Raw genomic sequence first — 57,671 nt, forward strand, 5'->3', positions numbered from 1 at the left:
CGCCGGCGAGCAGTCCGGCCAGCTCCACCTGCCGGCCGAGCCCGGTCTTCGCCAGCACGGCCTTGAGCTGGTTGCGCACGGTTTCGCGGGAGATGCCGAAGGCGATGGCGATCGCCTCGACGGTTCGTCCCTCGCCGATGCCGCGCGCGACCCGCGCTTCCGCCGGCGTCAGGTCGAACAGGCCCTGCAACACCTCCGCAGTCGGCACCTCGGCCGGTACCACCGGCGTCACGATCACGATCGCCAGCGCGCGATCGAACAGGTCACGCGCCGAACCGTGAATCGGGATCAGATGCACGATCAGCGGCGGGCGATCGTCCTGTGCCGCGATCGGCACCGAGCGGACCTCGACGCTGATCAGCCCGTGATCCAGCGCTGCAAGCGCCTGGGCGAACAGCGCGTCGGCGGTGGGCGCCGCCAGCGCCAGGCGCTCGGCGCGATCCTGCATCACGTCGGGCACCAGGCGGTCGAACAGCGTGTTGGCCGCCATCAGGCGGCCGCCGCGCCGCAGCACGGCCGCGGGCAGTCCGAGCAGCGCCAGCGACTCGGTTGCCGCCCTGGCGCGCTCCATCCCGAGCCGGGCTGACAGCAATGCGGCACGCGCCAGATGCGGGCGCAGCGCATCGAGCTGCTCGATCGCTTCGCGCTCGATCGGTCCGTGCTCGTATTCGCGCTCGACGCTGTAGATCAGCATGTCGCCGCTCGGCACCGGGATTGCGGTGCCGGCACCCCAGCCGAGCCCACGCGGGCGGAAGAATTCGCGGATCTGGAAATCCTGCTGCACCTCCTCGGGCGTATCGAACACGTCGATGTCGCGCAGGAAGCCGGCATGGTTGGCCGCGAGCAGGCGCGGCAACCGCCCGTTGCGCTGGTGCCAGCCGCCTTCGACATAGGCCGCCGTGTCGTCGTGCATGTCGGGGGATGCGATCCATCGGACGTCATGCGGAGCCGCCGTCAGCAGCACGGTACCGCGTGCACGCGCGATCCCGCCGACCTGATGCAGGACGTTCGGCCACAACTCGGGGAGGACGGCGGCCTCGTAGGCCAGTTCAATCAGACGCTCGTGCAGATCGTTCGTCATCGGCCATCCCGGAAAACTTGTTAACCAATAGATAAACCCTTCGGCCTCGGAAATATTGCGTAGAGCAATTCGGCCGAGCCCACGAGTCCGGGCTATTCCGGTGCGTCGAAGGGCATCATGGTGAATCCCCGCGTTTCGCCGGTCTTGTTTGCGACCCTCGCGCAGATGTGCCGGGCGTTGCTCGTTTGGCTGCGGCTCGCTCCGCGGCCGGCCGAAAGTCGCTGAGGTCAATCCCAAAACCCGACAAGCAAGACCTGACGATCAAGACCCGACAATCGAAGTCCGGCGATGGAGCCTCCGCCTTGTATGGCGGAATTGAAGCCGCGTGACAGTCAGAAATATCCTGAAGCGTCTCGAAACGCATTCGGCGTGTATCGTCCATGCGTTCGGCCTTCCAGCGTGGCGGGATTGCAACGCCGCGCGCGATCATTCGACGATGAACATCCTTTAATTTGTGTCCGCGCGATCTGTGGCGCCAGCTAGGGCCACCTTGTCTCATTCAATCGAACCGCAAGCGGGCTCGGGGAGGGCCGATGATCAGCCGCAGGGCTCTTTCCGGATTGTTGATGACGCTGGTCGGCCCCTCGTCGGTTGCCGGCAACAACACGCTGGCGCTGAGTCATTGCAGGGGATCATGCGCGAATATCGATTTGCCGACGCTTGGCTACGACAAGTTCTGCCGGTCGTTCTTCGATATCGCGACAAGCGGCAAGCTGCGCGCGGTCGCAACCGGCCCGGAAATTCGACGCGAGATGCGGTCTCTTTTCCAGGGGTCGCGGCTTTATCGGCCGTCGCGCGACGAGATCCGGATTCTCTGGCGCGCGCCGGCGGACGGATTTTCGGTCGTGAAGGTCGAGTTCGATCTGGAGTGCGGCGTACCGGTGCGCGGATGCCTTGGCATTCCCGACGGAGAGTTCAAGGGATTGATCCTGCTCGGCCACGGCATGGCGAGCACGCCGGAGCGCTGCTTCGATGATGCCGACAACGACTACATGAACGCGCTCGGCAAGAGCCTGTGCCGGGACGGCTATGTCGTCTGGTGTCCTTACATCGTCCAGATCGGAGACCAGGCAAGTCAGAACAACATCGCCGCGATGCTGGCATCCCACGGCGTCTCCGCGCACAACGTGTCATGCGCATCGATCGACGCCGGCGAAATCGTCTGCAGGAAGCTGACCGGAGCGTCCGGCTTGAACGTCGGCGTGTACGGGGTATCGTGGGGCGCGTTTCTCGTGCTCCATCTGGAAGCCGCCACGGGGCGGATGCGGCCCACCGTCGTCTCCGGCTATATGCGCGACGAGAAGAAGCTTCTGATGTCGTCCGTCATCAGCAGGAATCTCGGCGTCGAACTTGCGACCTACATCCATTTCAGCAGCAGCCGCGCCAGGTACACAGGCGCAGAGCTGGCGTACCTGATTTACCCGTGTCCGCTGTTCGTCGAGATTGGCAGCCGCGACAGCGCCAACACGGTGGAACTGGGGCGGGATGAGAAGTTCGCGGAAATGCAGTCGGTCTACGCATCATCTGATCACCCGCATGCGATCGAGATGGCCATCTTCGACGGCGTGCACGAGGCCAGCGGCGAGCGCGCGCGGCCATGGCTGTACCAACATCTGGAGTCGCCCGCTTATCAGGAGACGTCCCGTTTGAAGAACGCCATCGCGTTGTGAGCGGAATGGGCGACGCCGCGCCCTTCAATTCGCCGTCGAACATGCGCGAGCATTGGGCAACTGTCCGCAGCAATCGTCTGCCGGCGTCCTCCAGGCATCAATACCGGACCTGACCGTCTTGAGGTCGCGCGCACGTCATCACGTTCACGGGAGCTTTCGGTGTCCGGCGCCCGCACCGGGCCTGTCGGTGTGGCCGTGATCGCCGTGTCATTGCAGCGTCGCGGCGCTTTCTCACAGTGGCGTGTCGTCCGGATCCCCGCAACTGGGCGATCCGGTTCCAGGATTGTCGGATTGGGCGCGTTATGATCTCCTGCAATGCACCTTGCCCATCCTGACCTTCCCGGTCTGAGGGAACTCGACGTCTGGTAGAGCTTGTTGGTAGCCGAAGGGTTGGACAGCATGAGTGGTCCGGAACGAATGCTCGGGGGATTGGCAGGGCTTTTGGTATCGGCGGGATTGGCGGTTATCGGAATTTCGGCGGTGCATGCTCAGGCGGGCCCACCCGGGCCTCCTGCCGTCGGCGTGTTCGAGGCGGTGAAGCGGCCGATCACCGAAACCAATGAATTTCTGGGACGCATCGAGGCCCCCAACCGCGTCAACGTGGTGGCACGTGTGACCGCCTTCCTGGAGAAGCGGAACTTCGTCGAAGGCTCCGAAGTCAAGGCTGGCGACCTGCTGTATCAACTCGAGCGTGGCCCGTTCGAGGCCGACCTTGCATCGAAGAAGGCGCAGGTCGCCCAACTGCAGGCGACCTTGGTCAACGCCAAGCTGACCACCGATCGCGCCAAGTCCCTGCTCGGCGGGCCGGCCGGCCAGCAATCGAGCGTCGATGCGGCGGTCGCCAACCAGCAGAGCCTCGAGGCGCAGGTGCAGGCCGCGCAGGCCCAGGTCGACCTGTCCCAGATCAATCTCGACTACACCGAGATCCACTCGCCGATCGACGGCAGGATCGGGCGCACCGCGGTCACCGAGGGCAATGTCGTGACGCCGAATTCGGGAACGCTGACGACCATCGTCAGCCAGGACCCGATGTATGTCACCTTTCCCGTGCCGGTGCGCGAGGCGCTCGATCTGCGCGACCGCTACGCGACCCGCGGCGGCTTCAAGGCCGTCATCATCCGCGTGCGTCTGACAAACGGCCGGCTCTACAACCAGGTTGGCGAGCTGAATTTCGTCAACAACACGATCGCGCAGAACACCGACACTATCTCGTTGCGCGGTACCATTCCGAACCCGTCGACGTACACATCCGTCGCAGCCGGCGGTGCGGTCCGTGAGCTCACCGACAATGAGTTCGTGACCGTGCTGCTGGAAGGCGTGCAGCCGGTCGAGGTGCTGGCGATCCCGCGCTCGGCGGTGCTGTCGGATCAGCAGGGCGAATATGTCTACGTCGTCGGCGCCGACAACAAGGCCGAGCAAAAGCGGATCCAGCTTGGGCAATCGACCTCGACGATTGCGGCGGTGACGAGCGGCATCGCGCTCGGCGACAAGGTCGTCGTCGAGGGATTGCAGAAGGTCAGGCCGGGCGAAGTGGTCGCGCCGGGTCCCGCCAGCGCGCTGATCCAGTCGAGCATGAAGGTCTCGGCGGACGGCGGCGCAAGCAGCACGCCGAAATCGACGGGCAACAATCCATGATTTCCGCTGTCTTCGTCGATCGTCCGCGGCTTGCGATCGTCATCGCGTTCGTGATCACGATCGCCGGCGTGCTGGCGATGATGCAGATCCCGGTCGCCCAGTTTCCGGACATCGTGCCGCCGCAGGTGACGGTCTCGGCCGTGTTCCCCGGCGCTTCGGCCGAGGTCGTCGAATCCAGCGTTGCCCAGCCGCTGGAAGCGCAGGTCGTCGGCGTCGACAAGATGCTCTACATGAAGTCGACCAGCGGCAATGACGGCAGCTACACGCTGACGGTCTCGTTCGCGCTCGGCACCGACCCTGACATCAACACTGTCAACGTCAACAACCGGGTGCAGAGCGCGCTCGCGCAATTGCCGACCGAGGTGCAGGCGCAGGGCCTGACCGTGCAGAAGAAATCCTCTGCGGTGCTGCAGTTCATCGTGCTGTACAGCAAGAGCGGCGAGCAGGACCCGCTGTTCATCACCAACTACGCCATCATCAACGTGCTGGACGCGATCTCGCGCACGCCGGGCGTCGGGCAGGCATCGCTGTTCGCCAAGCTGAACTATTCGATGCGGATCTGGTTCGACACCCAGCGCCTGACCAGCCTCAATCTGGCGCCGTCGGATGTGATCGCCGCGATCCGGGCCCAGAGCGTGCAGGCGCCGGTCGGCCGCATCGGCGCGCAGAACATGGACTCGGAATCGCGGATCGACGGCAATCCCGGCGTGCCGATGGGCATCTATCTCGCGCCGGGCGCCAACGCCGTGACCACGGCCAAGGCCGTGCAGGCGACGCTTGCGCGGCTGTCGGAGCGGTTTCCTCCCGGCCTGAGCTACCTCGTGCAATACGACTCCACGACCTTCGTCTCCGATACGATTAAGGAGGTGATCAAGACGCTCGGCGAGGCCTTCGTGCTCGTCGTGATCGTGGTGTTCCTGTTCCTCGGCAATCTGCGCGCCACGGTGATCCCGGCGGTCGCGGTTCCGGTCAGCCTGATCGGCGCCTTCGCGGTGCTGCTGGCGCTCGGCTATTCCGCCAACACGGTCTCGCTGCTGGCGATGGTGCTTGCGATCGGCATCGTGGTCGACGACGCCATCGTCGTGGTCGAGAACGTCGAGCGCGTCATGGAAGAGGAGCCGGAGCTGTCGCCGGCCGACGCCACCAAGAAAGCGATGACGCAGATCACCGCGCCGATCATCGCGATCTCGCTGGTGCTGCTCTCGGTGTTCGTGCCGATTGCGTTCATTCCCGGCATATCCGGCACGCTGTTCCGCCAGTTCGCGGTGACGATCAGTGCGGCGATGGTGATCTCGGCGCTGAACGCGCTGACGCTGTCGCCGGCGCTGTGCGCGGTGTTCCTGCGCCATGGCGGGCCGCACCGCGGCATCATGGGACGGGTGCTCGGCGGCATCGACTGGGTGCGCGACCGCTATGCCGGCGTGGTGCAACGGCTGGTCCGTGTGGCGGTGCTGTCGCTGGTCGCGGTGCTGGTGTTTGCCGGCGCGGTGCTCGGCGTATCGAAGATCACGCCGACCGGATTCCTGCCCGAGGAAGACCAGGGCGCGTTCTTCATCGCGGTGCAGCTGCCTGACGGTGCCTCGGTGGCGCGCACCAGCGAGGTCACCAAGCAGGTCGAGGCGCTGCTGAAGAAGAACCCGGCGATCGACCACGTGCTGTCGATCATCGGCTTCTCGCTGCTCGACGGCGGCAACGAGCCGAATTCCGCCTTCATGGTGGCGCGCATGAAACCGTTCGAGGATCGCAAGGCGGTCACCGATTCGGTGCAGGCCGCGATCCGGCAGACCTTCATCGCGGGATCGCAGATCCGTTCGGCCTCGGTGCTGCCGTTTAACCTGCCGCCGATCATCGGGCTCTCGACCTCCGGCGGCTTCGAATATCAGCTTGAGGCGCTCGAGGGGCAGGACCCGGCCGCGCTCGGCAGCGTGATGGGCGGGCTCATCGCCGCGGCGAACCGCGATCCGCGGCTGACCCGCGTGTTCTCGACCTTCACCGCGACCAACCCATCGATTTTCCTCGATATCGATCGTGCCAAGGCGCAGGCGCTCGGCCTCAACATGGCCGACGTGTTCACCGCGCTGCAGGCCACGCTCGGCGGCATCTACGTCAACAATTTCAATCTGTTTGGCCGCACCTGGCAGGTCAATGTGCAGGGCGATGCGGCCAACCGCGCCGACATCCCCGACATCTGGCAGATCTATGTGCGCAACAGCGGCGGCGAGATGGTGCCGATCCGCTCGATTGCAAGCTTGCGGATCGTCACCGGCCCGCAGGTGATCACGCGCTACAACAATTATCGATCGGTCACCGTCAATGGCGGTCCGGCGGCGGGCGTGTCGTCGGGCACCGCGATCGCCGCGATGGCCGACCTGTCGAAGACGACGCTGCCGGCGGGCTATTCCTACGAATGGACCGGCACCGCCTATCAGGAGCAGGCGGCCTCCGGCCAGACCGGCATCATCCTGGGGCTCGCGGTGCTGTTTGCCTATCTGTTCCTGGTGGCGCTGTATGAGAGCTGGACGATTCCGATTCCCGTGCTGCTGTCGGTCACGGTCGGCGTGCTCGGTTCCTATCTCGGCATCAAGCTCGCAGGACTAAACCTCGATCTCTACGGCCAGATCGGCCTCGTGGTGCTGGTCGCGCTCGCCGCCAAGAACGGCATTCTGATCGTCGAATTCGCCAAGGAGCAGCGCGAGGCCGGCAGGCCGATCGCGGAGGCTGCGATGATGGGGGCGCAAATGCGCTTCCGCGCGGTCATGATGACCTCGATCGCCTTCATCCTCGGCCTGGTGCCGCTGGTGGTCGCAACCGGCGCCGCGGAAATCAGCCGCCGTGCGGTCGGCACCGCGGTGTTCGGCGGCATGCTCGCCGCGAGCTCGATCGGCATCTTCCTGGTGCCGATGCTCTACGTCACCATCCAGGGCTGGCGCGAGGCTGCCAAGAACCGCTTTGGTCGTAGGGGCAAGACGGAACAACCCGCGGCGCATTAGATCCAACCTAATCCCATCGCGCATTAGCGGCGCTGATAAGGCGGGGCTATACTGCCTGCCTCATTGACGGAGTTCTGGATTGAGCGTTGCCTTCACCAAGGAAGAAAGTGCCGAGACCGCGTCTGAGACGCTGTTGCCGGACCGTCCCATTTCGCCACATCCCAATCTGGTGACCGAGGCAGGACGGAAGGCGCTGGAACGTCAGCTCCAGGAGGCGCGCGAGGCCTACGAGACCGCGCAGCAGCTGGACGACGTCAACGAACGGCGACGACAGTCGGCGGTCCCGTTGCGCGACACGCGCTATCTCACGGAACGTCTCCGCACGGCGCAGGTGGTCCCTGAGCCTGCCTCGACCGACACTGTTGCGTTCGGAAGCACCGTGACCTTCAGCCGCGCCGACGGGCGCGTGCAGACCTATCGCATTGTTGGCGAGGACGAAGCCGATCCGAAGGCAGGCTCGATTTCCTTTGTAGCGCCGGTGGCGAGATCGCTGATGGGGAAAGCCGTGGGGGACGTCGTCGGGGCAGGCGATCAGGAATTGGAGATCGTGGCGATCGCCTAGCCGTCTCGCGACCCGCAAGCGATTGTAAATCCCAGATCACGCCGCCGGCAACGCAAGGCGCTCGATCGTTTGAATATGCCGCGCGAGCAGGCTGCAGGCTTGCTCGATGTTGCGCGCACGTACGGCCTGCAGGATCATGCGATGATCCTGGCTGGGCCGCGGCCGCCAGCCGGCGTTGCGCGCCATCGCGAACACGAGCCGCGAATTGGCCAGCTGCAATCCGTCGAGGCTGGCGAGCAGCCGCGGCATCGCGCACGGCGCCACCAGCGTGTGATGAAAGGCGCGATTGGCCATCTCGAAATCCTGAACCGTCTCGGCATTGTCGCCTTCGATCAAGGCGAGCTCGATCCGCGCCAGATGCGCCGACGTGAACCTCGGGGCGGCATTGCGGAGCGCGACCACCTCGAGCGCGGCGCGCATCTCGGCGATCTCCTTCACCGATTTGGTGTCGAGTGGAGCAACCCGCACGCCGCGACGCGGCACGGCAACGACAAGGTGCTGCGCCTCCAATTGCCTGAAGGCCTCGCGCACCGGGACGTGGCTGGAATGGAATTCCCGCGCGACATGATCCTGCCGGAGCGGGGCGTCGGGCAGCAATTCGCCGCTGATGATGCGTTCGCCGATCGCGCCGGCGATGCGCCCGGCGGTGGTCGTGTTCTCTGCTTCGCTGACCATAGATTATCTATCGCAAAAACGGATGCGCATCCGCTCGACCTCGGCTAGCATCATTCTAAATCAACGATCATAGATAATATCTCATTTTATCTATGATCCATCGCAAACGAGAAGGCAAGCCCGATGGTTGATGTGGTGGAAATCGAACGGACCGACAGAAGCAGCAGCGCCCCGTTGCGCAAAAGCTGGGAGCGCGCCGAGGCCGAAGCGCTCTACAATTTGCCGTTCGCCGACCTGATGTTTCAGGCGCAAGGCGTTCACCGCGCCAACTTCAATCCGAACCACGTCGAAACCGCGAGCCTGCTCAGCATCAAGACCGGCGGCTGTCCGGAAGATTGCGGCTACTGCTCGCAGAGCGCGCATTACGACACCGGCCTGAAGGCGACCCGCCTGATGCCGCGGGATGAGGTGGTCGCCGTCGCGCAGCGCGCCAAGGACGCCGGCGCAAGCCGCTTCTGCATGGCCGCGGCCTGGCGCAGTCCCAAGGACCGCGATCTCGATCAGGTCTGCGACATGGTCAGCGCGGTGAAGGGGCTGGGCATGGAGACCTGCGTCACGCTCGGCATGCTGACGCCTGATCAGGCCGAACGGCTCTCCGAAGCCGGGCTCGATTTCTACAACCACAATGTCGATACCTCGCCGGAGTTCTACGACAAGATCATCACCACCCGCACCTTGCAGGATCGCATCGATACGCTGGCGCATGTGCGCGACGCCGGCATCAAGGTCTGCTGCGGCGGCATTATAGGCATGGGCGAGCAGGTTGAAGACCGGCTCGGCATGCTGATGCTGCTCGCCAATCTCCCCAGCCATCCGGAGAGCGTGCCGATCAATCTGTGGAACGAGGTCAAGGGCGTCCCGGTCAACGACACCGCGGAGCGGCCCGATCCGATCGCGCTGGTGCGGCTGGTCGCCACCGCGCGGATCATGATGCCGAACAGCGTGGTCCGGTTGTCGGCCGGGCGGCAATACATGACCGATGAGCTGCAGGCTATGTGCTTCCTCGCCGGCGCCAATTCGATCTTCATCGGCGATGTGCTGCTGACCACCAAGAACCCGCAGCGCGATCGCGATGCCGATCTGCTTGATAGGCTCGGCATCACGTCCCGTCTCGCCTGACCGCCATCTCCGGTGGGTGCGCAACGCTGGTTGCGCGCAATCCACAATCTTCCTGTGAGTGAAGCATGAGCGCAATCCATGCGGCCAAGGTCGCTGATTACGCCGCGGCCTTGCATGCCCTGAGCAAGGACGATCGGCTGCGCGGCCTCAAGCCGCGCGCGGGCATCGATTTCGTATCGAACGACTACCTGGCGCTGGCGAGCGCGCCGCGAATCAAGCAGGCGGTTGCGGCCGCGCTCGAGGCCGGCACGCCGATCGGCGCCGGCGGATCGCGGCTGCTGCGCGGCAATTGCGAGGAGCACGAGCGGTTAGAGGCCGAGGCCGCCAGGTTCTTCCGCGCCGAGACCGCGCTGTTCTTTGGCGGCGGCTACGTCGCCAATTTCGCCGTGTTGACCACGCTGCCGCAACGCGGCGACCTGCTGGTGCTCGATTCGCTGGTGCATGCCAGCATCCATGAAGGCGCGCGGGCCGGCCGGGCCGAATTCCGGTTCAGTGAACACAATGATCCCGGGTCGGTCGAAGACACCATTCGCAGCTGGCGCGCCCAGGGTGGGACCGGCCGGGTCTGGATCGTGGTCGAAAGCATCTACAGCATGGATGGCGATGTCGCGCCGCTCGACGATCTCGTCGCGATCGCCGAACGGCACGACGCATTCCTGATGGTCGACGAGGCGCATGGCACGGGCGTCTATGGCGAGCAGGGCCGTGGGCTGACGGCGCCGTATGAGGGACGCGACAACCTCGTGATCGTTCATACCTGCGGCAAGGCGCTGGGTGCCGCCGGCGCGCTGGTCACCGCGTCCGCCGTGCTGCGCGACTTCATGGTCAATCGCTGCCGCCCGTTCATCTTCGCGACCGCGCCGTCACCGCTTGTGGCTGTTGCCGTGCGCGAGGCGCTTCTGATCCTGCAGGAGGAGCCCGAGCATCAGCAGCGCCTCGCAAAATTGGTCGCGTTCACGCATCGCGAACTCGATCTGCGCGGTTGGCAAAGTCCGTCGCGCTCGCAGATCGTGCCCTATATCGTCGGCGACAATGCGCGCGCGATGCAACTCGCGTCAGCATTGCAGGCGCGTGGTTTCGACATCCGCGGCATCCGGCCGCCGACCGTGCCGGCGGGAACCGCGCGGTTGCGCATTGCACTGACCCTCAATGTCGACGAGGGCGACGTGCGCGCACTGCTCGATGCGCTGGTCGAGGAGACGAAGGGCTGGTCGCGATGACCAGCCGGATCGTGGTGACCGGCACCGACACCGGGATCGGAAAGACGATCTTCTCCGCAGGCCTCGCCGGCTTCCTCGGCGCGAACTACTGGAAGCCGGTGCAGTCCGGCCTTGAAGAAGAGACCGATGCGCAACTGGTGGCACGGCTCGGCGGTCTCGCGCCCGATCGCATCGTGCCCGAGCGCTATCGGCTGCGAACGCCGGCGTCGCCGCATCAATCCGCCGCGATTGACGGCGTGCGCATCGATCCGGCTGCGCTCGGCCTGCCCGACATCGGGGACCGGCCGCTGGTGATCGAGGGCGCCGGCGGGCTGATGGTGCCGCTGAATGACGACACGCTCACCATCGATATCTTCGAGCGCTGGCGGCTTCCGGTCGTGCTCTGCGCCCGCACCGCGCTCGGCACCATCAATCACTCGCTGCTGTCGATCGAGGCGCTGCGCAAGCGCCGGATCGATCTTCTCGGCATCGCCTTCATCGGCGACAGCAATCCGGAGAGCGAGCGGGCGATTTGCGAGATCGGGCAGGTCCGCCGGTTGGGCCGGTTGCCCTGGCTTGCGCCGCTTGCGGCAGACACGCTGCAAGCAGCGTTCAAGGCGTCGTTCCGCCGCGACGATTTCAATCCATGATGTCCTCTCGAAAGTCGCCGATCTGGCACCCCTTCACCCAGCACGCGCTCCACGGCTCGATGACCAGGATCGTGCGCGGCGAGGGCGCCTATCTCTACACCGCGGATGACCGCCGGATCATCGATGCGATCGCATCCTGGTGGGTCGTGACCCACGGCCACTGCCATCCGCATATCGTGCGCGCGATCCAGAGCCAGGCGGAGCAGCTCAACCAGATCATCTTTGCCGGCCATACCCACGATCCGGCCGAAGCGGTTGCCGCGCAGCTCCTGAAGCTTGCGCCTGATGGGTTAGACTATGTGTTCTTCTCCGACTCTGGCTCGACCAGCGTCGAAGTGGCGCTGAAAATGGCGCTCGGCTATTGGCACAATATCGGCGTGCCGCGCACCCGCATCGTCGTCATGCAGCACTCCTATCATGGCGACACCGTGGGCACGATGTCGGTCGGCGCCCGCGGCGTGTTCAATGCGGCCTACGAACCGCTGCTGTTCGACGTTGCCTCGATCCCGTTTCCTGCCGCCGGTCATGAACAGGCGACACTCGATGCGCTCGAAGCTGCATGCAGCAACAAAAACGTGGCTGCGTTCATTGTCGAGCCGCTGATTCTGGGCGCCGGCGGGATGCTGATGTATCCCGCCTCGGTGCTGAAGGAAATGAAGCGCATCTGCGAAACCGCTGGCGTGCTCTTCATCGCCGACGAGGTGATGACCGGCTGGGGCCGGACCGGCACCTTGTTCGCGTGCGAGCAGGCCGATGTCACGCCGGATATCGCCTGTTATTCAAAGGGCCTCACCGGCGGATCGCTGCCGCTCGCGGTGACGCTTTGCCGCGCCGACATCTACGATGCGCACTATTCCAGCGATCGATCGCGGATGTTCTTCCATTCCAGTTCCTACACCGCGAACCCGGTCGCCTGCGCCGCGGCGAAAGCGAATCTCGAACTCTGGCAACGCGGCGCGCACGAGCGCGTCGCCTCGCTCGCCGCGATGCAGGAAGGCCTGATCGCACCCTTCCGCGCCGATCCGCGCTTCGAAAACGTCCGCCGCACGGGCACCATCACCGCACTCGACCTCAAGGCAAACGATGCGGGTTATCTCGCAGGCATCGGCCCAAAACTTCAGGCCTTCTTCGAGCGGCGAAACCTGCTGCTGCGACCGCTCGGCAACACGATCTACGTGATGCCGCCCTATTGCGTCACCGAGGCGGATCTCAATGAGATCTACGCCGGCATCGGGGCTGCGGCCGATGCGTTGGCCTGACGCGTCTTGCGTCTGCAGTCGCCAACATCAGTGAGATCGCCGCGCACTATCGCGCGTCAACTTCATCACTGCGCCAAATAGTCGAATTTTCGATTTGAATTGGACGACCACCCCCTGCGCGTCATCAATCGATGATTGGAGCATCCGGCTCCCGAAAGGCCGGGCAGGGAGGTTTGGCATGGCGCGATCCGCCGACATCGACATCAACGCGGGCGCACGCCTCGACAGGCTGCCGATCTGTGGATTACACTGGCGCATCCTCGCCCTGATCGGCGCCGGCATGTTCCTCGACGCATTCGACATCTATCTGGCCGGCGGCGTGCTGGGGACCGTGCTCAAGGAAGGCTGGTCGACGCTCGAGCTCAACGCCGCCTTCGTCTCAGCGACCTTCGTCGGCATGACGATCGGTGCCTGGTTCTCTGGCATTCTTGGCGACCGCTTCGGCCGCCGCTTCTCCTACCAGATGAACCTGGCGATCTTCGGTCTCGCGTCGATCGCGGCCGCCTTCGCACCCAGCATGATCGTCCTGATCGGCCTGCGTTTCGTCATCGGCATCGGGTTCGGCGCGGAAATCGTGGTTGGCTATGCGACCTTGACGGAGTTCGTGCCGGCCTCGTCACGTGGACGCTGGATCGGGCTGCTGGCCGTGATCACCAACTTCTCGCTGTTCGCGTCGTCGATGATCGGCCTGTGGGTGATCCCGACGCTTGGATGGCGCTACATGTTCGGCCTCGTCGGCGTCCTCGCGATGATCGTCTGGGTCCTGCGCAAGTCGATGCCGGAATCGCCGCGCTGGCTCGCCGCCAACGGCCGCGCCGATGAAGCCGAGAAAGTTCTCGCGGCAATCGAGGCGGAGGCCGCGCGCAAGGGCGCGCTCGCTCCGCTCGCCGCCGGCGCGACGGAGCAGCAGCCTCCCGGCCCGGTGTGGCGCCTGTTCCAGCCGCCATATCTCAGCCGCACGCTGCTCGGCAGCCTGTTGCACATCGTCGTCGGCTTCAGCCTCTATGGGTTCATCGGCTGGCTGCCGACCTTCATGGTCAAGGGCGGTCACAGCGTGGTCTCCTCGCTGGGCTACACCACGGTGATGGCGCTCGGTGGGCCGGTCGGGTCGCTGATCGGCCTCGTGCTGGCGGACTGGCTCGGGCGCCGGCTGTCGATCGTCTGCTCGTCGATTGCGGCAGCGGCGCTCGGTATCGCCTATCCCACCATGCCGGACGGCGTTGCGCTCGCGGGCGTCGGCTTCCTGCTCATCACCGCGATCTACGTCATGCTGGCGACCGGGTTCGCGATGCACGTCCCGGAACTGTTCCCGACGCGCTATCGGCTGCGGGGCACGGCAATCTGCGCCACGTCCGGACGCATCGCAACCGCGCTGGTTCAATACGTCGTGGTCGCGATCTTCGCCTGGCAAGGCTTGACCGGCGTGCTGACGACGTTGGCCGGCATCCTCGTCTTCCAGGCCGTGGTCTTCCTTATGTTCGGTTTCGAAACCAAGGGACGATCGTTGGAGGATGCGTCAGCGATCGCGGACGCTGACGCAGGAAGTCAGCCGTCGATCGCGCGGAGACCGGCGGACATCGGCGCCTAACCTAGATCGGAGCAGGCCGCCCTGAGCCGGCCGCGGAGCCAACCGTTGGCATTGCTCTGGTCGTATCTGCGATGCCAGTACAACATCCAGTCGAATGGCGCGGACTCGAACGGCAGGTCCTCCATTCGCAGTTCATCGTCCATCAGCACGGCGGCGAGGTGCCGCGGCATCACCGCGAGCAGGTCAGTCTTCTTCAGAACGTGGGGTACGACCAGCCAATGCGGTACGTTCAGGGCGATACGTCTTCGATGGCCGCGTTCGGCGAGCACATCGTCGACGAAACGCAGATCAGTCGGACTCATCGAAACCTTCATGTGCTCCTGCGCGATGAAGCGCTCGAAGGTCAACCGCCCGCGCTTGATCTCGTGACCGCGCCGCATCAGACAGACCATGCGGTCGCGCAGCAGCGTCTCCGAACGGATCGATGCGGAGTGCTCGAGACCCATGCTGACCGCGACGTCGATCTCGTCGCGCTCGAGCGCATCGATCGTCAGGGCAGGCGACAGATGGATCGTATTGTAGGAGATCCGCGCCTCCGGCGGCCGCGCCGCGGCGAGTCTCGGCAGCAGCAGGCACGCGAGAATATCCGACATCCTGATCGTGAAGGTGCGTTCGGTCCGGTGCGGGTCGAACGCGGCATCGCTCGCCATCACGCGCTCGACCTGGCGCAGCACCTGGCGCAGCGGCTCCGCCAGTTCGGTCGCGCGCGGCGTGGGCTGCATCCCGGTCGTCGTCCGCACCAGCAGTTCGTCCTCGAACATCGCGCGCAACCGGTTGAGCGCGTTGCTCATCGCCGGCTGGCTGAGGCCGACGCGGTCGGCGGCCTTGGTGACGTGACGCTCGGTCAGCAGCGCATCCAATGCGACGAGCAGGTTGAGGTCGATGGATCGAAGGTTCATGCGTCATTCATATCGTGAATAGTGAGAGATCACAAATCCATTTCATCCATGATGATCCCGCGCGTATCAGTGGGTCTGAACCAAGGAGGCATCCATGAGCTTTGAGACAATCAAGCGCGACGTGAAGATCTGCATGTTCGATCAGTACGGCACGGTCGTCGACATGCAGGGCGGCCTGACCAGAACGGCGGCGCCGTTCCTTGAGAAGAAGGGTTGGAAAGGCGATCCGAATTCCTTCGTCACGTGGTGGCGCCGCACCCATTTCGAGAATTCGATGATCGATGCGCTGCTGCATCGCGAGCACACGCCCTATCGGGAGATCGGGCACCGCGCGGTGTCCCACGTCATGGACCGCGCCGGAATCGACTACACGATGGACGATGTGCGCTACCTCGTCGGTGAGATCGAGAAGCTGGTGCCGTTTCCCGAGGTGCCGGAAGCGCTCGCGCGGCTGCAAGCCAAATACAAACTGGTGGCGCTCTCGAACGGCGATCCGGACATGCTCGAAACCGCAAAGCGGTATCACAAGGTCCCGTTCGACCGCGTGATCTCGGTGTCTGAGGCCAATTCGTTCAAGCCGCATGTCGCGACCTACACCAAGGCGGCCGAGATCATGGGTGTGAAGCCCGAGCAGGTGCTGTTCGTCGCCAATCATGCCTTCGACTGTATCGGCGCCAAGTCCGCCGGCATGCTGACGGCCTTCATCGACCGGCGCAGCCGTCCGTTCGGCATCACGCCGCACCAGCCCGACATCCTGGTGCCGACGATGAAGGACCTCGCCGATGCGATCGTCTGATCGCGAGCCGCTGTCGGGCATCAGGGTCCTCGACCTCTGCCGGGTGGTCTCCGGACCCTTCGCCACGATGCAGCTGGGCGATCTCGGTGCCGACATCGTCAAGATCGAGGATCCCAGGCAAGGCGACGAAAGCCGCCGCTACGGGCCGCCCTTCGTCGGCGGCGAGAGTGCGTACTTCCTGTCAGTGAACCGCAACAAGCGAAGTTGCGCCATCGATCTGAAGTCGCCGGCAGGGCGTGACGCGGTGCTCGATCTTGCTTCCGTCGCCGATGTCGTCATCGAGAATTTTCGCCCGGGCACGCTCGACAAATGGGGGCTCGGCTTTGATGCGCTGCGCGCCCGCAAGCCCGACATCACCCTGTGCAGCATCTCGGGGTTCGGCCGCACCGGTGCCGACGCCGGACGTCCCGGCTACGATTTGATTCTCCAGGGCGAATCCGGTGTGATGGACATCACCGGCGATCCGGACGGACCGCCGACCAAGGTCGGCACCTCGATCGCCGATCTCGTCACCGGCCTGTACGCCTCGCAGTCGGTGCTGGCGGCCCTGATGCGGAAGAGCCGCACTGGCGAGGGCGGGCGGGTCGACGTCTCGATGCTAGACGCCATGGCGTCGCTGCTGACGTTCAACGCCGGCATGTACTTCGCCTCGGGAGAAAGTCCGAAGCGCAGGGGCAATGTCCATCCGACCATCAGCCCGTACGAGCCGTTCGAGACCAGCGATGGCTGGATCAATGTCGGGGTCGCCAACGACAAGTTCTGGACGGCCTTTTGCGACGTCATCGGCCGTCCGGACCTCATCGAAGACGTTAGCTTCGCAACCGCCCCGAAACGCGGCGAGCCGAAACGAGCTCGTCGCGATCCTCTCACCGATCTTCGCCGGCAGGACCCGCGCCGATTGGCTGCGGTCACTCGGCGCAGCAGGCATTCCCTGCGGCGCGATCAAGTCCGTCGGCGAAGTCTGCGAAACGCCGCAACTCACGCAGCGGGGAATGGTCCAGACCGTCAGCCATCCGGCCGCGGGGGACGTGAGGTTCATCGCCAGGCCGACCCGGTTCGACGACGAACCGCCGGCGCCATCCACGCCGCCGCCGATGCTCGGCGAACATACAAGTGAGGTGCTTGCGGAATGGCTCGGCTGGACCGACGATCGGCTGGAGAGATTCGCGGCCGAAGGTGCGTTCGGAGAGTTTGGACGGAACTTCGTGCGATCGCCCAGGAGAGCGTCGTCATGAGAGCATCGCCATGAGAGATATCGCCGAGCAGATGTTGCGTCGCGCCGTCGAGGATGAGCGGCAGGAATTCGGGTCGTTCTTCCTGTCCCGCTTGTTCGGACTTGATATCGCCTACCAGGGCGAGACCTGCATCGTGTCCTTCGACGTCGAGAGGCCGCTGTTCAATCCGCAGGGCACGCTGCACGGCGGGGTTCTCGCGACGGCGCTCGACATCTCGATGGGGCATCTCGTCAACCACGTCACGGGCCCCGGCACCACGCTCGAGATGAAGGTGCAGTACCTCGGCGCTGTCCGCGAAGGGCGCGTGACCTGCCATGCGAGCTTTCTGAAGAAGGGCCGGAAGACCTTCTTCGTGCAGTCGCAGGCATCCAACGCAACCGGCGAGCCGATCGCGCATGCGACATCGACCTGGCAGCTGCTGAGCCGAAGCTGAATGGCTTCAGCCGGCTCGCATCGGCCAGCTATCTGCCGCGGCCGCTCGGCAATACGATCTACGTGATGCCGCCTTACTGCGTCACCGAGGCGGATCTCAATGAGATCTACACCGGCATCAGCGATGCGGCCGATGTGTTGGCTTGACGGCGCGTTTCGCACGCGTTGCTGACCAAATCACCGATTTGAATGGCACGCCGCTCCGAACAGAATATCGAACATCTATATCATTGAAATTGCGATGCTATTATCGTACGGACGATGCAGTTGCGGCGCTGCGCCGGCCGCGAAGTTTTGTCCCGCGCTGATGTGAAATCATGCAATCTCCTGCTAGATTTGCCGCAAACCAGTCAGCTTCGCAGGTCCAGCCCCTTCTGGAGACAAGTGGAGCGTGGGACGGGGCGCATGGGTCACCATCCGCGTTCGCTCATTGTTGAAGGGCCATTCGCAACCGATGTCCGATCGCCAGCCCATCGTCAGCGATCCCGCGACCATCCGCGCACGCGCCATGGAAACGCTGTTTGAGCGCCTGGATGATCTCTGCGAAGGCGCCATCGCGATCGATCGCGACGGGCGCGTCGTTTACGTCAATGAAAAATATCTTCACTCGCTTCGCCTTGGACACGTCTCCGAGGCGATCGGACGCCCCATCGAGGAGATCATCCCGAACAGTCTGATGCGCCGCGTGGCCGACACCGGCGAGCCGATCCTTCTGGATATCATGGAACTCGGCGGCGAGCAGCTTGTGGTGACGCGCATGCCGATCGAGGACGAGAACAGGAACGTCATCGGCGCGATCGGCTTCGTGCTGTCAGACCGTCTCGACAATTTGAAGCCGCTGATCGCGCGGATGGGTCAACTCGAAAGCGACCTCAGGCTGGCGAAACGGCAATTGTCGCAACCGCGCAGCGCGCGGTTTACCTTCGATGATTATGTCGGCAAGACGGAGCGCATCGGCCGAGCCAAGGAACTCGCCCGCCGGGCGGCGCGCCAAAATGTGACGGTTCTGCTGACCGGAGAAACCGGAACCGGCAAGGAGCTGCTGGCGCAAGCCATCCACAACGCTTCGGCGCGCGCCGAAAGACCCTTCGTCAGCGTCAATGTCGCCGCTATCCCGGATACGCTGATCGAGTCCGAGTTCTTCGGGACAGTGCCGGGGGCCTATACCGGCGCCGACCGCAAGGGTCGGGACGGCAAGTTCAGGAGCGCCGATAGCGGCACGCTGTTCCTCGACGAGATCGGTGAAATGCCGCTGCAACTGCAGAGCAAACTGCTGCGGGTGTTGCAGGAGCGGGAAATCGAGCCGGTCGGGTCCGACAAGGTCACGAAAGTCGACGTCCGCGTCATCGCTGCGACCAACGTCGACCTCCAGAAGCGCGTCAACGAAGGCACTTTCCGGGCCGACCTGTTCTACCGCCTCAACGTGCTGACGATCGCGCTGCCGCCGTTGCGCGATTGCGCCGGCGATCTTCCGGACATCTGCGCAAGGCTGTTGGACGACATCGTCCGGTCCGGTGACTACCTCAACGCCAAGATCACGCCGTCGGGCCTCGCCGCGCTCGCCTGCTATGACTGGCCTGGAAACGTCCGTGAGCTGCGCAACGTGCTGGAGCGCGCGCTCATTCTCAGTGACTCGGGCCGCCTCGCCGGGGATGACTTCGCCCGTATCCTGTCCGTCGGCGCCGAGGGCAAGGGCGTCGCGCCGCAGGCGGCGGGCGCAGTCGTCCCTTATGCCCAGGCCGAGGCTGCATTCGAGAAACGGACGCTTGAAGGCGCGCTCGCGGCCGCTAACGGGCAGATTGCGGAAGCGGCCCGGATGCTGCGTATTTCGCGGGCGACGTTCTACAAGAAGCTCGCCAAGTTCGGACTGGCCGCATCGGACTCCTCGCCTGTCTGACGATCGAGACTGAAACTGTCGCGAGTCTCGGAAAGTTGACAGGCAACTCACAGCCCTGACCTCCCGGCTGCCGGCCGAATTGCCGGAATTTCAAGCATTTTGCACCATCGCGAGGCATCTGGCCTGGAGCTTGCTCTGCTCGTGGGATGACGCATCTCGAATGCGCAAGAAGAGTCCGAAAAGAACAACACCCCGGGAGAGAAACAGATGAGCTTTCTGGTCGCACTGGCCGCGCTCGTTTTCCTGATGTTCGTCGCCTATCGCGGCTTCAGCGTCATCCTGTTCGCGCCGGTCGCAGCAATGGGCGCGGTCCTGCTGACCGACCCCGGCGCGGTGCCGGCCGCCTTCACCGGTCTCTTCATGGACAAGATGGTCGGCTTCGCGAAGCTGTATTTCCCGGTGTTCCTGCTGGGCGCGGTGTTCGGCAAGGTGATCGAGCTCTCCGGCTTCTCCAAATCGATCGTGGCGGCGGTGATCGGCCTCGTCGGCAGCCAGCGCGCGATGCTGGCGATCGTGCTGGTCTGCGCGGTGCTCACCTATGGCGGGGTCTCCCTGTTCGTCGTGGTGTTCGCCGCCTATCCGTTCGCTGCCGAGATGTTCCGGGCCGGCAACATTCCAAAGCGTCTGATTCCCGGCACGATCGCGCTCGGCGCCTTTTCGTTCACGATGGATTCGCTGCCGTTCAGCCCGCAGATCCAGAACATCATTCCGACCACCTATTTCAAGACCACCAACGGCGCGGCGCCGATCCTCGGCACGATCGGTGCGATCTTCATCTTCGTGTTCGGCCTGCTCTATCTCGAATGGCGCCGCCGCCAGGCGGTGGCTGCCGGCGAGGGCTATGGCGAGGGGCACAGCAACGAGCCGCCGCCGGTCGATACCAAGGAACTGGCGCCGGCGTTGGTTGCCTTTCTGCCGCTGATCGTGGTGTTCGCGGTCAACCTGCCGCTCGGCGGCTTTCCCGGCGTGTTCGGCGGCCTGATCGAGCGTGTCTACGGCGCGAGCTACGATCTGACGCTCGCGCTCGATCATTCGATTACGACGCCGATCGCCAGCATCAAGGCGATCTGGGCAGTGGAGGGCGCACTGATTGCGGGCATTCTCACCGTGTTCGCATTCGCGTTTCCAAAATTGAGAAAGACCTTCGCCGAAGGCAGCAAGGCCGCGGTCGGCGGTGCGCTGCTGGCGGCGATGAACACCGCGTCCGAATATGGCTTCGGCGGCGTGATCGCGGCGCTTCCCGGCTTCATCGTCATCAAGGATGCGCTGAAGACGATCCCCAATCCGCTCGTCAACGAAGCCATCACCGTCACCTCGCTCGCCGGCATCACCGGTTCGGCCTCGGGCGGCATGTCGATTGCGCTCGCCGCGATGGCAAAGGATTTCATCGCCATGGCGGAGGCGGCGCACATCCCGCCCGAGGTGCTTCACCGCGTCGCGTCGATGGCGAGCGGCGGCATGGACACATTGCCGCACAACGGCGCCGTCATTACCCTGCTTGCGGTGACCGGGCTGACGCACCAGCAGTCCTACAAGGACATCTTTGCGGTGACCTGCCTGAAGACGCTGGCGGTGTTCTTCGTGATCGCGGTCTATTACGTCACCGGGTTGGTCTAGAGCCGGTTCTGATTGAATCGGAACGGGGCTCCAGGATCTAACGATTAATCGGGAGGAATGACGTGAGCCAGCATCCGGCCCTGTCCTATCTGCGCACGACGGAGAAGGGCAAGATCGTCACGGCCGCCGAAGCGGTGCGCTTGATCCGCGATGGCGACACGGTCGCGACCGGCGGCTTTGTCGGCATCGGGTTTGCCGAAGAGATCGCGCTCGCGCTGGAGGAGCTCTATCTCGCCAACGAGACCGACGCTCCCTACGCGCAGGGCAAGCCGCGTAACCTCACGCTGGTCTATGCGGCGGGACAGGGAGACGGCAAGCACCGCGGCCTCAACCATTTCGCACACGAGGGCCTGGTCAGGCGCGTGATCGGCGGCCATTGGGGGCTTGCGCCCAAATTGCAGCAGCTCGCGATCGCAAATCAGATCGAGGCCTATAATCTGCCGCAGGGCGTCATCACACATCTGTTCCGCGACATCGCGGCGCGTCGCCCCGGCCATATCTCGCGCGTCGGCATCGGCACCTTCGTCGATCCGCGCCAGGGCGGCGGCAAGCTCAACGCCCGCACCATCGAGGAGTTGGTCGAGCTGGTCACGCTCGGCGGCGAGGAGTGCCTGTTCTACAAGACCTTTCCCATCGACGTCGGGATTATCCGTGCCACCACCGGCGACGCCGACGGAAATCTCACGATGGAGAAGGAGGCGTTGACGCTGGAAGCGCTGGCGATCGCCATGGCGGCGCATAATTCCGGCGGCATTGTCATCGCTCAGGTCGAGCGCGTCGCAGAAAGCGGCAGCCTCAATCCGCGCCAGGTGAAAATCCCCGGTGTCCTCGTCGACTGCGTCGTGGTGGCAAAACCGGAAAACCACTGGCAGACCTTTGGCACGCATTACAATCCAGCCTATAGCGGCGAGATCAGGCTGCACGCCGGCTCGCTGCCGCCGATGCCGATGAGCGAACGCAAGATCATCGCGCGCCGAGCGGCGTTCGAGCTCAAGGCCAACAGTGTCGTCAATCTCGGCATCGGCATGCCCGAAGGCATCGCCTCGGTTGCCAACGAGGAGCGGGTGATCGACCTGATCACGCTGACCGCCGAGCCCGGCGTGATCGGCGGCGTGCCGGCGAGCGGGATCGATTTCGGTGCCGCCGTCAACACGCAGGCGGTGATCGACCAGCCCTATCAGTTCGATTTCTACGACGGCGGCGGCCTCGACGCCGCGTTCCTGGGTCTCGCCCAGGTCGATCGCGCCGGCGATCTCAATGTCAGCAAGTTTGGTCCCAAGCTCGCCGGTGCCGGCGGCTTCATCAACATCAGCCAGAACGCCAAGAAGGTGATTTTCGTCGGCACGTTCGGTGCGGGCCGCCAGCGCATTGGCGTAACCGACGGCAGGCTGGTCATCACTGAGGAAGCGAAAGCCCGCAAATTCGTCGAGGCAGTCGAGCACGTGACCTTCAGCGGAGCCTTCGCCGCCAAACGCGGGCAGACCGTGCACTACGTCACCGAGCGCTGCGTGCTGGCGCTGACCGAAGGGGGGCTCGAGCTGATCGAGGTGGCGCCCGGCATCGATATCGAGCGCGACATCCTCCGCCTGATGGATTTCAGGCCGCTGATCCCACGCGATCCGCCGTTGATGGACGCGCGGATCTTCCGGGACGGCCCAATGGATCTGCGCAGCTATCTGCTGACGATTCCGCTCGATCGGCGCTTCACCCTGGACCAGCAGCAGAACCTGTTCTTCGTCAACCTGGAACGCTTCGCGCTGCGCAGCAGGAGTGACATCGATGCGATCGCGCACGCCGTCGAAGCCAGGCTCGGCCGCCTCGATCGCCGCGTCTATGCGATCGTCAATTACGACAACTTCTCGATTGTTCCCGAATTGCTCGACGAATATTCGGCGATGGTGCAAGGCTTGACCGACCGTTTTTATTCCGGCGTCTCCCGTTACACCACGTCGGGCTTCCTGCGCATCAAGCTCGGCGAAGCGCTGGAAAGGCGCGGCGTCGCCGCGCACATCTCGAAAGCGCGGAAGACGCGCGCTCGGATTGGCGCAATGTCGAAGCTGGCGGCACTCCGCAGCCGGACCGAAACGGCCGCACGGCGGTGTAGGCGGCCAAACCCTGGCGGCGCAATCACTCCATCGCCGGACGCCCGGGATTCGCATCGCCGGAAGGGGCAGCGCCCCGGAGGCTTGCCGCCGGGCAGATCGCGCGCGCTGGGAATGTAGAGCCACCCTATCGACTCTACAGTTTTATTCCTTCCATCGACTTTCTCAATTCATCGGCCGACTGTTTGGCGAGAGCGCCGCCCTGCACGCTGACCCACGTCTCGGGCCATGCCTTCTTAATTCTCGAGATCGTGTGCCCGCCCAGTTTCGGGGGCGGGACCGAGCCGCTGCTGTCGATCACTAACTTACCCACGAAAACGTCATCGTTGCTGTGTGCGCAATTCGAGAGGCCGATGCAGTGGACGAGCTCGTGCACCAGGATGTGGAGACGCATGGCCTGCCCAGCGTCAACCCTGCCGACTTTCGGAGTTGCGGGCACCCGCAGCTTCACTGAATCCATCGAAGGGCCGCTGCGTGAGTCGATGATGGTCTGCACGGCGCTGCCGTGGAGGCCGGAACCCGGATAGGTCTCGGCAACGATCGGACTGCCAGCCGCCCTGTCAGCCTTCTTAAAGGCGAGATAGACGCCATTCTGCTTGAGAAGGTCGTTGATCGTCGTGATCGCTGTATCGAGATCATTCACCCAGACACTCGGGGTGAAACTCGCCCCGGGGAATACCTTTAGCTCGCCGGTGCGCCGGACCCGATCGGGCCAAGGAGTGATCTCCGGTTCCGTACACGCCACGACGAGGCTCCTGCAAAAGGTCGGGGACTGCCTAAGTCTATGTCTCGCCGTTGTTCGACACGGTTCAAACCGGTGGCGGTACCCCCCCCAGCGGCGCTGCAATTTGGTGAGTTCGCGCGACGGGAAACTGTGTCGTGCTCGCAACGTGGCATGAGTTCCGGTTGTGGATAAGCATCTCCGGACTCCACGGCGTTGCGAATTCGCGGTCAAATGGTGGCGGACCTTCGGCGGCGTTTTCATTTCCAAGACGTTCATTTGAGATGAGGTCCAAGAGGCCGCTGTCCAGCGCCAGCGGCCTCTTCATTAACATACATTGATTGCAATCAGATCGTCCGACGCCAGGCAGCGTCAATCGTACTGCATTAGGTCACGGAGACAAAAATGATTGAAGGACTCAAACCATATGTGGCATTCGGAGTCGATCCTGCCGGGGTCGCACGCGCAACGTACGAACTTCGTTGCAGCAACGACGAAGAGGCGAGGCGGCAAGCCGAGGATTATCTCGACGCGCACGAGTTCATCGAGTTGTGGATTGACTACAAACGGATCGCTCGTCTGAAGCGCAGCAGGTCCCGAGGCTCCAGCCAATAAATTCCGACTGTCATCGCATCAACTCGAACGACTCGAGGACATCTGCGTCCGCATGCGCTGTGATGAGTTTCGCTTCAGCGCACGCTTTGGAGTCAACGGCCCAGTGATCTTAAGCGCCCCCGTGGTTTTTACGGGCTGAGCATTAACGCTGTTAGCACTGCATGGGAGCCTAGCCCTTGTCAGGAAACGGCTCGGCCGCTTAATTCGTGCGATTGCACTACGTTAATCATTTTGCAGAGTTGTTCTTAGTGAAAGCCATCGAGCAAATCGTCGCCGGCTTCGTGTCGTTGAAGGATCGTCAGGCGCTGGAGAAGCTCAAACATCATCGGCGGCAGCTGTTGGATGATGTTCAAACGCACGACGTCCCCGGCTTCGGACCGTCTGTCGTGAGCGATATCCTCCGCGGGGAAGTCGAGATCATCGAAGCAGCATTGGCACGCTTCGATGAGAATCGAGCATTGTCATGAGCGAAAACCGCGAGGAGATCGAGACCTTGAGGTTAATCAGAGCGTTCTCGAAGATTAGAGATCCCCAAAGACGAAAGCTCATCATTGAATTCACCGAGGCCGCGGTGCCTGAGGTTGGCACTGTTGCAGAAGGCAATCCGAGCGATCTCAAGCCTGGCGGTGAGCGACTTCGTTGATGGGCCTCAACGCATATCCAATGTAGCCGTAGCCCATTTACGTCATACACTCTGTGCCAATGGGCCTGATCCAAATGGACTACATGGCCGCATCGCGGCCCGCGGCGTGCGAGGCATCGGTGCGCTGTATGAGAAAAATATGATCTCTTCAGCGTATCACCGAGTAATGATTGCTGGGCTTGGCAGGGGCCTACGTGGGGCAGTGGTAGTAGCGCGCCGCAGCAAGTGCGGATCTTGGTAGACCAAATTCGGGAAAGCCGTAACTTCACGAGTGGAGGCTGGCCGCTCAGCCTCCTAGCCCCGGCAGCCCCAGCTCACCCCTGAGTTGGGGCTCGCCGCGTCCCTCAGACCCGCACCTCAAGGCGCAGGCCGAGGACCCCATTCTGAGTTGATCAAGATGGATAGCGTCGAGTACAGCCTCATAGGTTTAGCGCTGCTATCCTTCATCACCGGCGTGGGCGCTCTTCTGTTTGGATGAAGTGCTCAGCGAACCTTTTATGGGTCGCCGGTCCACATCCGTGGCTTATCGCTCTCCAAGCCGACATGCCGACGGCGGGTCCCCGAACGATCGATATTCAGCGTCGTTAATGCTAATTGCGATCAGACGAATTGCGGGTTGCCTTACGAAGGCAAATTTTGCGAGAAAATCCGCACGGGACGAACGCTACACGTCCCCAGAACTTCAGCACCAGCGCTTTCGGCGCTGGTGGTTTTTCACGCGAACAGGTCGTTCCCGGCTCGCTCCCACGCCTGCGCGGGCGCAGCGGCATCAAATTCCGAACGAGTGCCTCATCTGAGCCGCCATGCGCTGGACGGCGTAGGTGTATTTGCCTTGGGCGAACTGCTGATCCGCTATGTAAAGAACCACAAGAACGGCTATCGCCAACAACAATCCTTTCACCGAAATCCCCCACGCGGCGGTTAAGAAAAGCAGATGGCTTCGAGCCTACACACTTCCATGCAAATGGCATGGCTCAAATAGGCTACGCCAGAGAAGGCCGATTGGAACTCGACTACAGCTGATGACGTTGAGTCGGGTTGTGTTGGAGTGCATTGCGATGACCAATCACCGAACTGCTCTGGTCATATTTGCGGTCGCGTTCGCGATTGCGCTTATCGCAGCGACTTTTACGACGTTCGAGAACGTCAATACGCGCGTGGCCAGCAATGAGGCGCCACCGGGTACGACCGGGTTGGCTCGGCCACATCCGCCGTTTGATCTGGCCCCCGGCGCACCAATACGGATGCCACAACAGAGGTAGGACAGGAGTCGCCCGGGTGGCGAGCACCCTCGGCTCACCCGGGTGCGGGTTGAGCCGATCATCATTGTCGTAACAGCCGGCACAGCCCCCGCTCGTCGTCGCGCGTGGGCGCGGCGGACTTCTGCCCGACGATACGAAAGTATGGGGGTGCCGCGGAGCGAATGTAGGGGGCAGAAAAAAGCACGATCGGCGCTATAGCGTGCGCAAGTCGCGCGCAGCGAAGCGCGCATCATTCTCACGACAGGGGAGGAGAGCTTGATACGCCTGCTATTGCTGCTGCCGTTCATCGGGTTGATGATCGTGCCCTTCTACAACATCAGGGAGCCGATGCTGTTCGGTTTCCCGTTCTTCTATTGGTATCAGCTTGCCTGGGTGCCGCTGACCTCGCTCCTCACCTGGATCGTCTACAGGAGCGTGCGCAATGTTGAATGATGTCGACAGCGCGGCGCTCGCCGTTTTCATCGCTTTGTTTGTGCTCGTCACCGGCATGGGCTTCGTCGCCTCGCGCTGGCGCAAGCCGGAGACGCTCGCCCATCTCGACGAATGGGGCCTCGGTGGCCGCAAGTTCGGGACTTGGATCACCTGGTTCCTGGTCGGTGGCGATTTCTACACCGCCTATACCGTGATTGCTGTTCCGGCGCTGGTCTATGCGGTCGGCGCTTACGGCTTCTTTGCCTTGCCCTACACCATCATCGTCTATCCGTTCGTGTTCGCGGTGATGCCAGTGTTGTGGAAGGTCGCGAAGGACAAGGGTTACGTTACCGCCGGCGACGTGGTGCGTGGCCGCTACAATTCGCGCAGCCTCGAGCTTGCCGTGGCCGCCACCGGCGTGCTGGCGACGATGCCCTACATCGCGCTGCAGCTGATCGGCATGGAGGTCGCGATCAAGGCGCTCGGCCTGCACGGCGAGATTCCGCTCGTGCTCGCCTTCCTGGTGCTCGCGCTCTACACCTATTCGTCGGGCCTGCGCGCACCGGCGCTGATCGCCTTCGTCAAGGACATCATGATCTATATCGTGGTGATCGCCGCAATCGCGATCGTGCCGTCGAAGCTCGGCGGCTATGGCGAGATCTTCACCGCGGCGGACGCTGCCTTCAAGGCCAAAGGCTCCGGCGGCATCCTGCTGGCACCGGCGCAGGTGGTCCCCTATGCTTCGCTGGCGCTGGGTTCGGCGCTCGCGGCCTTCATGTATCCGCACACGCTGACCGGCATTTTCGCGTCATCGGGAGGCAACACCATCCGCAAGAACGCGGTGCTGCTGCCGGCCTACACGCTGCTGCTCGGCTTGCTGGCGCTGCTCGGCTATATGGGCCACGCGGCCGGACTGAAGCTCGCGAGCAACAATGACGTCGTGCCGGCGTTGTTCAAGATCCTGTTCCCGGGCTGGTTCGCGGGCTTTGCCTTCTCCGCGATCGCGATCGGCGCGCTGGTGCCGGCGGCGGTGATGAGCATCGGCGCCGCCAATTTGTTCACGCGCAATTTCTGGAAGGTCTGGATCAACCCGGCCGTCACGCCGGCGGGCGAGGCCAAGGTCGCCAAGATCACCTCGATGCTGGTGAAGGTCGGCGCGCTGCTTGCGATCCTGTTGATGCCGACGCAGTTCGCGCTCGACCTGCAGCTGCTCGGCGGCCTCTGGATCCTGCAGACCCTGCCGGCGCTGGTGTTCGGGCTCTACCTGAACTGGTTCTCGAGCACGTCGCTGCTGGTCGGCTGGGCGGTCGGTCTGGTCGGCGGTTCGCTGCTCGCCTGGTCGGACGGTCTGAAGCCGCTGCACAGCATCGACTTCGGCGCGGGAAAGGTTGCCATCTACACCGGCCTCATCGCCCTCGCGGCCAATGTGGTGGTGGCGGTCGTGGTCAACCTGGCGCTCAAGGGGCTGTCGCAGCCGCGCCCGGCCAGCGAAGCGGCCTAAGCCAACGGCTCGATCGACGGCCGGGTCTCGAATCCAGCCGTCGATGCCCTCGGTTCTTGTCTTGACGCGCCTTGTTCACGCCAACCGGTGTCCACTTCGCTGGAAAACGCTCTAGTATCGGCGGCCCGCGACCTGTCGCGGGCCGATCTCGTGCGTGAGGTGTCCTTGCAGGGCTGGTTCGTTCTCGCAATCTCGGCGGCCTATGTGACCGCGCTGTTCCTGATCGCCTGGTGGGGCGACCGGCGCAGCGTCGACGGTCCGCTGGTGTCGCCGACATCGTGGACGGCCGCGGTCAGCTATTGCCTGACGCTCGCGGTCTACAACACCTCCTGGAGCTTCTACGGGTCGGTCGGCCGGGCCGCGACCAGCGGGCTCGACTTCGTCACCATCTATCTCGGCCCGACGCTGGTGCTGCTGTTCGCCCAGCCGCTGCTCGTCAAGGTGATCGCGATCGCCAAGGCGCAGAACGTGACCTCGATCGCCGATTTCATCGCCGCGCGCTACGGCAAGAGCCAGTCGCTGGCCGCGCTGGTGACCCTGGCCTCGCTGCTCGGCGTGCTGCCCTATATCGCGCTCCAGCTGAAGGCGGTCGGCAAGAGTTTTGACTATCTCATCCTGCAGCCGGAACGGGCCGGCGGCGCGGCGTTGCAGTTCTGGCAGGACTCCGCCTTTGGCGTCGCCGCATCGATGGCGCTGTTCGCGATCATCTTCGGCGTCCGCCATGTTCATGCCAGCGAGCATCATCGCGGATTGATGTTGGCGATCGCGTTCGAGAGCGTGGTCAAGCTGGTCGCGTTCCTGATCGTGGCGCTGTTCGTGCTGTTCGGCATCGCCGGCGGACCGGGCGAGCTGCTGTCGCAGGTTCGTCTCGATCCAGAGCTCGCGCAGGTCCTGTCGCTCGATATCGGCCAGCCGGTCTGGCCGGCGACCATCATTATCTCGGCGATCGCCTTCCTGTGCCTGCCGCAGGCGTTCCATGTCGCGATCGTCGAGAACGAACAGCCCGCGCATACCCGCACCGCTGCGTGGCTCTATCCGCTCTATCTTGCGGCGTTCAGCCTGCTGATCCTGCCGATTGCCGCCACGGGCCTGGCGCGGTTCGGCGGCATGATGGATCCCGACACATACGTGATCTCGCTGCCGATCGCCTCCGATGCCAGGACCGTCAGCCTGATCGCGTTCCTGGGCGGGCTGTCGGCCGCGACCGGCATGGTGATCATGACCGCGGTGGCGCTGAGTACGATGCTCTGCAACGACGTCATCATGCCGCTGCTGTTGCGCTGGCGCTTCCTCGGCCGGCGCGCGGCGAACTGGTCGGTATCGCGCACGCTGATGGCGGTGCGCCGGTTCTCGATCGTCGGCATCCTCCTGCTGGCCTATCTGATGCACCGTCTGGTCAATCACGGCTATCCGCTGACGGTGATCGGCCTGTTGTCGTTCGTGGCGGTGGCGCAGTTCGGGCCGGCCTTCATCGGCGGCCTGTTCTGGCCGCGCGCCAACAAGGCCGGCGCCTCGGTCGGGATCGCGGTCGGCTTCGTGATCTGGGCCTATACGCTGCTGCTGCCGTCCACCGGGCTGTTATGGCCGGCGCTCGCGCCGATCGCGCGCGATGGATTGTTGCCATGGCTCAAGCCGGGCGCGCTGTTCGGTCTCGAGGGGCTCGATCCGATCTCGCATGCCACGCTGTGGAGCCTCGGCGTCAATATCGCCTGCTTCGTGCTGTTCTCGCTGCTCGGACGGCAATCGACCATCGAGCGCAATCAGGCCGCGGCTTTCACGCAAGGCGCAGCGCGTGGGACCGCCTCGCCATTGTCGTCGCGCGTCCTGGTCCGGCTCGATGATCTGCGCGCGCTCGCGATCCGCTTTGTCGGCAGCGAACGCGGCGTGGCCGCCTTCGACGCCTATCTCGCCGCGCGCCGCGCCGGTCACGCGCCGGCGCTCGACCCGTCGGGCCTTGTCGATCTCGATTCGATCCGCTTCACGGAAAACCTGCTCGCCGGCGCCATCGGCGCGGCGTCGGCGCGCGTGGTGATCGCAGCCTCGCTCGAGGGCCATTCGCTGTCGCGGCGCGCGGCGATGGCGATGCTGGACGAGGCCTCCGAAGCGCTGCGCTTCAACCGCCATCTCTTGCAGAGCACGCTGGAGAGCGTGCCGCAGGGCATCTGCGCCTTCGACGCCGACTTCAACATCTCGGCATGGAACGGCCGCTTCATCGAGTTGCTCGATCTGCCGCGCGATCTCGTGCGCGTCGGCCTGCCGCTCGCCGATCTGATTGCCTTCAACGTCGACCGCGGCGAATACGCGGCGGCCGAGTTCTCCGCGCTGTTGGTCAATCGCGACGTCGCGACGCAAGTGTGGCCCTATGTCTACGAGCGCAAACGCCCGGACGGCACCGTGCTCGAAATCGTCTATGACCGCATCGCCGGCGGCGGCTACGTCTCGACCTATACCGACGTCACCGAACGGCATCGCGCCGCCGAGGCGCTGCGCCGGGTCAATGAGGATCTGGAGTTGCGCGTGCGTGAGCGGACCGAAGCGCTGGAGCGCGCCAAGGCGGACGCCGAGCACGCGAATCTCGGCAAGACGCGCTTCCTCGCAGCCGCCAGCCATGACCTGCTGCAGCCGCTGAACGCGGCGCGGCTATTCCTGTCGGCGCTTGACGAAAGCTTGCGCGTACAGCCGAGCGCCGGTGACAAGGACCGGAGGCTGGCCGGTAGCGCGATCACGGCGCTGCGCTCGACCGAGCATATGCTCGACACGCTGCTCGACATCTCCTCCTATGATTCCGGTGCGGTGCGCGCCGAGCCGGTCGATTTACCGATCGCCGATCTCCTGGCGCAGCTCAGTGTCGAGTTCGACGCCATGGCGCGTGAGCGCGGCCTGTCCTTGCACGTCGTTGATTGCGCCTGTGTGGTGCGGAGCGATCCGCATCTGCTGCGCAGAATCCTGCAGAACTTGTTGTCGAACGCGGTGCGCTACACGCCGAAAGGCCGTATCCTGCTGGGATGCCGGCGCAAGGCCGGCGCGCTCCGGATCGAGGTCTGGGACACCGGTATCGGCATCGCCGAGGCGGACCGCGACCGGATATTCGAGGAGTTCCAGCGGCTCGTGCCCGCGGCCGACAAGGGGCTCGGCCTCGGGCTTGCAATCGTCGACCGCATCTCGCGCCTGCTCGGACACACGGTTAACGTGCGCTCACGTCCCGGCCACGGTTCCTGTTTTGCAGTCACCATACCCCTGGCGTCCGGTCCCGGTGCGCCGCTGCGCCGCGCGCGCGCTGCGGCTGCGCCGCTGCCGGCCGAGCAACCGCTGACGATCCTGTGCCTCGACAACGATGCGACGATCCTGCAGGGGCTCACGGCGCTGCTCGGGGGCTGGGGCCATCATGTCGTGACTGCGACAGACCCGGCCGCGGCGATGGCGGCAGCAACCGCCGGGCCGCCCGATGTCGTGCTGCTCGACCACCACCTTGACGGCGGCCGCAGCGGTCTTGATTTTCTCGACGATCTCAGGCGCGCATCGGCGTACAAGGTGCGCGCGCTGCTGATCACCGGCGATCGCAGCGAGGAGGTTCGCAGCGCGGCGAAGGCGCGCGGCTGCGAGATCCTGCTCAAGCCGGTCAAGCCGGCTGCGCTGCGACGTTTCCTGAGCGGCGAGGCCTTGACCCGTCGGCTCGCCACCCAAGAGGACCGCCACCCGGCATGACCACACGCATCGTCATTGGCGACGACCATCCGCTGGTGCAGGCCGCGCTGCAGAGCGCACTGTCGGCCGTGCTTCCCGATCTCGAGATCATTCCCTGCCAGTCGCTCGACGAGGTATTGGCGGCGGTGCCCGGCCGCATCGAGGAGATCGACCTGATCCTGCTCGACCTGACGATGCCGGGCATCCAGGGGTTTGCGGCGCTCTTCGTCCTGCTCGCACAGTTTCCGACGGTGCCGGTTGCGATCATCTCGGCGCGGCAGGATGCGGCCACGATCCGCCGCGCCATCGCCTATGGCGCCTCCGGCTATATCCCGAAATCGCTCGGCCTGCCGGCGATGGCGGACGCCATCACGCGCATCCTCGGTGGCGAAATCTGGATGCCGCCGAACATCGGCGGCCGGGGCTCGATCCAGAGCGAGGACGTGGAGCTGGCGGCGCGCGCGGCCTCGCTGTCGCCGCAGCAACTGCGCATCCTGGCGATGATCGTCGAAGGCAAGCTCAACAAGCAGATCGCGGCCGAAATCGGCATCGCCGAGCAAACCGTCAAGGGCCATGTCTCGACCATCCTGCGCAAGCTCGGGGTGGGATCGCGCACCCAGGCCGCCGTGCTGGCGGAGCGGCTGGCGTTCGGCAGCGCGCGAGGCGTTTCATCACCTGCACAGCGAGAAGGTTGAAGGCGCCGAGGATATCCTCCTGGCTGCCGTCGCCGGCAAACAGACTGAGAACGGAAATGTTCGTGGTTTTGTACGCAAGTGGCGCACCCGACACGATTCGAACGTGTGACCTTTGCCTTCGGAGGGCAACGCTCTATCCAGCTGAGCTACGGGTGCGTGCAGGGGTTCATTTAGCTGATTGCCCCAAGGTCGGCAACGGCGTTGTCCGGCCGATTAAGGGCTGTAAACTGCCGCTGCCAATATGACAGGCTGCCGAAAAGGCCGTCTTTCGAGGGAGTTTGCCCATGCGTCCGCTGGAATTCGGCTGGTATCTGCCCACGCATGGCGACACCACGGCCTATGGGCTGATGGAGGCGCAGGTCGCGGGGTCGCCGGAACTCTGCGAGCGGGTGGTCAAGGCCGCCGAGGCCGCCGGGTTTGACTACCTCCTGATCCCGGTCGGCTCGGTGTGCTGGGAGGCCTGGATCTCGGGCGCCTTCATGGCGGCGCGCTCGGAGCGGATCAAGCCGCTGATTGCGGCGCGGCCCGGCTACATCAACCCGGTGCTGATGGCCAAGATGATCTCGACCTTCGACCAGATGTCCGGCGGGCGGATCTGCATCAATCTGATCGCCGGCCAGAACGAGAGCGAGGTCGAGGCCGAAGGCGTGCGTCAGCCCAAGGAGGAGCGCTACGCGCTGATGGAGGAGGAGGTTTCGATCCTGAAAGCGCTGTGGACGACGCGCGGCCCGGTGCACTTCCAGGGCAAGTTTCACACGATCTCGGGCGCGCAAATCAGACCGCGTCCGCTGCAGCAGCCGTTTCCAAAATTCTATCTCGGCGGCGGCTCGCGGCAGGCCTGGGAAGTCTCGGCGAAGCATTCCGACGTCCATCTGTTCTGGGGCGATTTGCCCGAGCGCATCGCGGAGAATATCGCCGAGATCCGGCGGATGGCGCGGGCGCATGATCGCGAGGAGGCGATCGGTTTCGGCATGCGGCTGCAGGTGATTTGCCGCGAGAACGAGGCCGATGCCTGGGAGGCGGCCGACCAGCTGGTGCGTCACGCCACCGAGCGGCAGAAGCAGGAGATGAAGACGCTGTACACCCGCTCCGAGGCCAACCAGCGCGTGCAGCAGCTCGCGCGCGACTACGGCGATCTGTTGATGCCGCATCTGTGGACCGGCATCACCAAGGTGCGGCCCGGCGCCGGCATCGCGGTGGTCGGCAATCCCGAACAATGCGCCGCGACATTGCAGCAGTTCATCGACGCCGGCTGCCATTCCTTCTGCCTGTCCGGCTATCTGCATGACGAGGAGGCCGAGCGGTTCGGCCGCCTGATCCGCCCGATCCTCGCCGCGAACAATCGCGGGCGGCTCGCGGCCTGAGGCGCAGTCCCGAAGCTTTCCGAAAATTCATGGGTGAATCGGCGCCTGACGCGCCATGATCAAGCTTCATCGCATCGCCGCTAGCGGCACCACGGAGTTGAACCATGCATCATCGGGCCTGGCTTGCGGCACTGGCGCTGCTTGTCATGACGGCAGCTCACGCGCCGATCGCGTCGGCGACGCAGGCGCAGACCGAGCGCGACCAGAAGCCGGTCAAGGAAATCGCCAGCGGTCGCGTTGCCGTCGGCAGCGCGACCTTTCCGCTTTACCTCTCGGCCGACTGGTCCAATCCGCTGCCGGAGGTCACTCGCGCGGTCCTGGTGCTGCACGGCGTGCTGCGCAATGCCGACGATTATTTCCGCGCGGCGCTGAGCGCGCAGGCCGCGGCCGGCGATGCCGGCAAGGCGACGCTGATGATCGCGCCGCAATTCCTGATCGAGCCTGACGTCGAGGCGTTCAAGCTGCCGGCGGAGACGCTGCGCTGGAGCCTCTATGGCTGGCAGGGCGGCGAGCCAGCGATCGCGCCAAGCCCTGCGAGCTCGTTCGAGGCGCTCGACGCCATCTTGGCCAGGCTCGGCGACCGCCGACTGTTTCCGAACCTGAAGGACGTCGTCGTGTTCGGCCATTCCGGCGGCGGCCAGGTGGTGCAGCGCTATGCGATCGCGGTGAAGGGCGAGCAGGTGCTGCTGCGCGAAGGCATCGGCGTGCGCTACGTGGTCGCCAATCCGTCCTCCTACGCCTATTTCACCAAGGAGCGGCCGCTTCCCGCGATTGCGGCGAGCTGCCATGGCTACAACAAATGGAAGTTCGGCATGGACGACCGTCCGCCCTATCTCGCCGAGCCTTCGCCGACGGCGCTGGAGCAAGCCTATGTCGCGCGCCGCGTCATCTATCTCCTGGGAACGCTCGACACCAATCCCGATCATCCCGCGCTCGACAAATCCTGCATGGCGGAAGCCGAGGGACCGTATCGCTACGCGCGCGGGCATTCCTATTTCGCCGCGATGCAGGCGCGCGACGGCGGCACGCCGAACCACAGGCTTTGGGATGTGCCCGGCGTCGGCCACGAGGGCGGCAAGATGCTCAACTCGCCCTGCGGCCTCACCGCGGTGTTCGATATCCCCGGCTGCGAGGCGGCGCACTGAAGCCGCGCACACACCGGAATGTGTGCGGGGGCCCGGTGGCGAGCGCAATCGATATCGCTTACGCTCATACCGCAATGTGAGTGGAGCATCACAACCGACGACGCAATGGAGGGCATCATGAGGTTACGTTTGCTCGTGGTTCTGGCGGCCGGTACATTCCTTGGCTTGACGGCGGCCAATGCCGCGGAGGGCTGTGGCGACGGTTGCCACAGGACCTCAAGAGGCGCTTGCGTGGTTGACGGCTGGGGCACCAGCGCGCGGGTCAGGAACGAATGCCCGGTCACCTCGCGTCCAACTCCGCCATGCGGCGGCCGTGGATTTATCTGGCGGCGCGACTACCAGGCTTGCAGCCAGACAACGCGGGATTGGCTGTAGAGCTTCGGTTCTGAGCGGCTACGGCCGCGTCACGCCGGCACGATCACCTTGCCGATCGGCCACAGCGCGATGCCGGCAAGCTTGAGATGCGCCCAGGCGAACGGGATGCCGATGATGGTCACCGCGAGCAGGATCGCGGTGATGACGTGGCCGATCGCGAGCCACCAGCCGGCCAGGATGAACCAGATCAGATTGCCGATCACGCCGAGCGGTCCGGTTCCGATATCGGACGTGCCGGTGACTTCGTCGCGGCGGACCGCGCGCGAGCCGAACGGCAGCAGCGTGTAGACCGCGATGTTGAAGGCGGCGCGCGCCCAGGGCAGCCCGATGATGGTGATGGCCATGATCACGGCGGCGACCAGCCAGCCGAACGCCATCCATGCGCCACCGATCAGAATCCAGAGGATGTTCAGGAGGATAGACACAGGCTGCATGACTGACACCTTGGCGCCGCTTCGAATGTCTCCAATATAGGCTGATGTCCGGTGTGGCGGTAGGTGTCGCCCGAGCGCGCAACCGGCGGCCGGGCGCAAGCCGCGAGCAGACGCTTGAGTTGCGGCTGAGGCGCTGAAGATAACCCTCATTTCGTTGCATCTCCCTTGATCGCAATTAAGCTTCCGCGGCCGGCAACGCGGCGAAAGGGAGAGCAACAGTGAGAAAAAAACTTCACACGAGAAAAATACCTCACATCAGAAAATTACTTGGGGCAGGCCTTCTGGCGGTGCTGGCATTGAGCACGCAGGCCGCGCCAGCTGAGGAGGCCACCCGCTTCCCGCCGCTCAAGGCCGAGGAGCTGTCGCCGGCGCAAAAGGCCTGGGTCGACATGATCAGCGCGCCGCCGCGCAACGCCAAATTCACTGCGCCGCCCTACCGCGCCTATCTCCGCAATCCCGATCTGGCGCCAAAACTATCGAACCTGTCGGAGTATCTGCGCTGGAATACCTCGCTGCCGGCGCGGCTCAGCGAAATGGCGATCCTGATCACGGCGCGGCACTGGACCGCGCAATATGAATGGTCTGCGCATTATCCGCTGGCGATGAAGGGTGGGCTCGATCCGAAGATCGCGGATGCGATCGCCAGGGGCATGCGGCCCGAAGCCATGAAGGACGACGAGGCCGCGCTCTACGATCTCGGCATCGCTCTCTATCGCGACAAGAAGGTCAATGATGCCGTCTACAAGGCCGCGCTGGAGAAGTTCGGCGAACGCGGCATTTTGGATATCATCGGCATCATGGGCTACTACGACATGGTCTCGATGACGCTGATCGCGATGCAGGCCGGCTCCGGGAACGACAGCGTTCCGCCGCTGCCGGTGTTGGAGAAGTAGGGCTTTCGCGCTGTCTGCCTTACCTCTCCCGCTTGCGGGGGAGGTCGCATCGCATCGAAGATGCGATGCGGGTGGGGGCTCTCTCCATGGAACGACTCGCGGGTAGACCCCCACCCCGACCCTCCCCCGCAAGCGGGAGAGGGAGTGCAGTCCCCTCGCGGTTGCCCTCTGACTCGCCCTACCGCCGAAAACCGCTGGCGCGCGAATAGGACTGGCGGTTCTCCTGCGACGGGCGCGCTGACATGCTGGCGCGAGTCTCGCTGGCGACGGGTGTCGCCGGCTTGAGATCCTCGAGGAAAATCGGCTTGGCGAAGTAATAGCCCTGGGCATAGCGGATCTTGGTCGCCGCCTGCAGATAGGTGAGCTCCTCGTAGGACTCGATGCCCTCGGCGATCACGGTCATGCCGAGCGCATCGCTCAGCGATTCGATCGCGCGCAGGATGCCCTGACTGCGCGGCCGTTGATGGATGTCGGTGATGAAGGAGCGGTCGATCTTGATCTCGTCGGCGGTGATATCAGCCAGCGCCGACAGCGACGAATAGCCGATGCCGAAATCGTCGATCGAGATGCCGACGCCGATGCCGCGCAGGATCGGCAGGATCTGGTCCTGGAAATGCGACCGGGTCACGAACGCGTCCTCGGTCACCTCGATCATGAAGCGTTTCGGGAAGCCGGTCTCCTCGATCGCGCGTGCGAAGCGGCGCATGAATTCGACGTTGGAGGCCTGCTTGGCGGCGACGTTGATGCTGATCGTCGCGGTGGGACCGAACGTGTCGTTGATCAGGTCGATCGACTTGACGATCTCCGCCAGCACCAGGAACGTCAGCTCGTCGATCAGTCCGAGCTCGACGGCGAGATTGATGAAGGTGCCCGGCGCCTGGATCACGCCCTCGTCGTCGCGCAGCCGTACCAGCGCCTCGATGCCCTGGACCTCCAGGCTGCGGATATCGACCTTGGGCTGGAATGCGCAGCAGAAGCGCTTCTCCAGGATCGCCAGCCGCAGCGACTGCTCGATCTTCATCCGCGCCAGCGCCTCGCGCTCCATGCTGTTGTCGAAGAACGCGGTCGCGCCCTTGCCGTTGTTCTTGACGCGGTACATCGCGATGTCGGCATTCTGGCGCAGCGCCTCGTAGCTCCCGCCATGCATCGGGTAGAGGCTGACGCCGATCGAGGTCGAGGCGAAGATCTCGGATTCCTCGATGAAGAACGGCGCCTTCAGCCGCTCCTGCATGACATCGATGAATTCGGCAACCTCGTCATTGCCGCTGATCGGGTTCAGCAGCAGCAGGAATTCGTCGCCGGAGATGCGCGACAGGATATCGGTGGCGCGCAGCGCGTGGCCGAGCCGCTTGGACAGTTCGACCAGCAGCGCATCGCCGATCGCGTGGCCGTAATAATCGTTGATGTGCTTGAAGTTGTCGACATCGAGGAAGGCGAGCGCGAAATCGCTCTGCGAGGAGTCGCGGATCAGGCCGTTGACGCGATGCTCGATCACCCGGCGGGTCGGCAGGCCGGTGAGTTCATCGTAATAGGCCGAGCGGAACAGCTGGTCCTCGAAGGCCTTCTGCTCGCTGATGTCGGTCGAGGTCGAGATCAGGAGATTGCGTCCGGCGATCTGGACCGGCCGGTGCGAGGTGAGGAACACGTATTTGGAGGCGCCGCAGGAAAGGACTTCCTCGAGTACCACCGGGCGGCCGCTGCGCAGCAGGTCCAGATTGGCGGCGTGGCGTTCTTCAACCGGCGAGGTCTGGTTCGCGCTGGCGGCGAGCTGCAACTGGGTTGCGGCGGCTTCGTTCACCAGGATGAACTGGCCGTGCTCGTCCTGGACGGTCACGCCCGCCGGCAACAGCTGGAGGAGATCGCGCAGGATGCGCAATTCATTGTTGGAAATGTCGTCCTGGCCTGTCGCTGCCGCGCCCGCCTGAAAATCGTTCCTGGTGAAACTGTGCATGTGCCGACCTTGGCAAAGTCCGTTGTAGTTTTGGTTAAGCGGACTTGCGAAATGCCGTGACAGAATGAGACCGCGGCGGCTTTCGCAAGCCGTCGCGGCAATCGTCATTAATAGAGTATCAATGGCGGCTTCGACCGCCAGCGAAAGCGATTGCGGACCGCGCGGTTGCATCGGCACGAGCAAAAAATGCGCGTGTGCCGGAAAGCCTACTTTTCAACAGTTGGGCAACTTGCACTGCATCGTGCAGTGAACACCGGTCTTCAGGTAACTGATCTCGGTCTTACCGTCGAACGGCCGCAGTGCCGACTTCAGCAGCTTGGTGCCGAAGCCGGCTTCGCCGATCGCCTCGACCACGGGTCCCTCGGTTTCGTCCCAGATCACGTTGAGACGTCCATCGTCCACCGACCACGATACCTGCAGAAACCCGCGCGGCGAGGAGAAGGCGCCATACTTTCCTGCGTTGGTTGCGAGCTCGTGGAAGATTAGCGCCAGCGAGACCGCGAGCTTGGCGGGCAGGAACAGCTGCTCGCCGTTCAGATTGAACCGCACATGGCCGTAAGGCCCGAGCTCCGAGCGCAGCAAATCCTTGATATCGCAACCATAGCCGTCGACCCGCGCGATCAGATCGTCGGTTGCCGAGAGCGCGCGGATGCGATGGTCGATGCGCTGCCAGACCTCGGGCCGGTCCTGCAGCGCCTGGTGCAGCACGGCGTGAATGGTCGAGGACTTGTTCTTCAGCCGGTGCTGCAATTCGTCGACCACGATCTTGCGGTACTGTTCCTCCTCGATCAGTTGCTTCGAGACCTCGCGCTGCTGCGCGACCAGGGAACGGTAGTGCTCGACGCCCCAGATCGCGATGCCGCACACCACCCAGAAGATCATCAGCAACGCAAAGCGCGCCGGATCGGCGGTCGCGCCGCTGAAATTGAGGACAACGCCGAGCAAGCCGCTGGCCAGCGCGGTCGCAATCCCGATCCGGAAACCGCCCAGGGCGGTCGCAAAGAACACCGCCGGGAAATAAGGCGTGAAGAACACGTCCGGCCTGATCTGGGCGAGCCCGAAGCGCGCGGCCGTGGCCAAAACGAGACAAAGCACCGCGAAGGTGCCCGCAAGCAGCGTCGACGGCTGGGAATCGCCCCGCCAACCCGCCCTGAATTCGTCGATCCACTTCGCCATCGCTCGTTCCAGTTCACGTGAACAGGCGACCCAAAATAAGGCCGCTGCGACCGAAAAACCGCAGTTGTGGCCTTCTGGCCACAGGCGGACCTCACAAACCCGGAAGCGTGGCTGTGCTTGCGTTGTCCGAAGTGGCTGGGGAATATCTGCAACATCATACGTCAGTTGGGGGATCGGCATGGGACGGCTGGACGGCAAGGTCGCGGTGATTACCGGGGCGACCAGCGGCATCGGGTTGCGCACGGCGGAAGTCTTTGTCGCGGAAGGCGCGAAGATCGTGATCGCCGGCCGCCGCGCGCCGGAAGGCGAGGCGCTGGCGCGACAGCTCGGCGGTGCCTGCGTGTTTCGTCAGACCGACGTCACGGTCGAGGAACAGATGCAGGCGCTGATCGCGTTGGCGGTCGAGAAATTCGGCCGGATCGACTGCCTGTTCAACAATGCCGGCGGCCCGGCGCAGACTGGCGGCATCGAGGGCCTCGACGTCGAGCGGTTCGACGCGGCGATGGCCACCCTGGTGCGCAGCGTCATGCTGGGCATGAAGCACGTCGCGCCCGTCATGCGCAAACAGGGTTCCGGCAGCATCATCAACAATGGCAGCATCGCCGGACGGCTCGCCGGCTTCTCCTCGTCGATGCTCTACGGCGCGGCGAAGGCCGCGGTCATTCATTTCACCAAATGCGTGGCGATGGAGCTCGGCGAGTCCGGCATCCGCGTCAACTCGATCTCGCCCGGGGCGATCGCCACCGGCATTTTCGGCAAGGCGCTCGGCCTGTCGACCGAAGCCGCCGAGCAGACCGCGGCTGTGATGCGCGAGGTCTACAAGGCAGCGCAGCCGATCCCGCGCGCGGGCCTGCCCGACGACATCGCGCATGCCGCGGTGTTTCTGGCCAGCGACGAATCGAGCTTCATCAACGGCCATGACCTCGTCGTCGACGGCGCCATCACCGGCGGCCGCAACTGGAGCCAGCAGCAGGCAGGCTACGTCACGCTGCGCAAGGCGTTCGATCAGGGGGCGGGATAGTTCGGTAGGTTCCGTCATTGCGAGCGGAGCGAAGCAATCCATGGTGCCGCTAGCTGAGGAATGGATTGCTTCGTCGCTTCGTTCCTCGCAATGACGCGGGAAGAGCACACGATGGCATACGCAATTGCGATCTCCTGTTGGCCATGTTTCGCATGAACGCGAAGCTTGAAAGCCGGCTGCGCTATCTCGCCGCGATCATTGTCGCGGGCGCGGTGGCGAGCATCGGAATCAATCTCGTGCAAGGCCGTCACACAATTGGGCCGCTGATGGCGGGCTTCGCTTATGCCCTCGTCACCTGCGTGGCGATCGGAGGGGTCGAACTGTTCATCCTTCGGGGCCCAATGATGGAGCGACTCAATCGCCTGTCCTTCATTGGACTTCTTGCTGTACGCAGCGCGATCTACGCCGGGATCATCATCGTCATTCAATTGCTCCAGGTCGGTGAGCGGGTTGCCGGGTTTCCGCTGCAAACCTCGATCGCGGATTTTGGAGTCAGCATCGCCTATTCCGCCGCAGTCTCGGTGCTCCTGAACCTCGGCTTCAGCATCGCCAATCTGATCGGTCCGCGCGTCTTCATGAATTTCGTCTCCGGCCGCTACCACTCCCCGGTCGAGGAGAACCGCTTCGTGCTGTTCGTCGATATCGCAGGCTCGACCGGGCTTGCCGAGCGGCTCGGCGGCATCGGCATTCATCGTTTTCTCGATCGCACCTTTCGCCTGCTCACGGGATCGGTCGTCGATTATCGCGGCGAGGTGCTGAACTATGTCGGCGACGAGATCATCGTGACCTGGCCGGAACGCCTTGGCGCGGTCGATTGCCGGCCGCTGCGCTGTTTTGTGGCGATGCGCGCCGCGCTGCAAAAGGCGGCGTCACAATTCGAGCGCGAGTTCGGCGCAGCGCCGCAGGTCCGCGGCAGCCTGCATTTCGGACCCGTGATCGTTGGCGAGATCGGCGACGTCAAGCCGGCCATCGTGTTCAACGGCGACGTCATGAACACCGCGGCGCGGCTGGAGGAGTTGAGCCGCAAGGTCGATGGCGGCTTTCTCGCCTCGCGCACCGCGATGGCGCGCTTCGCCGCCGCGCCGCCGTTTCCCGTGCACGATCTCGGCCGGCTCCCGATCCGCGGCCGCGTCGACGGCATCGACGTCGTCGGGATCGGCGCGGCGGCATAGCCTTTCGCCTCCTAAACGGCGCCCTCGTCGGGAATATTCAGCACGGTGCCGCACGCCTTGCAGTGGACGGCATCGATGTCGTGACGAAGAAGGCCGCAGGAAGGGCATCTGAACCGCACCTTGCTTGGGCTGAACAATACCTTTGCCAGATTCAGGAAGAGCGTGACGCCGAAGATCATGATCACGACCGTAATCATGCGACCCGGCGTTCCCGGTAAAGTGATATCGCCAAAGCCCGTGGTCGTGAGCGCGGTAATCGTGAAATAAAGTGCGTCTGCGTAGTTCTTGATGCCGGGGTTCACGCCTCGTTGCGTTTCGTAAACCACGCCCGTCATAATGAAAACGAAGACGGACAAATTGATGATTGCGATCAAAAGTTCTTCGTTGCGACGAAAGAAGACGCTGTCCTCACGGAGGAATTGTACCACCCGGTACGTTCGCAACAGCCGAAACGTGCGGAGTACGCGCAAGAAGCCGGCGGCTTCGCTCGCTGTTGCTGCCAGCAAGGATACAATCGCAGCGACGTCGGTCCAGGTCGTGATGCTGAGCAGTTCGCGGCCCACCCGACGACTTCCTGCCATGCGCAAAATCAACTCGATGAGAAAGGCGACACCAAAAGTAACATCGAGGCCCCGCACCAATTCGCTGCGCGGCAGGAACGATGTGCGATGATGAACAGAAGTGAGACCAAATCAAAGACCAGGAGCGCATAGAGAAAGAGACGCGAATTGGCGCTGCGTCCACAATACAGGTGGCGCATTGCAGTCCGAAATCGAGAAAGCGGCGTTCGAGGAGAGCCCTCAGCCTGCGCTCCCAGTGCTGACACGCTTGTCGCCTCCACAGGCTATGACGATCCTGCGTTTGCAGTGATGTTCGTGGTCGAACCTGCCGGCCGCCCGGCACCTTGCCCAACTTTCCTGTGGCCACTCCAAATGACCAAGCTTGATGTAGATCAACGCGGGAAAAACTGGCGCCGGTCAATTCCGACAGTCTGTTGCTGAAGCTGCGGGGTAAATCCATGAGCGTTATCTGGACGATTATTATTGGTTTTATTGTCGGAGTGATCGCCAAGTTCATCATGCCTGGCGACAAGTCGGAGCCCAGGGGCTTCATCCTCACGGCCGTTCTGGGAATTGTCGGCGCGTTCGTCGCGACCTACCTTGGCCAGGCCGTTGGATGGTACGGGCCCGGGGAGAGCACAGGCTTCATCGGTGCTGTTGTCGGCGCAATCATTCTGCTGTGTCTTTACGGCCTCGTGACGGGCCGCCAAGGGCGCGCTTGATTGATTGGCCATCGGTGGTCGTCGATACGGGCCGGCGATCAATGCCTCGCAGCCGGCCGCTACCCCTCGGAAGGGTCGCGGAACTCACCGACCTTGCAGACTGCGACGTCGATCGACATCCCCAGATAGTCTTTCGCATCGCCAAACCACGAACCGGCCAGCGGGATCGCCTGGCCTGGATGGCGGGCGATCGCCACCGGGATCAGATCAAATCCGGCACTGATGCTGTTGGTCGGATCGTAATCCAGCCAACCGGCACCGGGAAGAAACACCTGCAGCCAGGCATGCGTTGCGCCGGAGCCGGTCATGCCAACGGCGCCGCCATCCAAGGCTGCATCGTAGAGGTAGCCGCTGACGAAGCGCGCCGCGAACCCGAGCCGACGCAAGGTCTCGATCATCAGCCAGGCAAAGTCCCGGCAGGTGCCAGATCGCTTGTGGAGGGTATCGGAAGGCGATTGCGTCCCTTCAGTATCCCTCGCGCAATAGCTGAAGGAGCGAAACGAGCTGAGCATGCGCTGCAAAACATCGATGGTTTGATCCTGATCACCTGCAACGAAATTCTTGGTCCATGCCGCCACGCTGCCGTCGGGATCCTCGGCATGAGGACGTAGATAGCCAGCGAGGTCGGTCCACTCATCCGGGGTGTATTGTACGGGCACCTCATCGGCCCGAGACTCGAGTGGAAACGCCTCTACTCCCTTTACGCCGAAGTATACTCCCCGAACCTGGAACGCAATTTTGAGTTCACTGGACGGCTCGCTGAAATCCATCACCGTTACGGCGTTGGTCCGGGAGTCGGTAACCCAGCGGATCGTTGAGGGCACGCTGGTCTCTACCGACCAGCTCAGCAACCGCGCGGAGGCGCCGCGTCGCGGTAGGAACATAGCTCGATGGGTACCGAAGGTGACAGGCGTAGCGTATCGGTAGGTGGTGGTATGGCTTATTTCGCCAAGCATCGCCATACGAGCCTTCTCCCGGTTGGGCCGTCGCGCCGAGGAAGAGCAAAGATCGGGTTATCGCGTGGCCGAAGCAGTGGAATGCGCCGCTAACCGAACTTGATGCAGAAGAACGCAAGTCGATATTGATCTAGGTCAACACGCCGCGTTGCGTGGAACTGAGTGCGCGGGCGGTACCCCTGGTTTCGTTCAATTGTTCGGTCAACTGCCGCCCCGGGTCACAAGACAAAATAGGCTAGCGTCGCCAGGGTATCCGGCTGCGACAAATTAACCCGACGGGCAAATTTCCGCTTCGCGTTTCACCCAACTCAGATGTTCAATATGCCCGTCTCACCCGATCGAGGGGCGCTTCGCGATCGTCACGAACGCGGTGTGGGATGCGGTGGACGCCGAGCGTATGACTGACGAGCGTGCGCAACGCGGACGGTGAAGTCGTGTGGTCCTGACGCCCTAGGTGGTGTGGACACTTATCGCATCCATAAGACGATGGCTGCGAGAGTGACGACGGCCAGGTAATTTCGGGCGGTCTTTTCGAAGCGGGTTGCAACGCGGCGGAACTGCTTGAGCTTTGAGAAGCAGCATTCGACGAGATGACGCTGGGCATAGAAATGCTTGTCGAGTGGATATTTGAGCGCACGTGACGGGTTGTTGGGGATCACGGCGAGCGCGCCTTTGGCGGCGATGGCTTGGCGCAAGTGATCGGCGTCATAGGCCGTATCGGCCATGACGACCTCGGCGGATAAGCCTTCGATCAATGCGGCGGCTTGCGGTGCATCGCCCTTCTGACCTGCGGTGAGCTTGAACCGCACCGGACATCCCAAGCCTCGAACGGCCATATGTATCTTGGTGCTCAGGCCGCCGCGCGAGCGGCCGATCGCTTGATCTTCCGCTTGATCTTCAGACCCCCCTTTTTGGCGCCGGCGGCGTGCTGATGCGCCCGAACGATGGTGGAATCGACGATCAGATATTCGAAGTCCGGATCATCGGACATCGCCTCGAAGATCCGCCACCAAACACCCTTGATGCTCCATCGACTGAAGCGCCGGAACACGCTGTTCCAGTCCCCAAACACCTCCGGAAGATCGCGCCAGGGAGACCCCGTACGCACGATCCACAGCACACCTTCCACGAACATCCGGTTGTCGCGCCCGGTGGAGCCCTTCTGATCGGGGCGCCCTATGATCAGCGGCGCTATCCGCTCCCACGCCGCGTCGCTCAATACCAAACGGTCCATCACACCCAAGGCGGCCTCCCCAAAAGCAGCCTTGAATCTGATTTGCTCCTAAAAGGGAATCCTTAGAGTCCACACCACCTAGCGGCAGGTGTCTCGTCGCAACACGCGAAGGCGTGATGCGAAGGCGGTGACAAGCAAGCCCAGTCTCGCCGGGGAGAGCACGAAGTAAGCCGTAACCCATCGCGCAGGGAAAGCCGGATTGCTCCGGTTACACCTGTGGTCCTACCCCCGAGCTTACTACCCTTTGCTCGGGGCCCATGGGTGCGATCGGCACCCGGCTTTCCCTGCGCCCTCTGTTCAACGAGAGGGCGGAACGAAAGAGCAAGGCTCGGGCAATTCATGTCGCGAGAACGCGAAGCTGTGTTCCTACCCACACTGTCATCGCCGGCTCGACCGGGCGATCCAGTACGCCGCGGCCCCTCGGCTCAAGCACTGACGTCTCTGGAATACTGGATCACCCGCATGCGCGGGTGATGACACCGAGAACTTGGCTGTTTGACATCATGAATCGAGAACTATCCTCATCGTCGTCCTGGCGAAAGCCAGGACCCATTACCCAGCCGCTCGCTATTGCGCGACGCTGGGGCCGCGACCCCTTTCACAACTATCGCCTGTGGTTATGGGTCCTGGCTTTCGCCAGGACGACGCGGGGAGGGCGGGACGCCCAATCTTTCCCGCGTCGCGCGGGGTCAACCCGTGCCCTTACACCTTCTGCTTCGCCGCTGCTTTCGCGAGATCGGGCGCATTGACGGCCGGGATCGCGACGCGGCCGGTGCCGGTATGCTGAAGGGCCGCGGCGGCCTTGTCGTTCTGCATGATCTTGGCCATCACCGCCTGGCCGGCGCGCTCGAACACGGCGCGGTTGTCGATCAGGAATTGGCGCGACTTGCGCAAGCCGTCGATATAGCCGTTGATCTCGGGCACGACATAGCGGGCGACCATGTCCCAGCTGCGGCGGGTGTTTTCCGGATTGGCCCAGTCGTGGGCGAAGCCGACGATGGTGCCGACGCCGCCGGAGACATCGACCAGGTTCTTGATCATCTTCACGAGATCATCCGGCGTGCCGATGGTGGACGCGGCACCCTCGACGAAGGCGGTCTTGTCGACCGCCTCATCCGGCGAGGCGAACGCGGTCAGGCCCGGCCGCATCAAGGTGCCGACGTTATACTCGTTGTGCCAGCGCATCAGCCCGGCGCCGGCCTCGCGCCGCGCCTGTTCGCGGGTCTCGGCGATGTGCCACGACAGCAGCACGCGCCAGTTGGCGCGGCTCACCGTGGTGCCGGCCTTGGCGGCGGCGTCCTCGGCGAACTGCCATTGCTGTGGCAGCGCCATCAGACCCTGGGTCGACATCGAGCCCAGCGAGATGATGCCGATGCCGTACTTGCCGGCGAGCGTCATGCCCGACGGCGAGATCTGCGAGGCGACCACGAACGGCATGTCCTCCTGCAGCGGCAGGATCTGCAGCGCGGCGTCATGCATCTCGAACCAGTCGGTCTTGGCGGTGACGCGCTCGCCGTTGAACAGGCGGCGGATCACCGCGATCGCCTCGTCCTGGCGGTCGCGCTGGGTCATCGGGTCGATGCCGAGCGTATGCGCGTCGGAGGCCAGCGCGCCCGGGCCGGAGCCGAAGATGGCGCGGCCGCCGGTCATGTGGTCGAGCTGCACCATGCGCTGAGCGACGTTGAAGGGATGATGGTAGGGCAGCGAGATCACGCCGGTGCCGAGCTTGATGCGCTTGGTGCGCTCGCCGGCGGCGGCCAAAAACATTTCCGGCGAGGCGATGGTCTCCCAGCCCGAGGAATGGTGCTCGCCGCACCAGAATTCGTCGTAGCCGAGCGCGTCGAGCTGTTCGACGAAATCGAGGTCGCGGCGGAATTGCAGCATCGGATGCTCGCCGATCGGGTGATGCGGGGCGAGGAAGGCTCCGAATTTGAGGCGCGCCATAGGTCGTTCTCTCCGGACTATTGTTATCGGGGGCTTTCCGCCAACCTACGGGGTGGCCCCGGGCAAGGCAATGCTCCGGGGCTGCGGCGCCTGCATGGTTGTTGCGCAAATCGGCGGCGATTGCCGCCATCCGGAATGTTTCCCAGCGCATCAACGCAAATTGGCGTCGGCCAATGCAACGCGGCCGGCGGCAATGGAACAGGCCGCGGGTCTAGGGCACGTTCAGCGTCCGCACGACGCGGAAGCTGTAGCCGTAGCCGTCGACGAGGCCGTCCTCGCGATAGCCGGAGCGCACCATGTTGGCGGACCAGTCCCATCTCCCGCCGCGCGCCATGCGTCTGTTGCAATCGCCTTCGAGCCAGGGCGCGCCGTCGGTCGGCGTGTCCTCATTGTAGCGCTTGTTGAAGCAGTCCTCAGTCCATTCGAACACGTTGCCGTGCACCTGGTAGAGCCCGAACGGATTGGGCGGATAGGAATCGACCACCGCAGGTCCCTTGCTGTCAGGCCCATGCGGGCCGCCACCGTAAGGTGTCGACGCCTGATAATTGGCGTTCTGCGCCGTGATCGTGTTGCCGAACCAGAACGGCGTCGTGGTGCCGGCGCGGGTGAAATATTCGCGCTCGGATTCGCTCGGCAGCCGGTAGCTGCGGCCGACCTTCTTCGACAGCCAGGCCAGATAGAGCTTGGCCGCATTGAAACTGATGCCCTGCGCGGGCAGCCGGCCGCGGCCGAACTTGTCGTCACCCTTGATGCCGCCGCAGCCGCCATCGGCGAGGCAGGCGTCCCAATCGTCGAAGCTGATGGCGAAGCGGCCAACTGCGAACGGCTTTGCGAAGGTCACGCGATGGATCGGGTCCTCGCCCTTGAAGCGATCAGGCTCATTGGCCGGCGTCCCCATCATGAACGAGCCCGCAGGCACCACCACCATTTCGGGACAGCTGGTGCATTCCTTGAAGCTGTCCATTGGCCGCAGCTGCGCCTCGATCTCCGGCGTCAGCGGCTGAATCGGTTTGTCCGGAAAGTATTGGCGCGGCGGTGGTGCGGGCGGCGTCTGGTTGGACACTTTGGCCGGTGTGGCGCGTTCGCGCGCCTTCGACGGCTTGGCGAGAGCGATCGAACACGACGAGACGAGAATGAGCGAGACCGCGGCCGACGGGGCCAGCAGCCGAAAGCAGACAGACATGTCAAATCCTCTGCGCCAAGGTTCTGCACCAAGGCTCTGCAACGAGAGCGATGCCGCTTGGTCGCATCCAGATGCGATCGCGTTCACGGCCAGATCGACCGCTCGTGAACGGTTGCTTACCTCGGAGGTAATCGAAGGGATGACCAAAATTTGCTGATGTCGGCCGCAACCTCATTTCGGGCAGGACAGCGCATGCACCAGATCGTCGCGACGCGGGCGGAGACCTCCCGCCGCTGGTGGGTGCTGGCGATCGTGGTGTCAGCGCAATTCATGTTCGGCGTCGATGCCTTCATCGTCAACGTCGCGATCCCGACGATTGCGGCCGAGCTGCATGCAACGCCGGCGCAGATCGAGGCGGTGATCGCGATCTACCTGATCGCCTATGCCACGCTGGTGGTCACCGGCGGCCGGCTCGGCGATATATACGGCGCGAGGGACGTGTTCATCGCCGGCGTCGCGGGCTTCTCGGCGACGTCGCTGTGGTGCGGTCTCGCGCAATCCGGGCCGGAGCTGATTCTGGCCCGGCTCGCGCAGGGCGCAACCGCAGCGCTGATGGTGCCGCAGGTGCTGGCGACGCTGCATCTGTTGTTCTCCGACGCTGCCCGCGCGCGGGCCTTCGGCATCTACGGCATCGTGCTGGGGCTTGCCGGCGTGACCGGATTCGCGCTCGGCGGCGCGCTGGTGACGCTCGATCTCGCGGGCCTCGGCTGGCGCGCGGTGTTCTTCGTCAATGTGCCGTTCGGCGCTGTCATCATCGCGGCCGCGCTGAAGATCATGCCGATCGCGCCGCGCCGCGCCGGCACCCGGCTGGATATTCCCGGCGCGGTCGTGCTGTTTGTGGGCCTGCTATGCCTGATCGGCCCGCTGCTGTTCGGTCACGATCTGAACTGGACGGCGTGGCTGTGGCTGGTGATCGCGGCGGGCGTCGCTGTGATCGCGGCCTTCGTACGGCTCGAGCGTAGCATCGCGCGCCGTGGCGGCATGCCTCTGATCGATCTGTCGCTGCTGTCGGATGGTGCTTTCATACGCGGCCTGGTCGCGGTGTTTTTCTTCTTCTTCGCAAATCTCTCCTTCTATCTGGTCATGACCATGTTCATGCAGAAGGGCTTGCGGATTCCGCCGTTGCAGGCCGGCCTGGTGTTCGTGCCGCTGGCGCTGACCTTCGTCGTTGCCTCGCGTCACAGCGGGGCGCGCGCCAAGCATCGCGGCACGCTGGTGCTGATCGAGGGCTGCGCCGTGCAGATCGTGGGACTTGCCGTGCTCGTCGCGACGGTTCAGGTGCTCGCCGCACCACCGTCTCTGCTGCTCGCGCTGGTGCTGATGATCTTCGGCTACGGTCAGGGGCTGGTGATGGCGCCGCTGTCGAGTGCGGTGCTGTCGAGCGTGAAGCCCGCAAGCGCCGGTGCCGGCTCCGGCATGTACGGCACGACGACGCAGATCGGCAACGCGGCCGGCGTCGCCGCGATCGGTGCGGTCTTCTTCGCCGTCGAGAGCGCGACATCAGCACGTCTGGCGCTGTTTGCGGCATGCGCATTGTTTGTGCTGTCGATCATTATTTCAGCCGCATTTCTGTCATGGATGCGCCGCGCGACAGCATGAATCCGCGAAGGTTTGGCGCTTTCTTTCGAAAAGTTCATGCTCAAACAAGGTGCTACGGCAACTATTCATCGCGCTTCACCATCTGATCACGCGTTAACGCCGATTCTCACATTTCCCCAGGGAGAGACAGCACACGGCCTTTTCATTTCGCACTGCAGCAATTATCTGGTCGGGTGATCCAGAAGGATAAATCACCTCAGGAGTTGCTGTTGTCTTTGGTCAACAACGTCGAATTCTTGCGTCATCTGCCGAAGATGAACGCGTTCAGCGGTCTCGGCGCGCTCGCGCCGGCCGTGCCGACGGCGCTCGTCGAGACGACCGAATTCGGCGTCAACCCCGGCGATCTCAAGATGTTCTCGTTCGTGCCCGCGCAGCTGGCGCGGTCACCCGCGCTCGTCGTGGTGCTGCATGGCTGCGGCCAGACCGCCGCGTCCTACGATCTCGGTGCCGGCTGGTCGGCGCTGGCGGCGCATTACGGCTTTGCGCTGCTGATGCCGGAGCAGCAGACCGCCAACAACGGCAATACCTGCTTCAACTGGTTCAATCCGCAAGACATCGCGCGCGGACAGGGCGAGGCCTGTTCGATCCGGCAGATGATCGCGCATATGGTCGGCGCGCATCAGATCGACCCGCGTCGCATCTATGTGACGGGGCTGTCCGCCGGCGGCGCGATGGCCTCGGTGATGCTCGCGGCCTATCCGGAAGTGTTCACGGCCGGCGCCATCATCGCCGGCCTGCCGTACGGCGTCGCCACCGATCTGCGCGAGGCGCTGCATGCGATGATGCATGCGAGCGCGCTGTCCGCGCCCGAGCTCGGCGGTCTCGTCCGCAACGCGTCCACGCATAGCGGCGCCTGGCCGAAGATTTCGGTGTGGCACGGCAGCGCCGACCGTACCGTCAGTCCTGCCAATGCCGATGCGATCGTCCGGCAGTGGCTCGACGTGCACGGCCTGCCGTTGGCTGCGATGTCGAAATCGGATGTCGACGGTCATCCCCGCGAGGTCTGGTGGAACGCCGATGGCGAGACGCTGGTCGAGTACTTCAGCATCACCGACATGGCGCATGGCACGCCGCTCGGGCTCGCCGACAATGACGAGCGCTATGGCGTGGAAGGCGCGTTCCTGATCGAGGCCGGGATCTCCTCGTCCTATCACATCGCGAGCTTCTTCGGCCTGACCGACAAGGTCCGTCAGCCGCATATCGCGCCGACCGGAATCCCGCTTGAACGCGCCGACACGATCTCGATGACGATACCGGTGCCTGCCGAAGCGCCCGAGGTCGCATCCGGCCGCAAGAGCGACCGGCCGCGTAAGCGGAGCGGCAAGAGCGTTGACGTCGGCGCCGTCATCACCCGGGCGCTGACGGCTGCGGGGCTGATGAAACAGCCCTGAGATATCCGCGCCTCGCGCCTACATCTCGCCGGTCAGGAACGGGTTCGTCATCCGCTCCTGGCCGATGCTCGATCCCGCGCCGTGGCCGCAGATGAAGCCGACATCGTCGCCGAGCGGCAGCAGCTTCTCCTTGATCGACTGGATCAGCGTCGGATGGCTGCCGCCGGGCAGGTCGGTGCGCCCGACCGAGCCGGCAAACAGCACGTCGCCGACATGGGCGAAGCGCAGCTCCTTGTTGAAGAACACCACGCTGCCCGGCGAATGGCCGGGGCAGTGCAGGATGTCGAAGGTGAGATCGCCAATCGAGACCTGATCGCCCTCGTCGAGCCAGCGATCCGGGCCGAAATTGCGCACCCCGGTGATGCCGAAGCGCTCGCCGCTCGAGACCACATTGTCGAGCAGATATTTGTCGGCGATGTGCGGGCCCTCGATCTTGACCTGCAGCGCATCGCGCAAGTCTGCGGCGCCGCCGACATGGTCGATATGGCCGTGGGTCAGCCAGATCTTCTCGACCGTCACGCCGGTCTGCTTGATCGCGGCCTGGATCTTTGGCACATCGCCGCCGGGGTCGATCACCACGGCCTTCTTGGTCGGCTCGTGCCAGATGATGGTGCAGTTTTGCTCGAACAGCGTCACCGGCACGATGATCGCGCCGGCTTTCGGTTTGGTCTCGGTTGTCTCGGTCATGGGGGGCACCATAGGCTACCGGGAAACGCCGTCAACACGCACCGGAAATGCGTCTGCTCCGGCGTGTGATCCCAAAATGGACCGTGATAAGGTCGCCTTCAGCAGCACACATCGAGAGCAGGCCGGTATGCGGCTGCTCTCGCGCATGAGTTAAGTCCTCGCCGTCCGGAACTCCATGACCCAGGCTCCCAACTCGCCGCTCGGCGGACCCCGGACCACCGCCCGCGCCTTCTTCGTCGCGGACCGCATCAACACGTCCGGCCTCGAACGTGGCGATGTGCTGGCCACCACGCCCTTGGCATTTCGCGTCAATGACAATGGTGTGGCGATCCTGTTCCGCTACGGCGTCGTCGTCCTGATCGGCCTCAATGCGCTGGAGGAGGATGAATTCCTGCGCAGCCTGCAGTCGCGCATGACCGGCCCCTTCACGCGGCGCGAGGAGGAGATTGCGATCATCGAGCTCGCCGCGGAGAAGGAGGATCAGATTCCGCCGGGCGGCCCGATCTATCTGCAAAGCCTGTCGCCGGAGCGGCTGATCCTGGTCGGCGAGGCGCTGGCCAAGAGCGTGGTGCTGGCGCGGCATGAGCGCGAGGTCCGGGCCGTCTTCGACACGACCGAGCCGTTGGCGCGCGAGCTCGCCAAGGGCGGGCGGGTCCATCGCGGCCGTGTCGCGATCCTCAAGCACATCGGCAACGCGCTGTTGGTGCGGCATCGCGTGGCCGGACCGGTCGAAGTGTCGGAGAAGCCCGACATCCTCTGGGACAAGCCGCAGCTCGAGCGGCTCTATGCCCGGCTCGAGGACGAGTATGAACTGAAGGAGCGGGCGGAATCGCTCAACCGCAAGCTTGCGGTGGTTGCCGAGACCGCGCAGGTGCTGACCGATATCATCGATACCAGCCGCTCGCTGCGGCTGGAGCTGATCATCGTCTTCCTGATCCTGTTCGAGGTGCTGATCACGATCTATCAGCTCGCCGTCGCCCGGCACTGACGCGCTGCAGCGCCATTTTTCCGTACTGAATTGTGCGTCATCCCTGAACCGATGGGCGGCCCCGGGGACACGGGGCCGGACCACGAGCGAGGGGGGCCGGGATGGGTCAGGACCACAGGGACTGGTGGCGACGCGGCATTTTCTATCAGATCTATCCGCGCTCGTTCGGGGATAGCGACGGCGATGGCGTCGGCGATCTCAGGGGGATCATCGCGCGGCTGCCCTACCTGACCCGGCTTGGCGTCGACGCGATCTGGCTGTCGCCGGTCTTCCCGTCGCCGATGGCCGATTTCGGCTACGACATCTCCGACTACACCGGCATCGACCCGCTGTTCGGCAGCATCGAGGATTTCGACGCGCTGGTCGCGGCCGCGCACGATTGCGGCCTCAAGCTGATCCTCGATTTGGTGCCCAACCACACCTCCGACCAGCATCCCTGGTTCATCGAGGCGAAGAGCTCGCGCGATAATCCGAAGCGCGACTGGTACATCTGGCGCGATCCGGCGCCGGATGGCGGCGTGCCCAACAACTGGCTGTCGGAGTTCGGCGGCAGCGCCTGGGCGTATGACGAGGCCTCTAGCCAATATTACTACCACGCCTTCCTCGCCCAGCAGCCCGATCTCAATTGGCGCAATCGCGAGGTCAGGGACGCGATCTACGACGTGATGCGCTTCTGGCTGCGCAAGGGCGTCGACGGCTTTCGTGTCGACGTGATCTGGCACCTGATCAAGGACGCCGAATTCCGCGACAACCCGCCGAACCCGCATTATCGCGAGGGCCGGCCGCCGCACGAGAAACTGCTGACGCAGTATTCGACCGATCAGCCCGAGGTGCACGCGGTTATCACCGAGATGCGCCGCGTTACCGATGAGTTCGACAATCGCGTGCTGATCGGCGAGATCTATCTGCCGCTGCACCGGCTGGTCGCCTATTACGGCAACGATCTGCGCGGCGCGCAGATGCCGTTCAATTTCGCACTGCTGTCGACCTTGTGGAGCGCGCGCTCGGTCGAGCAGATCATCGCCGATTACGAGAAGGCGCTGCCGCCGGGCGCGTGGCCGAACTGGGTGCTCGGCAATCACGACCGGCCGCGGGTGGCGAGCCGGGTGGGACCGGCGCAGGCCCCGGTCGCGGCGATGCTGCTGCTGACCTTGCGCGGCACGCCGACGCTCTATTACGGCGACGAGATCGGCATGCGCCAGGTTGCGATCGCGCCGGATCAGGTGCGTGATCCCTTCGAGAAGAACGTGCCTGACATCGGCGTCGGCCGCGACGGCTGCCGCACGCCGATGCAGTGGAACGCCGAACGCCATGCCGGCTTCTCGACGGCGAGGCCCTGGCTGCCGCTCGCGCAGGATTTCGCGCGCGACAATGTCGCAAGCCTCGAGGCGGAGCCGGCGTCGATCCTCAACCTCTACAAGGCGCTGATCGGATTGCGGCGAACGCTGCCGCAGCTCGTCCATGGCAGCTATGAGCCAGCGGCGGCGCAGGGCGATGTCCTGCTCTACCGGCGGCGCAGCGCGGAGCGCGTGGCCGTGATCGCGCTGAATTTCGGCGCCGTGCCCGCGTCGATCTCCTCAAGCGCGATCGGCTTCAACAACGAGGTTTTGCTGTCGACCTTGATGGACCGGCAGGGCGAGAAGGTCGACGGCGTGCTCGAGCTGCGGGCGAATGAAGGCGTGATCCTCGGGTTGCCGTTGGATCTCGCGTAGCCTTCGTGAGGTGAGCACACTCGCTGGCTCCCTCTCCCGCTTGCGGGGGAGGGTGGGGTGGGGGTCGCTCCGCAACGGGGCTCTCGACGGTCGATCGCGAACACTTCGGTTGGCTTCGCGGGCGCGAAATATTCCTCCTAAACAATCGCCGCTCCCACCGCGGCGAAAGCCCCCACCCATTCCCTCCCCCGCAAGCGGGGGAGGGAATGGATAGAGTATGGCCAGCCCTACCGCTTGATCTGCGCCTTCAACGTGTCCTCGACCACGCGATCGAACGATGACGCCTTCGGCGCGCTCTTGCGGTGCTCGGCGACGTATTTGTCGCGCTTGGCGACCAGCGCGGCGAGCTTCTCGTTGAGCGCCTTGCGCTGGGTGATCTGCTTGTCGATCTCGGCGCTGCGCGCTTCGGGTTTCATGGCGCGGAGATTGTCGGGCAGCTCCTCCTCCTTGACCTTCGCCACATCGTTGCGGCCGGCCGCGACGTCGGCGACCAGGTCGCCATCGCCGGTGACCGCCTCCGAGGTCGCCTTCGACCGCTTGTTGATGAAGCTCGCCATCTCCGAGGCGCGCGCCGGCGAAGCTGCGGCGACGCTCGACAGCTGCTGGGTCTTGGATTCGGTACGCTTCTGCAGCGCGCGCGGGCCGTAGGGTATCACAGTGCCGTTGATCTCGCGCTGCAGGATGATGATGTCCTCGTCGAATGGCGTCTCGATGGTGACGATCTGGCCGCCATCCTGCGGGATCGTGATGAATTCGCCATTGCCGTTCTGCGCGATATCGCGCCACACCCGCTCGGTGTCCTGCGCGTTGCCGGCGAGCACGGCGTTGACGATGATGTCGCGCTGCTTGGCGACCGCGAGCGTGACCGGGTATTTGGTGTCCTGTGCATAGTCCATGTGCGGCGGGGCGTCGCCGACCAGGAACACGATGCGGGTGCTGTCGCGGCCTTGCGTCCACTGCATCTTGTTGACGGCGACGTCGAGCGCCTCGTTGACGCTCTCCGGCCAGTCGCCGCCGCCGCGCGCCTTCAATTCCAGCAGATTGGCGTAGAGATCCTGGATGTCGCGCGTCAGCTCGACCTTCCTGGTCACATACTCATCGCCGATGTCGCGATAGGCGATCAGGCCCATCCGGATGTCGGCATCGGGATTGGAATCGACGATCGCAGTGGCGATCGACCAGATCTTGCGCTTGGCACCCTCGATCAATCCGCCCATCGAGCCGGTGGTATCGAGCACGAAGGCGACCTCGACCACCGGCTTGGCGATGGCCGAGGACAGTCCGGCGGACAGCGGAAGGGTTGCGAGAGCGAAGACGAGCGAGCGAAGCGAGATGCGTGACCGCATGGGTCTCTCCTCCAGTGGTTTCGTCCCTCGGAACCAAGGTTCCATCGGCTTCGCGGTGGCTTGAGGCCGAAATCGCGGCGGCCTGGGTGCGAATTTGCGGCCGATTCCGGCGCTGCCGCCGGCCGGTGGAATCGGCTACTCTCGGCAGATGGACTCGCCCGCCCGCCAGATCGCGCTTGTGCCCGCGCTCGACCGACGCCAGTCGGACACCGCGCTTGCGATCGCGCGCGGCACGGCGAGGCTTCTGAGATCGCTGGGATTTTCCTGCATCAGCGAATTGCCGCTGCCGTCCGGCCGCCGCGCCGATCTGGTCGCGCTGAACGAGCGCGGTGAGATCTGGATCGTCGAGATCAAGTCGTCGGTCGAGGATTTGCGCGCCGATCAGAAATGGCAGGATTACCGGATGCATTGCGACCGGCTGTTCTTCGCCTTCACGCAGGATCTGCCGTGCGAGATCTTCCCCGTGGACACCGGCCTGATCATCGCCGACGCCTACGGCGCGCATCTGCATTGCGAGGCGCCGGAGCACCGCCTGCCGGCCGCCACGCGCAAGGCGATGACGGTGCGCTTTGCCATGGCCGCGGCGCAGCGCATCAACCGGCTGGTCGATCCGCAGGGGCATGAGTTTTAGGGACGAGTACGATCTTAATCCGTCATCCTGAGGCGCGAGCGGAGCGAGCCTCGAAGGATGAATCGGCCCGGCTGGTGGCCGTCGACCCTTCGAGACGCGCGCAGAGCGCGCTCCTCAGGGTGACGGTGATAAACCTCGGCAATCGGCGAAGCTTACTGGATTGGGTAGAGCGAAGCGAAACCCATCGCTTGTCCCCGCGGCGCGGAGTTGGTGGGTTTCGCTTCGCTCTACCCACACTACAAAAGCAAA

46 protein-coding genes, 1 tRNA gene and 2 pseudogenes (1 of these 49 cut by a window edge) are annotated in these 57,671 nt (G+C 64.1%); 34 read left to right on the forward strand and 15 right to left on the reverse strand.

Annotated elements, in window-relative coordinates:
• Positions 1 to 1,081, reverse strand: the 5' portion of a protein-coding gene (locus tag V5279_RS01340) for a helix-turn-helix transcriptional regulator (RefSeq protein ID WP_338694418.1). 32 nt of this gene lie to the left of the window's left edge; the window shows 1,081 of its 1,113 coding nt (coding positions 1–1,081); the start codon lies at positions 1,079 to 1,081; its stop codon lies off the left edge, out of view.
• 533 nt (positions 1,082 to 1,614) lie between these two features.
• Between V5279_RS01340 and V5279_RS01345 the strand changes: the two genes are divergently transcribed.
• The 4 genes from V5279_RS01345 to greA all read left to right on the forward strand — a co-directional run bounded on the left by V5279_RS01345 (position 1,615) and on the right by greA (position 7,938).
• Positions 1,615 to 2,751 carry a hypothetical protein gene (locus V5279_RS01345; protein WP_338694422.1) on the forward strand — a complete coding sequence of 379 codons (1,137 nt, stop codon included), beginning with the start codon at positions 1,615 to 1,617 and terminating at the stop codon, positions 2,749 to 2,751.
• Between the two features lie 417 nt (positions 2,752 to 3,168).
• Positions 3,169 to 4,386 carry an efflux RND transporter periplasmic adaptor subunit gene (locus V5279_RS01350; protein ID WP_414645989.1) on the forward strand — a complete coding sequence of 406 codons (1,218 nt, stop codon included), beginning with the start codon at positions 3,169 to 3,171 and terminating at the stop codon, positions 4,384 to 4,386.
• Positions 4,383 to 7,376: an efflux RND transporter permease subunit gene (locus V5279_RS01355; protein ID WP_338694426.1), complete on the forward strand. Its 2,994-nt coding sequence runs from the start codon at positions 4,383 to 4,385 to the stop codon at positions 7,374 to 7,376. Before V5279_RS01350 ends, V5279_RS01355 begins: the two co-directional genes overlap by 4 nt.
• A gap of 79 nt (positions 7,377 to 7,455) precedes the next feature.
• Entirely contained in the window at positions 7,456 to 7,938 is a 483-nt protein-coding gene (gene greA, locus V5279_RS01360) for a transcription elongation factor GreA (protein WP_338694428.1), read from the forward strand.
• 36 nt (positions 7,939 to 7,974) lie between these two features.
• On the opposite strand, the gene V5279_RS01365 is transcribed toward greA, so the two are convergent.
• Positions 7,975 to 8,613, reverse strand: a complete 639-nt coding sequence (locus tag V5279_RS01365) for a GntR family transcriptional regulator (protein ID WP_338694430.1) — start codon at positions 8,611 to 8,613, stop codon at positions 7,975 to 7,977.
• Between the two features lie 123 nt (positions 8,614 to 8,736).
• On the opposite strand from V5279_RS01365, the gene bioB reads away from it, so the two are divergent.
• The 5 genes from bioB to V5279_RS01390 all read left to right on the forward strand — a co-directional run bounded on the left by bioB (position 8,737) and on the right by V5279_RS01390 (position 14,428).
• On the forward strand, positions 8,737 to 9,732 hold the full coding sequence (gene bioB, locus V5279_RS01370; protein ID WP_166301021.1) for a biotin synthase BioB: 996 nt from the start codon (positions 8,737 to 8,739) through the stop codon (positions 9,730 to 9,732).
• 65 nt (positions 9,733 to 9,797) lie between these two features.
• Positions 9,798 to 10,952, forward strand: a complete 1,155-nt coding sequence (locus tag V5279_RS01375) for an 8-amino-7-oxononanoate synthase (RefSeq protein ID WP_338694432.1) — start codon at positions 9,798 to 9,800, stop codon at positions 10,950 to 10,952.
• The gene (gene bioD, locus V5279_RS01380) at positions 10,949 to 11,581 is read left to right on the forward strand and encodes a dethiobiotin synthase (protein WP_338694433.1); all 633 of its coding nucleotides are present in this window, start codon (positions 10,949 to 10,951) and stop codon (positions 11,579 to 11,581) included. The genes V5279_RS01375 and bioD overlap by 4 nt, the downstream gene beginning before the upstream one ends.
• Positions 11,578 to 12,840, forward strand: coding sequence for an adenosylmethionine--8-amino-7-oxononanoate transaminase (locus V5279_RS01385; protein ID WP_338694435.1), 1,263 nt, complete (start codon positions 11,578 to 11,580; stop codon positions 12,838 to 12,840). Before bioD ends, V5279_RS01385 begins: the two co-directional genes overlap by 4 nt.
• A 178-nt stretch (positions 12,841 to 13,018) precedes the next feature.
• A complete protein-coding gene (locus V5279_RS01390; protein WP_338694437.1) occupies positions 13,019 to 14,428 on the forward strand; it encodes an MFS transporter in 1,410 nt (469 codons plus the stop codon).
• Here the strand turns inward: V5279_RS01390 and V5279_RS01395 are convergent.
• Positions 14,425 to 15,327: a LysR family transcriptional regulator gene (locus tag V5279_RS01395; RefSeq protein ID WP_338694439.1), complete on the reverse strand. Its 903-nt coding sequence runs from the start codon at positions 15,325 to 15,327 to the stop codon at positions 14,425 to 14,427. The genes V5279_RS01390 and V5279_RS01395 overlap by 4 nt on opposite strands.
• A gap of 94 nt (positions 15,328 to 15,421) precedes the next feature.
• On the opposite strand from V5279_RS01395, the gene V5279_RS01400 reads away from it, so the two are divergent.
• The 6 genes and pseudogenes from V5279_RS01400 (at position 15,422) to V5279_RS01425 (ending at position 23,526) form a co-directional block, all read left to right on the forward strand.
• Positions 15,422 to 16,123 carry a haloacid dehalogenase type II gene (locus V5279_RS01400; protein ID WP_338694441.1) on the forward strand — a complete coding sequence of 234 codons (702 nt, stop codon included), beginning with the start codon at positions 15,422 to 15,424 and terminating at the stop codon, positions 16,121 to 16,123.
• Positions 16,124 to 16,190: 67 nt separating this feature from the next.
• Positions 16,191 to 17,358, forward strand: a pseudogene (locus V5279_RS01405) (CaiB/BaiF CoA transferase family protein).
• Between the two features lie 10 nt (positions 17,359 to 17,368).
• On the forward strand, positions 17,369 to 17,791 hold the full coding sequence (locus V5279_RS01410; protein WP_338694445.1) for a PaaI family thioesterase: 423 nt from the start codon (positions 17,369 to 17,371) through the stop codon (positions 17,789 to 17,791).
• Between the two features lie 453 nt (positions 17,792 to 18,244).
• On the forward strand, positions 18,245 to 19,687 hold the full coding sequence (locus tag V5279_RS01415; RefSeq protein WP_338694447.1) for a sigma-54 interaction domain-containing protein: 1,443 nt from the start codon (positions 18,245 to 18,247) through the stop codon (positions 19,685 to 19,687).
• A gap of 207 nt (positions 19,688 to 19,894) precedes the next feature.
• Complete coding sequence (locus V5279_RS01420) at positions 19,895 to 21,304, forward strand: GntP family permease (protein ID WP_338694449.1); 1,410 nt, start codon at positions 19,895 to 19,897, stop codon at positions 21,302 to 21,304.
• A 62-nt stretch (positions 21,305 to 21,366) separates the two neighbouring features.
• Positions 21,367 to 23,526, forward strand: coding sequence for an acyl CoA:acetate/3-ketoacid CoA transferase (locus V5279_RS01425; RefSeq protein ID WP_338694451.1), 2,160 nt, complete (start codon positions 21,367 to 21,369; stop codon positions 23,524 to 23,526).
• Between the two features lie 16 nt (positions 23,527 to 23,542).
• Here V5279_RS01425 and V5279_RS01430 read toward each other — a convergent pair whose 3' ends face one another.
• Complete coding sequence (locus V5279_RS01430; protein ID WP_338694453.1) at positions 23,543 to 24,049, reverse strand: hypothetical protein; 507 nt, start codon at positions 24,047 to 24,049, stop codon at positions 23,543 to 23,545.
• A gap of 483 nt (positions 24,050 to 24,532) precedes the next feature.
• On the opposite strand from V5279_RS01430, the gene V5279_RS01435 reads away from it, so the two are divergent.
• The 7 genes from V5279_RS01435 (at position 24,533) to V5279_RS01465 (ending at position 32,938) form a co-directional block, all read left to right on the forward strand.
• On the forward strand, positions 24,533 to 24,742 hold the full coding sequence (locus V5279_RS01435; protein WP_029079461.1) for a hypothetical protein: 210 nt from the start codon (positions 24,533 to 24,535) through the stop codon (positions 24,740 to 24,742).
• 248 nt (positions 24,743 to 24,990) lie between these two features.
• Positions 24,991 to 25,209, forward strand: a complete 219-nt coding sequence (locus tag V5279_RS01440; RefSeq protein WP_166301053.1) for a hypothetical protein — start codon at positions 24,991 to 24,993, stop codon at positions 25,207 to 25,209.
• Entirely contained in the window at positions 25,206 to 25,385 is a 180-nt protein-coding gene (locus tag V5279_RS01445; RefSeq protein ID WP_338694457.1) for a hypothetical protein, read from the forward strand. Before V5279_RS01440 ends, V5279_RS01445 begins: the two co-directional genes overlap by 4 nt.
• A 1,517-nt stretch (positions 25,386 to 26,902) precedes the next feature.
• Positions 26,903 to 27,079 carry a DUF3311 domain-containing protein gene (locus V5279_RS01450; protein ID WP_166301058.1) on the forward strand — a complete coding sequence of 59 codons (177 nt, stop codon included), beginning with the start codon at positions 26,903 to 26,905 and terminating at the stop codon, positions 27,077 to 27,079.
• Positions 27,069 to 28,559, forward strand: coding sequence for a monocarboxylate uptake permease MctP (gene mctP / locus V5279_RS01455; protein ID WP_338694460.1), 1,491 nt, complete (start codon positions 27,069 to 27,071; stop codon positions 28,557 to 28,559). The genes V5279_RS01450 and mctP overlap by 11 nt, the downstream gene beginning before the upstream one ends.
• A gap of 165 nt (positions 28,560 to 28,724) precedes the next feature.
• Positions 28,725 to 32,264, forward strand: a complete 3,540-nt coding sequence (locus V5279_RS01460; RefSeq protein ID WP_338694462.1) for a PAS domain-containing hybrid sensor histidine kinase/response regulator — start codon at positions 28,725 to 28,727, stop codon at positions 32,262 to 32,264.
• Positions 32,261 to 32,938 carry a response regulator transcription factor gene (locus tag V5279_RS01465; RefSeq protein ID WP_035976470.1) on the forward strand — a complete coding sequence of 226 codons (678 nt, stop codon included), beginning with the start codon at positions 32,261 to 32,263 and terminating at the stop codon, positions 32,936 to 32,938. Before V5279_RS01460 ends, V5279_RS01465 begins: the two co-directional genes overlap by 4 nt.
• Before the next feature lie 79 nt (positions 32,939 to 33,017).
• On the opposite strand, the gene V5279_RS01470 is transcribed toward V5279_RS01465, so the two are convergent.
• Positions 33,018 to 33,094: transfer RNA gene (locus V5279_RS01470), tRNA-Arg, on the reverse strand.
• Positions 33,095 to 33,222: 128 nt separating this feature from the next.
• On the opposite strand from V5279_RS01470, the gene V5279_RS01475 reads away from it, so the two are divergent.
• The 3 genes from V5279_RS01475 to V5279_RS46870 all read left to right on the forward strand — a co-directional run bounded on the left by V5279_RS01475 (position 33,223) and on the right by V5279_RS46870 (position 35,822).
• The gene (locus tag V5279_RS01475) at positions 33,223 to 34,302 is read left to right on the forward strand and encodes an LLM class flavin-dependent oxidoreductase (protein ID WP_338694465.1); all 1,080 of its coding nucleotides are present in this window, start codon (positions 33,223 to 33,225) and stop codon (positions 34,300 to 34,302) included.
• 104 nt (positions 34,303 to 34,406) lie between these two features.
• On the forward strand, positions 34,407 to 35,447 hold the full coding sequence (locus V5279_RS01480; protein WP_338694467.1) for an alpha/beta hydrolase: 1,041 nt from the start codon (positions 34,407 to 34,409) through the stop codon (positions 35,445 to 35,447).
• Between the two features lie 117 nt (positions 35,448 to 35,564).
• The gene (locus V5279_RS46870; protein WP_371261146.1) at positions 35,565 to 35,822 is read left to right on the forward strand and encodes a GCG_CRPN prefix-to-repeats domain-containing protein; all 258 of its coding nucleotides are present in this window, start codon (positions 35,565 to 35,567) and stop codon (positions 35,820 to 35,822) included.
• Positions 35,823 to 35,851: 29 nt separating this feature from the next.
• Here V5279_RS46870 and V5279_RS01485 read toward each other — a convergent pair whose 3' ends face one another.
• The gene (locus V5279_RS01485) at positions 35,852 to 36,256 is read right to left on the reverse strand and encodes a YccF domain-containing protein (protein WP_029079468.1); all 405 of its coding nucleotides are present in this window, start codon (positions 36,254 to 36,256) and stop codon (positions 35,852 to 35,854) included.
• 287 nt (positions 36,257 to 36,543) lie between these two features.
• Between V5279_RS01485 and V5279_RS01490 the strand changes: the two genes are divergently transcribed.
• On the forward strand, positions 36,544 to 37,149 hold the full coding sequence (locus V5279_RS01490; protein WP_338701778.1) for a carboxymuconolactone decarboxylase: 606 nt from the start codon (positions 36,544 to 36,546) through the stop codon (positions 37,147 to 37,149).
• Positions 37,150 to 37,327: 178 nt separating this feature from the next.
• Here V5279_RS01490 and V5279_RS01495 read toward each other — a convergent pair whose 3' ends face one another.
• Together V5279_RS01495 and V5279_RS01500 are read right to left on the reverse strand one after the other, a co-directional pair.
• Complete coding sequence (locus V5279_RS01495; RefSeq protein WP_338694470.1) at positions 37,328 to 39,100, reverse strand: putative bifunctional diguanylate cyclase/phosphodiesterase; 1,773 nt, start codon at positions 39,098 to 39,100, stop codon at positions 37,328 to 37,330.
• Positions 39,101 to 39,313: 213 nt separating this feature from the next.
• On the reverse strand, positions 39,314 to 40,276 hold the full coding sequence (locus tag V5279_RS01500) for a sensor histidine kinase (RefSeq protein ID WP_166301165.1): 963 nt from the start codon (positions 40,274 to 40,276) through the stop codon (positions 39,314 to 39,316).
• A 178-nt stretch (positions 40,277 to 40,454) separates the two neighbouring features.
• Here V5279_RS01500 and V5279_RS01505 point away from each other — a divergent pair, with 178 nt between their 5' ends.
• Entirely contained in the window at positions 40,455 to 41,297 is an 843-nt protein-coding gene (locus V5279_RS01505) for a glucose 1-dehydrogenase (protein WP_338694473.1), read from the forward strand.
• 152 nt (positions 41,298 to 41,449) lie between these two features.
• Positions 41,450 to 42,469 (forward strand): adenylate/guanylate cyclase domain-containing protein, encoded by a 1,020-nt coding sequence (locus V5279_RS01510; protein ID WP_338694475.1) that lies wholly within the window; start codon positions 41,450 to 41,452, stop codon positions 42,467 to 42,469.
• Positions 42,470 to 42,480: 11 nt separating this feature from the next.
• Here the strand turns inward: V5279_RS01510 and V5279_RS01515 are convergent, their stop codons facing one another.
• On the reverse strand, positions 42,481 to 43,107 hold the full coding sequence (locus tag V5279_RS01515) for an ion transporter (RefSeq protein ID WP_338694477.1): 627 nt from the start codon (positions 43,105 to 43,107) through the stop codon (positions 42,481 to 42,483).
• A gap of 380 nt (positions 43,108 to 43,487) precedes the next feature.
• Between V5279_RS01515 and V5279_RS01520 the strand changes: the two genes are divergently transcribed.
• Positions 43,488 to 43,751 (forward strand): GlsB/YeaQ/YmgE family stress response membrane protein, encoded by a 264-nt coding sequence (locus V5279_RS01520; protein ID WP_166307887.1) that lies wholly within the window; start codon positions 43,488 to 43,490, stop codon positions 43,749 to 43,751.
• 59 nt (positions 43,752 to 43,810) lie between these two features.
• Here V5279_RS01520 and V5279_RS01525 read toward each other — a convergent pair whose 3' ends face one another.
• The 4 genes and pseudogenes from V5279_RS01525 to V5279_RS01540 form a co-directional block, all read right to left on the reverse strand.
• Complete coding sequence (locus tag V5279_RS01525) at positions 43,811 to 44,713, reverse strand: transglutaminase family protein (protein WP_338694480.1); 903 nt, start codon at positions 44,711 to 44,713, stop codon at positions 43,811 to 43,813.
• A gap of 461 nt (positions 44,714 to 45,174) precedes the next feature.
• Positions 45,175 to 45,941: pseudogene (locus tag V5279_RS01530) on the reverse strand (IS5 family transposase).
• A gap of 702 nt (positions 45,942 to 46,643) precedes the next feature.
• Positions 46,644 to 47,885 (reverse strand): LLM class flavin-dependent oxidoreductase, encoded by a 1,242-nt coding sequence (locus tag V5279_RS01535; RefSeq protein WP_338694482.1) that lies wholly within the window; start codon positions 47,883 to 47,885, stop codon positions 46,644 to 46,646.
• A 211-nt stretch (positions 47,886 to 48,096) separates the two neighbouring features.
• The gene (locus tag V5279_RS01540; protein WP_338694484.1) at positions 48,097 to 49,068 is read right to left on the reverse strand and encodes a formylglycine-generating enzyme family protein; all 972 of its coding nucleotides are present in this window, start codon (positions 49,066 to 49,068) and stop codon (positions 48,097 to 48,099) included.
• A gap of 192 nt (positions 49,069 to 49,260) precedes the next feature.
• Here V5279_RS01540 and V5279_RS01545 point away from each other — a divergent pair, with 192 nt between their 5' ends.
• Both V5279_RS01545 and V5279_RS01550 read left to right on the forward strand, forming a co-directional pair.
• Positions 49,261 to 50,667, forward strand: a complete 1,407-nt coding sequence (locus tag V5279_RS01545; RefSeq protein ID WP_166301183.1) for an MFS transporter — start codon at positions 49,261 to 49,263, stop codon at positions 50,665 to 50,667.
• Between the two features lie 209 nt (positions 50,668 to 50,876).
• Entirely contained in the window at positions 50,877 to 52,058 is a 1,182-nt protein-coding gene (locus V5279_RS01550; RefSeq protein WP_338694487.1) for a PHB depolymerase family esterase, read from the forward strand.
• Between the two features lie 18 nt (positions 52,059 to 52,076).
• Here the strand turns inward: V5279_RS01550 and V5279_RS01555 are convergent, their stop codons facing one another.
• Complete coding sequence (locus V5279_RS01555; protein ID WP_166301189.1) at positions 52,077 to 52,745, reverse strand: MBL fold metallo-hydrolase; 669 nt, start codon at positions 52,743 to 52,745, stop codon at positions 52,077 to 52,079.
• 175 nt (positions 52,746 to 52,920) lie between these two features.
• Between V5279_RS01555 and V5279_RS01560 the strand changes: the two genes are divergently transcribed.
• On the forward strand, positions 52,921 to 53,733 hold the full coding sequence (locus V5279_RS01560) for an RMD1 family protein (protein ID WP_338694490.1): 813 nt from the start codon (positions 52,921 to 52,923) through the stop codon (positions 53,731 to 53,733).
• Between the two features lie 101 nt (positions 53,734 to 53,834).
• Positions 53,835 to 55,445, forward strand: coding sequence for an alpha-amylase family glycosyl hydrolase (locus tag V5279_RS01565; RefSeq protein WP_338694492.1), 1,611 nt, complete (start codon positions 53,835 to 53,837; stop codon positions 55,443 to 55,445).
• 227 nt (positions 55,446 to 55,672) lie between these two features.
• On the opposite strand, the gene V5279_RS01570 is transcribed toward V5279_RS01565, so the two are convergent.
• Positions 55,673 to 56,791, reverse strand: coding sequence for a vWA domain-containing protein (locus V5279_RS01570; protein WP_338694494.1), 1,119 nt, complete (start codon positions 56,789 to 56,791; stop codon positions 55,673 to 55,675).
• Positions 56,792 to 56,939: 148 nt separating this feature from the next.
• Between V5279_RS01570 and V5279_RS01575 the strand changes: the two genes are divergently transcribed.
• Positions 56,940 to 57,422: an MmcB family DNA repair protein gene (locus tag V5279_RS01575; protein ID WP_338701780.1), complete on the forward strand. Its 483-nt coding sequence runs from the start codon at positions 56,940 to 56,942 to the stop codon at positions 57,420 to 57,422.
• Positions 57,423 to 57,671: the final 249 nt, after the last annotated feature.

This window comes from Bradyrhizobium sp. 26S5 (assembly GCF_036923295.1).
GTDB lineage: Bacteria > Pseudomonadota > Alphaproteobacteria > Rhizobiales > Xanthobacteraceae > Bradyrhizobium > Bradyrhizobium septentrionale.

Excerpts from the sequence above, each read along its gene's own strand:
- V5279_RS01400 (WP_338694441.1), top strand. The coding sequence starts at position 15,422 with ATGAGCTTTGAGACAATCAAGCGCGACGTGAAGATCTGCATGTTCGAT.
- V5279_RS01565 (WP_338694492.1), top strand. The coding sequence starts at position 53,835 with ATGGGTCAGGACCACAGGGACTGGTGGCGACGCGGCATTTTCTATCAG.
- V5279_RS01385 (WP_338694435.1), top strand. The coding sequence starts at position 11,578 with ATGATGTCCTCTCGAAAGTCGCCGATCTGGCACCCCTTCACCCAGCAC.
- V5279_RS01365 (WP_338694430.1), bottom strand. The coding sequence starts at position 8,613 with ATGGTCAGCGAAGCAGAGAACACGACCACCGCCGGGCGCATCGCCGGC.
- bioD (WP_338694433.1), top strand. The coding sequence starts at position 10,949 with ATGACCAGCCGGATCGTGGTGACCGGCACCGACACCGGGATCGGAAAG.
- V5279_RS01350 (WP_414645989.1), top strand. The coding sequence starts at position 3,169 with ATGCTCGGGGGATTGGCAGGGCTTTTGGTATCGGCGGGATTGGCGGTT.
- V5279_RS01555 (WP_166301189.1), bottom strand. The coding sequence starts at position 52,745 with ATGACCGAGACAACCGAGACCAAACCGAAAGCCGGCGCGATCATCGTG.
- V5279_RS01465 (WP_035976470.1), top strand. The coding sequence starts at position 32,261 with ATGACCACACGCATCGTCATTGGCGACGACCATCCGCTGGTGCAGGCC.
- V5279_RS01505 (WP_338694473.1), top strand. The coding sequence starts at position 40,455 with ATGGGACGGCTGGACGGCAAGGTCGCGGTGATTACCGGGGCGACCAGC.
- V5279_RS01540 (WP_338694484.1), bottom strand. The coding sequence starts at position 49,068 with ATGTCTGTCTGCTTTCGGCTGCTGGCCCCGTCGGCCGCGGTCTCGCTC.
- mctP (WP_338694460.1), top strand. The coding sequence starts at position 27,069 with ATGTTGAATGATGTCGACAGCGCGGCGCTCGCCGTTTTCATCGCTTTG.
- V5279_RS46870 (WP_371261146.1), top strand. The coding sequence starts at position 35,565 with ATGAGGTTACGTTTGCTCGTGGTTCTGGCGGCCGGTACATTCCTTGGC.
- V5279_RS01355 (WP_338694426.1), top strand. The coding sequence starts at position 4,383 with ATGATTTCCGCTGTCTTCGTCGATCGTCCGCGGCTTGCGATCGTCATC.
- V5279_RS01480 (WP_338694467.1), top strand. The coding sequence starts at position 34,407 with ATGCATCATCGGGCCTGGCTTGCGGCACTGGCGCTGCTTGTCATGACG.
- V5279_RS01500 (WP_166301165.1), bottom strand. The coding sequence starts at position 40,276 with ATGGCGAAGTGGATCGACGAATTCAGGGCGGGTTGGCGGGGCGATTCC.
- V5279_RS01390 (WP_338694437.1), top strand. The coding sequence starts at position 13,019 with ATGGCGCGATCCGCCGACATCGACATCAACGCGGGCGCACGCCTCGAC.
- V5279_RS01375 (WP_338694432.1), top strand. The coding sequence starts at position 9,798 with ATGAGCGCAATCCATGCGGCCAAGGTCGCTGATTACGCCGCGGCCTTG.
- V5279_RS01345 (WP_338694422.1), top strand. The coding sequence starts at position 1,615 with ATGATCAGCCGCAGGGCTCTTTCCGGATTGTTGATGACGCTGGTCGGC.
- V5279_RS01510 (WP_338694475.1), top strand. The coding sequence starts at position 41,450 with ATGAACGCGAAGCTTGAAAGCCGGCTGCGCTATCTCGCCGCGATCATT.
- V5279_RS01435 (WP_029079461.1), top strand. The coding sequence starts at position 24,533 with ATGATTGAAGGACTCAAACCATATGTGGCATTCGGAGTCGATCCTGCC.
- V5279_RS01420 (WP_338694449.1), top strand. The coding sequence starts at position 19,895 with ATGAGCTTTCTGGTCGCACTGGCCGCGCTCGTTTTCCTGATGTTCGTC.
- V5279_RS01410 (WP_338694445.1), top strand. The coding sequence starts at position 17,369 with ATGAGAGATATCGCCGAGCAGATGTTGCGTCGCGCCGTCGAGGATGAG.
- V5279_RS01485 (WP_029079468.1), bottom strand. The coding sequence starts at position 36,256 with ATGCAGCCTGTGTCTATCCTCCTGAACATCCTCTGGATTCTGATCGGT.
- V5279_RS01520 (WP_166307887.1), top strand. The coding sequence starts at position 43,488 with ATGAGCGTTATCTGGACGATTATTATTGGTTTTATTGTCGGAGTGATC.
- bioB (WP_166301021.1), top strand. The coding sequence starts at position 8,737 with ATGGTTGATGTGGTGGAAATCGAACGGACCGACAGAAGCAGCAGCGCC.
- V5279_RS01535 (WP_338694482.1), bottom strand. The coding sequence starts at position 47,885 with ATGGCGCGCCTCAAATTCGGAGCCTTCCTCGCCCCGCATCACCCGATC.
- V5279_RS01495 (WP_338694470.1), bottom strand. The coding sequence starts at position 39,100 with ATGCACAGTTTCACCAGGAACGATTTTCAGGCGGGCGCGGCAGCGACA.
- V5279_RS01475 (WP_338694465.1), top strand. The coding sequence starts at position 33,223 with ATGCGTCCGCTGGAATTCGGCTGGTATCTGCCCACGCATGGCGACACC.
- V5279_RS01445 (WP_338694457.1), top strand. The coding sequence starts at position 25,206 with ATGAGCGAAAACCGCGAGGAGATCGAGACCTTGAGGTTAATCAGAGCG.
- V5279_RS01415 (WP_338694447.1), top strand. The coding sequence starts at position 18,245 with ATGTCCGATCGCCAGCCCATCGTCAGCGATCCCGCGACCATCCGCGCA.
- V5279_RS01545 (WP_166301183.1), top strand. The coding sequence starts at position 49,261 with ATGCACCAGATCGTCGCGACGCGGGCGGAGACCTCCCGCCGCTGGTGG.
- V5279_RS01525 (WP_338694480.1), bottom strand. The coding sequence starts at position 44,713 with ATGGCGATGCTTGGCGAAATAAGCCATACCACCACCTACCGATACGCT.
- V5279_RS01575 (WP_338701780.1), top strand. The coding sequence starts at position 56,940 with ATGGACTCGCCCGCCCGCCAGATCGCGCTTGTGCCCGCGCTCGACCGA.
- V5279_RS01560 (WP_338694490.1), top strand. The coding sequence starts at position 52,921 with ATGACCCAGGCTCCCAACTCGCCGCTCGGCGGACCCCGGACCACCGCC.
- V5279_RS01570 (WP_338694494.1), bottom strand. The coding sequence starts at position 56,791 with ATGCGGTCACGCATCTCGCTTCGCTCGCTCGTCTTCGCTCTCGCAACC.
- V5279_RS01395 (WP_338694439.1), bottom strand. The coding sequence starts at position 15,327 with ATGAACCTTCGATCCATCGACCTCAACCTGCTCGTCGCATTGGATGCG.